Genomic DNA, 57671 nt, shown 5'->3' on the forward strand with positions numbered 1-57671 from the left:
GTAGTGTGATTTTTTTACCGCACAGTTTGGAGTTATCTAATGGCAACTATTCTGATTACTGGCGCAAACCGAGGTATTGGTTTAGCACTAACGAAAAATTATTTACAACTTGGTTGGCAGGTTCATACCACTTTTCGCGATAGCAATAATGCGCATGAGTTACTTGCTCTTATGGAAGAAAACCAATCTCTTCATTGCCATCAACTTGATGTTACTGACTATCAACATCTCAATGTACTAGCAGAGCGTCTTCCTCCTATCGATGTTCTGGTCAATAATGCCGGATATTATGGACCAAAAGGAACAGAATTTGGCAACACAGATGTAGAGGAATGGCGAAAAGTATTTGAAATTAATTCCATAGCACCACTTAAATTAGTGGAAGCACTTTACCCACGACTGCAACAAGCAGAGCATAAAAAGATCATTTGTATTTCATCCAAAGTAGGAAGTATGACCGAGAATACATCAGGTGGAGGCTACATCTATCGCTCATCTAAAGCCGCATTAAATTCAGTGGTTAAAAGCTTAAGCAATGACCTTTCTTCTAAAGGTATTATTACTGTAGCACTCCACCCTGGTTGGGTTCGTACTGAAATGGGTGGACCTAATGCTAGTATTTCAACTGAGCAGTCCACGCAAGGAATGATAACGGTTATCGACTCATTACAGGCCGACAACTCTGGTGAATTTATTAATTATGACGGAACTCGTTTACCTTGGTAATTAACGCTTTTTACGTGTGAACTTACTTTTACGTCGTGTTCTAGAACGTTCTACCTGAGGTAGATTTTTAAGTGCATCGGGAACTGGATTAGTTTTAACACCTTGCATTAAAGCTGATAATTGTTGCTGCAAGCCAGACATAAAAGGTTGGTAAGCTTGATTTCGCTCTACCATTCCTTGTAACTGATGTTCCCAATGTGCTGTCATATCAGGGAAAGTAGATTCATTTGGTAGAGCATGAATCAGGCCCTTCCCTGCTTGACTACTTAAAATCGACTTCCCTTGTCGTGTGAGTAATTTACGTTTGAACAGAGTATCGAGAATACCAGCTCTGGTTGCTTCCGTTCCGAGACCATCGGTTTCTTTGAGTATTTTTTTGAGTTGTTTATCTTCAACAAAACGTCCTATTCCAGTCATAGCTTGTAATAGAGTCGCTTCTGTGAAGTGTTTAGGCGGTTCAGTTTTGCGATCTTTTATTTCACCTTCTCGACAAACCAGCTGACTATTTTTGGCTAAAGGAGGCACCATATCAAAAGCAGTTTCATCGCTATTATCTTTACCCATTAACGCCTTCCAACCTGGATCAATCAATTTTCGTCCTTTGGCAATAAAGTGACCTCCAGCAATTTCAAAACCTAACTTTGCTTCAGCATAAACTGCGGACGGATAAAACTGCATTAAGTATTGCCTTGCTATCTGTTGATAGATTTTCATTTCATTTGCAGACAAAGCATGGCTAGAAACTTTCTTCGGCGTCGGAATGATCGCGTGATGAGCCTCTACCTTTTTATCATTCCAAGCTTTAGAGCGAATGGATAAGTTCGCATCACTAACGGCTTGATTTAACTGTTGAGCGTTATTTTGAATAGCAGCGACAACTGAACCTGCTTGTGCATAATGTTCGTTAGGCAGATACCGATTATCAGACCGTGGGTAAGTAATTAATTTATGCTTTTCATATAATGACTGGCTGATATCCAACACATCTTGTGCACTTAAGCCGTATCGCTTAGACGCATCAATTTGTAACGCTGATAATGAGTAAGGCAACGGGGCGGATTGTTTGGTTTGCTTTTGCTCTGATTCAACGACGATCGCCGGCTGATTTTTGATTCGATTAGCGACATTTTCTACTAACTTACGATTTAATACTCGCCCTTCATCATCTTGCCATGGTTGACAAGCCTCACTTGGCTTCCAACGGGCACGAATATCAATGCAAGATAAACCATCTTGGTAAGGAATTAACGCATGTAAGGTGAAATAATCTTTAGCAACAAAATTTTCGATCTCTTCATCTCGGCGTACCACCAAACCAAGTACTGGAGTCTGTACTCGCCCAACAGATAACACGCCTTGATAACCTGCTTTCTGCCCTAATAAAGTGTAAGCTCGCGACATATTCATCCCATACAACCAGTCAGCCCTAGATCGAGCTAAAGCAGAAACGGACAAGGGAATAAACTCTTTGTTGGTGCGCATTTGGCTTAACGCTCTTTTTACTGCAGGAAGGTTTAAATCACTGATCAGTAAACGTTGTACTGTCGCTTTTCGCTTAGCCGTGACTTTTAAATAATCGATAACTTCATCCACCAGCAACTGTCCCTCTCTATCAGGATCACCGGCATGGATAATTTGGTCACACTCTTTAAGTAACTTACGAATAACGGTTAACTGCTTACTAGCGGCTTTTCGTGGTCTTAACTGCCACTGCTGTGGGACAATAGGTAAATCGTCTAGGTTCCATTTTTTATATTTTTGGTCGTAAACATCCGGTTCAACTTGTTCAAGTAGATGGCCAATGCACCATGTAACAATATCGCCATTGCCACAACGAATATAACCGAGCTCTTTTTTTTGTGGATTAGGCAGGGCGGTTGCAATTGCTCGTCCCAAACTCGGTTTCTCCGCAATAAAAAGTCGCGCCATATGTTGTTATCCGTTTATATAAAAAATAAGGGCTAGATTATCCAATCTAGCCCTTACATTGCAAGAAATACTGTAAATTTATACAGTTTCTAGTAATCGTTTTTAAATTGCTTCAATACAAAACTACTGATTTTAACCGTAGCTAGCCCTGTGTTTATAAATACTCAACATATTGGCTTAAATCACGTTTAGGAGCACTCATTGGCGTACATCCTGGTGTACCTAAATATAAGAAACCAACGATTTCATCATCACCGCTTAGACCAAACGCTTTATGAACTTCTGGATGAAACATCCACGGCCCTGAACGCCAAAACCCTTGAAACCCTTGTGCCACAGCGGCTAACTGCATCGCTTGTACTGCACAACCTGCGGATAAGTGTTGCTCAAATGCAGGCACTTTTTCATGTGCTTTAACATTAGCGATGACAGTAATAACCATCGGTGCACGAAAAGGCGCATTGGTTAGCTTTTCCACTACCACCGGATCACTCTTTTCAATCTGAGCCGCATTAACCAGTATATCGGCTAATTTTTTTAATCCATTCCCTTCAGCAATAACAAAACGCCATGGTGTTAATCCACCATGATCAGGAGCTCGTAATCCTGCCTTTATTATATTCTCTAATGCCGCACCTTCAGGTGCGGGTGAAGATAATTTAGCAATAGAACGACGATTTAATAACAACTCCAATGCATCCATGTGGGCCTCTTCAAGCTTATTTATTAGCGATATATAGATAGAAATTAACCATACAACAGGCGCGAATGATTATCAATAACAACAATTATGACCGTTTTAATACAATAATCAGGTTTACAGTTTCATAGCAACCTCTAGCCCTTGTCGTATCGCTCTAACAGCATCAAGTTCACCCGCTTTATCCGCGCCACCAATAACATACAGTTTACCTTGTAATTGTGGCCAATTTTCCTCAAACGGTCGGACCGATTCTTGGCCGGCACAAATAATAATTTTATCTGCATCAAGTCGTTGCTCTAGCGGTCCTTGTTGAGCTGTCTTTGCTTGCTGTTCGATCATGAGTCCATCGTCATTAATATTTAGATAACGAACACCACCAAGTAGAGCCACACCTCTTTTTTCTAATGTTCTTTTGTGGATCCAGCCCGTTGTTTTCCCCGGCCCCTTTCCAACTCGGCTATTTCGGCGCTGCATTAACCATACTTTACGCTCACTTATTAATTCTGGATGAGGGTACAACCCTCCTGGGTGACTCAATTCCGTATCCACACCCCAACTATGCAGCCAATCATTTAGATCATGTCCTTCTGGCTCAGTCAGCATGGTAGTGATATCGATACCAATACCACCCGCGCCAACAACCGCCACTTTATTGCCTACCGGTGTTTTTTCTCGAATTAAGGTTTGGTAGTCCACCACTTTATTTTGATTCTCTATTCCGGCAATGTCAGGCATTCTGGGTTCGACACCAGATGCCATAATTACTGCATCATAAGTCGATAAATCTTCAAATTTTGCCGCCGTATCTAATTTAAGGTTCACACCGGTTTCATCAATACGGTTGGCAAAATAACGAATGGTTTCGCGGAATTCTTCCTTACCTGGAATCTGCATCGCTAATCTAAATTGACCTCCAATTCGGTCTGATTTTTCAAAGAGATCAACATGATGTCCACGTTCAGCCGCAATAGTGGCCGCTGATAAGCCCGCTGGACCCGCACCAATAACCGCTACTTTCTTCACCTCAGTTGCAGGCAGAATAACCAATTCAGTTTCATAACACGCTCTTGGGTTGACTAAACAACTGGCCCGTTTGGCTTTAAATATGTTATCTAAACAAGCTTGATTGCAACCAATGCATGTATTGATAGATTTAGACTTATCTTTCTGAGCTTTTAACACAAACTCTGGGTCGGCTAAAAACGGACGTGCCATCGATACCATATCAGCATGACCAGCAGACAAAACACGTTCAGCATCTTCTGGTGTGTTAATTCTATTACACGTTACTACGGGTACTTTAAGGTGTGGTTTTAGTTGTTCCGTTACCCAAGTAAAACCCGCTCGAGGCACTTGAGTAGAAATCGTTGGAATACGAGCCTCATGCCAACCTATACCACTATTAATAATAGTAACACCTGCGTTTTCTAATGCTTTAGCCAACAAAATAACATCTTCGAATGTGCTGCCTTCTTCAACTAAATCAAGTAATGACAGACGGAAGATAATAATAAATTTTTCCCCTACTGCCTTACGAATCGCTTTAACAATTTCTAACGGAAACCGCATACGTTTTTTATAAGTGCCTCCCCAATCGTCATAACGCATATTGGTTCGCTTACAAATAAACTGGTTAATCAAGTAGCCTTCCGATCCCATAACCTCAACACCATCATAACCAGCTAATTGCGCGAGTTGGGCACTATTTGCAAAAGCATCAATAGTTTTTTTTATTTGTCTCGGATGCATTTCACTTGGTGCAAATTTTGAAATAGGCGCCTTCATTGCTGAAGCACTTTGCGAAAATGGATGCATTGCATACCGTCCCGCATGCAATATTTGCAATGCGATTTTACCACCATGATCATGCACTGCTTTAGTCACAACTTGGTGCGCTCTGGCATGCTTAGGCTTGCTAAATTCCGCGCTAAATGGGTGTAACCGCCCACGCAGGTTTGGTGAAAACCCACCAGTTACAATCAACCCGACTTGTCCTTTTGCTCTTTCTGCATAAAATGCAGCCAAACGCCCTAACCCTTCTTTATGTTCTTCTAGACCTGTATGCATTGATCCCATAAGGACGCGATTTTTCAGTTGAGTAAAACCTAAATCAAGAGGCTGTAGTAAGTTTGGATACATAATTGCTCCACTTGTATTTTGTGGCAGTTCCAACATTTGGTGGTCATTTTTTATTACTCATCTTGAGTATAACGACTGGTTGGACCGCTTTTTATTATGGTGAAATCAGAGTATTCACTCTTAAAACAAAAATCAAACAAGTGTTTACATTTGTGCAACATTGATCAATGTAAGATGTATTTCTTTTTAATATGACGTAGGATTAGCCAACTAATTTACATCTTTGTAAGCTTGTGTTTAATGCACTTGTGAGGAAGACATGAAAAAACTGTTTAAAATTATCGGCACTCTATTTAAATGGAGCTGGAAGTTAATCAACTTTATCCGCCTCGCTATCTTTAATTTGTTTTTCTTTGTAGTTATTGGCCTGCTTTATCTAGGCTATAACCAATCAACCGAGATTACCGCACCACCAATAGTCAATGAAGCTTCTGCGTTAATTGTTAATCTTTCTGGTCCAATAGTTGAGCAGAGAAAGTACATAAACCCGATGGATTCAGTAACAGGATCGGTTTTGGGACAAGATCTGCCTAAAGAAAATGTACTGTTTGATATTGTTGACACTATTCGCTATGCCGCGGAAGACGATCAAATATCCGGATTGATCCTTAGTTTAAAAGATATGCCAGAGGTGAATCTCACCAAACTTCGCTATATTGCAAAAGCGATTAATACCTTCAAAGAGACCGGTAAGCCAGTTTATGCCGTCAGCAGCTTTTACAATCAAAGCCAATATTATCTAGCCAGTTACGCAGACAAAATATATATGGCACCCGATGGCGCGGTAATGCTACGTGGTTATGGCACTTTTCCTCTGTATTACAAAACATTACTCGAAAACCTAGACGTAAATACGCATGTATTTAGAGTGGGTACCTATAAATCTGCCATTGAGCCTTTCATTAGAGATGATATGTCCGATGAAGCCAAAGCATCAGCATCAGCATGGTTAACTCAACTGTGGCAAGGGTACGTTGATGATGTGGCAAGTAACCGACAAATTAACGTTAACGCAATCAATCCTTCTATGGATGAATTTCTTACCAACTTAAAAACCGTCAATGGTGATTTGGCTAAACTTGCTCAAAAGCTTGGCCTTGTTGATAGTTTGGCTACTCGACAACAAGTGCGTCAAGAAATGGCCGATATTTTTGGCCAAGAAGGGAAAGACAGTTATAAAGCTATCGACTATTACAATTACCGACATACGGTGATCCCAACTTACCAAAGTACCAACAACGACATTGCGGTTATTGTTGCTAGTGGTGCCATTATGGATGGAGTACAACCAAGAGGCACGGTAGGTGGAGACACTATTTCTAGCTTACTTCGACAAGCACGAAACGATAACAGCGTAAAAGCGGTTGTACTTCGCGTGGACAGCCCTGGTGGCAGTGCTTTTGCTTCGGAGGTTATTCGTAATGAAGTAGAAGCGATCCAAGCGGCAGGTAAACCAGTTGTCGTGTCGATGTCCAGCTTAGCTGCATCTGGCGGTTATTGGATCTCTATGGGCGCGGATAGAATCATCGCTCAGCCGACCACTTTAACCGGTTCAATCGGTATTTTTAGCGTGATTACTACTTTTGAGAAAGGATTAAATAACCTTGGTATCTACAGCGATGGTGTAGGTACTACGCCTTTCTCTGGTATTGGAATTACCCGTGGTATCCCTAAACAAGCCAGTGAAGCCTTCCAACTAGGTATTGAAAATGGATATCAACGCTTTATTGGTTTAGTGGCTGAAAGTCGTGATATGCCAATACAACAAGTTGATCAAGTCGCGCAAGGCCGAGTTTGGACTGGTTTGGATGCATTAAATGCAGGATTGGTTGACCAGCTAGGTGATTTTGATGACGCTATCACAAGCGCCGCTGAGCTGGCGGAAATCGAAGAATATAACGTATATTGGGTAGAAGAGCCTCTGTCTCCAGCTGAACAATTTTTACAGCAATTATCAGAAGGTCTTAATGCATCGTTTGGACTGAATATTTCTAGCTTCATTCCAAAAGCATTTCAACCAGTTACCAATCAGTTACTCGCCGATAGTACGTTACTCAGTACTTTTAATGATCCTAAAGGTTATTATTCGCTCTGTTTAACCTGTCAAGTCGAGTAATAACGCTAACGCGGCCAATACAAATAGGCATAAAAATCGACTAATTTAACTAGGTGCTTCGTGCACCTATTTTTATTTAACTAACGAAAGCCTATAATCCTCGTCCACTCATATCGACAAATCAGAACAACAAAATGAAAAAACATATCTATATCGCATACACTGGCGGCACAATAGGCATGCAGAAGTCAAATAATGGCTATATTCCTATCGCTGGTTTTATGGAAAAACAGCTGGCTGCTATGCCAGAGTTTCACCGTGAAGAGATGCCAAGTTATACGATTCATGAATACGATCCATTAATTGATTCTTCTGATATGTCGCCAAAGGACTGGCAATACATCGCTGACGATATAAAACGCAACTACGACAAGTATGATGGATTCGTTATTCTACATGGTACGGATACGATGGCGTTCACCGCATCGGCGCTGTCTTTCATGTTTGAAAACCTCGCTAAACCAGTCATTGTCACTGGTTCACAAATTCCGCTCGCTGAAATGCGATCTGATGGACAGGCAAACTTATTAAACGCGCTACATATCGCAGCAAATTACCCTATCAATGAAGTCACGTTATTCTTTAATAACCAACTAATGCGTGGTAACCGAAGTACCAAGTCACACGCTGACGGTTTTAATGCGTTCACGTCACCTAACTTTCCTGCCTTACTTGAAGCAGGAATAAATATCCAAGTAAATCGCAGTGTTGTTGTCGATAAAAAGCCCACTGGCAGTTTTAAAGTACATGAAATAACACCGCAGCCAATTGGAGTGATCACAATGTATCCCGGAATTTCTCATGAAGTCATCAGAAATACCTTACGACAACCAGTAAATGCGATGATCTTACTCACTTTTGGTGTTGGTAACGCCCCGCAAAATCCACCGTTACTTTCTCATTTAAAAGAAGCATCAGATCGTGGTGTTATTGTGGTGAATTTAACCCAATGCCTTGCCGGTAAAGTGAATATGGGCGGCTACGCAACAGGCTGTGCATTAGCAGAGTCGGGCGTGATTAGTGGTTACGATATGACCGCAGAAGCGGCTTTGGCAAAATTGCACTATTTATTAAGTCAGAAGTTAAGCTATGAACAAATCAAACAACAAATGCAAAAAGTGCTTCGAGACGAAATGACCATTTAGCTAAACACAAGCGCTATTGACGTTAACAGCAAAATGCATTCAACTTATTTTGCTGTTAACCGTTAGCAACGTTGTACTCGTCAAATGAGGCTCAATCGGTATATTTAGATAAATTAATCGTTTACCTTGGTGCGAATAATCTCCTCTGCATCAGTCGAGAACGCCTCTTTAAACTCAGTTTTAGATTTAAATTTAATTTCACCACCAGCCGCCACCGACATATGCTGAGGATCGGTATTATATTTTGCCTGATAAAGCATGACTGCCTGCATACAGGAATCCCTTTGTTGTTTGGTTAGGGTCTGTCCTTCTGGCCATTTACCTGTTTCAACTGCATACTGTAATCTTTGATATGCTTCAGGTGTAATAGCATTTAGCAATTCTTCTTTGTTCACGGCATTTATTTCCTTTTCTTGACATTGCATTACACATCAAGTTAGCTAGGCTTTCTTGATAGTCAATCAACACTGTCTGAATAGTTGGATTTGATCACAAGCATTAAATATGAATATAAAAAAAATCATTGTATTATTATTCTTGACTCTACTTCTGTTAGGTTGTTTTGACAACCGAATGAACACCAACCAACTGTGTGCCAGCAATCCAGCACTACGTTGTGACCAACTTAATTTAGATGACGGACAATGTCGAGTCATCAGAACCAATCTTATTTGGCACCGAAAAGATACCCTTGAATCTCCTTCTGACACCAATATCATCAAAGAATTTAATCTTGTAAGCGACTATCACCAATGCCTAGAGCTTGCCGCTCAAATCGAACCAACTAAAGCAGGAAATAAAAAGGAAAAACGTTTTAAAGCGTTGTTACATTCAATCGATGAAGAAAAACGCATATTAGAACAATTGGCAACACACGATTCTCCAGAAGCACTGTACTTTTTGTGGACCCAAGGTCAAAACAGTGCCATGCGAAAATTTTTGAGCCTAGAAGGAAGTAAAGCTCTTGAAACCGCAGAAATGCAATATGCGTTGGCCACTTATTACATTAATCGAGATCTAGAAAAAACCTTGTCACTATTAAATAAGGCGCTGAAATTAAGCGACAAGGATAATCTTAACATTAATATTTTAGAAGCATTAGCCAGCGTCAATCACAAACTAAAACGTAAACAACATGCCTATATCTGGGTATTGGTCAGTAAAGAATTCGGAGTAGCAATAGCCTCTGAAACCAACCTAAACGTTTTATACAATTTCTCAGAACAACAAAAAAAGCAGTTTGAACAAATTGCACAGCAAATAATTGAAGCAATAGAAGACAATAATTACAATACTACTTTGATATCAAAGATAAAAAAATAAACTACTATATAACGAACTCGAACAGCTCACTGATAAGTTAATTTGAACTTCTGAACTAGAGAAATGATTAGAACGATGAAATTAAAAGACAAAAGCGGCCAGTTAATCACCGCTTTTTTCTGATTTACTGAAAGTTAATGACACAGAGTTTACGCAATACCTATCACCAGTTGTTGGCGGCCCGTCTGGGAACACATGACCTAAATGACTATCGCAGTGAGCACAACGAATCTCAACCCTTTTCATCCCATAGCTAAGATCTTCGATATAACGAACAGCCGAATCGTTAATCGCCGAATCAAAACTTGGCCAACCGCATCCAGAGTCGTATTTATTATCTGAGTGAAACAGTGGTGAATGGCAACAAGTACAGTAATACTCTCCAGATTGATGATTATGTAATAATTTGCCAGAAAATGGCGCTTCGGTACCTTGCTGGCGACAAACCCGAAACTCTTCATCAGTCAATGAGTTACGCCATTCTTGCTCATTGGCTTTTACTTCTTTATCCATATTTATTAACCCAACTCCTACCTTAACATTCATATTATTGATCGATTTCTTAACAATAAGTTGTTAATTTATTGCGTTGTAGCACATAATTGTATACTCAAATACTTGTTCGTTGAACTGTAGCCAGTGTTTAACATTTTGGCAACAGTTCTTAAGTAACAAAAACTGGTAAATTAAGCAAAATATCGCCACTTGTGAAACTAAGTAAGAAAAAGCGGTTCTTTTTTTTGACTTTAAACAAGATAAGAACGATTATCTGTTGCAGATAATTACGGTATTCTGTAATTTTACTACCAGTTTATAATTCATCAAAAAAAGTTGTGGAGCAACTAATAATGACTATCAAAGTAGGTATTAATGGTTTTGGCCGTATCGGTCGTTTTGTATTTCGTGCATCTGTAGAACGTTCTGACATCGAAGTTGTTGGTATCAATGACTTAATCGACGTAGATTACATGGCTTATATGTTGAAATACGATTCAACTCACGGTCGTTTCAACGGTACAGTTGAAGTTAAAGATGGCAACCTTATTGTAAATGGTAAAACAGTACGTGTAACTGCTGAGCGTAACCCAGAAGATCTAAAATGGGATGCAATCGATGTTGACGTTGTTGCTGAAGCAACTGGTCTTTTCCTAACTGACGAAACTGCACGTAAACACATCACAGCAGGCGCTAAGAAAGTTGTTCTTACTGGCCCTTCTAAAGATGCAACTCCAATGTTCGTTATGGGTGTAAATGACAGCACTTATGCTGGTCAAGACATCGTTTCTAACGCTTCTTGTACTACTAACTGTCTAGCACCTGTAGCTAAAGTTCTTAACGACAAGTTCGGTATCGAATCTGGTCTTATGACAACTGTTCACGCTACTACAGCGACTCAAAAAACAGTTGATGGTCCTTCAGCTAAAGACTGGCGTGGTGGCCGTGGTGCTTCTCAAAACATCATCCCATCATCAACTGGTGCAGCTAAAGCAGTAGGCGTTGTTCTTCCTGAACTAAACGGCCTTCTAACTGGTATGGCTTTCCGCGTTCCAACTGCAAACGTTTCTGTTGTTGACCTTACTGTTAACCTTAAAACAGCGGCATCTTACGAAGCTATCTGTGCTGCAATGAAAGAAGCATCTGAAGGTGAGCTTAAAGGTGTTCTAGGTTACACTGAAGACGCAGTTGTTTCTCAAGACTTCATCGGCGAAACTCAAACTTCAGTATTTGATGCTGCAGCGGGTGTTGCCCTAACTGATAAATTCGTTAAAGTTGTATCTTGGTACGATAACGAAATCGGTTATTCAAACAAAGTTCTTGATCTAATTGCTCACATCTCTAAGTAAGCATTAGTTTAAGGCTTTCTTTGAAAGCGTAGACGTAAAAAGGCGGCCAATGTGTCGCCTTTTTTGTTTCTAATTTTTAGGAGTTTTCGTTATGGAAAAGTATCTTCCTGTTGTCGGCCCTTTGTCCGACCATATTACTGTTGTAGAAAAAAATGACATAAAAATTCTTAGAGTTTCTCATCCAAAAGCCACCGCGGATATTTCTCTGCACGGAGGCCATGTTGTTTCATTTACCCCTACTGGCCACAAAAATATTCTATGGTTGAGTGAACAAACAGGTTTTGATAGTCAATCTGCTATCCGCGGTGGAATACCAGTATGCTGGCCTTGGTTTGGCCGTATTGCCGCTCCAGCGCATGGTTTTGCCAGAATTAGTCAATGGAGCTTAGCAGAGCATAGAGAAAGCGAAAATGGCGTCATTATCTGTCTTGATCTCGAACAAAACCAGCAAACTCTAGCTATCTGGCCATACGCTTTTCATGCTCGCCTGTATATTGAGATAACCGAACAGCTAAAAGTCACTTTAGAAGTGAGTAACACGGATAACAAAGCATGGCAGTTTTCAGGCGCATTACACTCCTACTTCAACATTGCTGATGTACGCGAGTCTGTCACAACTGGAATGGGGCCAGTTTATTCTGATAGCTTACAAGACGGTAAAATATGTCAAGGTGGTACTGAGCTTCAACTAACCGATACCGTTGATCGGGTTTATACACAGCCAGAAAGTGCCATTCACATTAGCGACCCTCAAAATGATCGAACTATTATGATCAAAAATAGCGGTGATAATGCTGCGGTTATTTGGAACCCTTGGATAGACGGTGCAAAAGCCATGGGAGATATGGCTGAGGACGGATATAAAACTATGCTGTGTGTAGAATCCACTTATCATGCAACCAGCTTTGACACGGGTAAGACCCTTCAACCAAATGAAACATATCAGATCTCGACTGAAATCAGTGTCCTGTAAATATAAACACTAAGCAAGTGCAAAGAGCGAGTCTGTATGTCAGCAGAACTCTTTGCACATTTAGACGCATATTTTCATCCTATCAAATGCAGTCGATAGATCCGTTATGCACTCGAAATAGATCCTACATAGCGTTACAATTAGGCATTATTTTTATCATTTAAGTGACTCATGCTTTATCAATGCCCTCTCTGCTTAGAACCTCTCAATCAACAGTCGCACTCATTTCGTTGTGTTAACAATCATCAATTTGATATAGCGAAAGAAGGTTATGTCAATTTAATTCCAGCCAATAAAAAGCGCTCCAAAAACCCCGGTGACAATACTGAGATGATGCAGGCAAGAAGGCGTTTTTTAGATGGAGAGCATTACGCACCCTTGAGAGACAGAGTAACAACATTGTGCCATGAGCAACTTATTACTCCGTCTCCATGGCACGCTCTCGATATAGGTTGCGGAGAAGGTTATTATACTAATCAGCTCGCTACACAACTCAAATTAGCCAATCAGCAATCTGCCATCTATGGGCTGGATATTTCAAAAGTCGCCGTTCGTTACGCGGCAAAAAAATACCGCCACGGCCACTTTTCAGTCGCATCTAGCCAATACTTACCATTTGTAGATAACTCTCTCGATCTCATTTTACGAATTTATGCGCCATGTAATCCGGATGAAATCAATCGATGCATAAAAAATCATGGTTTATTGGTCACCGTCACACCGGCAAAACGACATTTGTACCAACTGAGAGAACTTATCTACGATCAAGTTCGACTGCACGATGAAGAAATTGAAACTGTAGAAAATTTCTCACTAGAATATGAAGAAAGGCTTAATTACCCAATGAAGCTAGATAGCGATTCCGCGTTGGATTTATTACAGATGACACCATTTGCTTGGAAAGCAACAGAAGAAACTCGTAACAAACTGATTAATAATACATTATTTACCTGTGAAGCTGATTTTATGATTAGAGTTTATCGTAAAAATAACTAAAAAATGAATGCTATCACCAACTTCACTTTATTACCTTTAATACTTGGTCTGTTTATTGCTTAATTTATTATGGACAATATAGCGGCAAATAGTTCTAAACTATTTGCCGCTAATGTCGATACATAAATACTAAACCAACATATTGAGGCTAATTATGACGCCAGTAGGAAACGCCAACGCTTCAACTGTGCCAGTAAGCCAAACAAAAAGAATGGCTGCTGAGCTACAATCACTAGATACCAAACAACCACTCACTCAGGTTAAAGCGGAGCAAAACACGGTCACGTTATCCCATGAAGGTAAAGCGCTACTTTCAGCACTCCAGCAAATAGATAAAGAATCAACACCGGCAGATGAACCTAAGCCGAGTAGTGTAGAATCATTTGCACACGGAGCTTTGGGCCTAAACCAGCCAGGCGAAAGTGAAGAAAAACAAGATAGCAGTTATTCTGCCGGGCAATTTGTAAAAGGTGCCTTATCGGTTGGTGCTGTTCTTCTAGCCGTATTATGATGCTTGAGTCAGACTAAACCTTTCGGTTAAGATGTTGTATTCGAACCTTAAGATACCATCCAAAGTAAAAATTATATGAGAAAAGTAACAATCATTGATGTGGCTACTAAAGCCGGTATATCTAAAAGTACCGTATCTCAGTATCTTAATGGTCGATTTAGTCACATGTCAAAAGAGACCAAAGCGAGAATTAAGTCTGCAATTGAGGAACTCAACTACATTCCAAATCCTATTGCTCGCAGCTTAAAAACCGACAAAACCAAAAGTATTGGGGTAATTGTCCGAGACATTACCGGTTTTAATACCAGCAAAGTGATAAGAGGTATAGATGACTATTGTAAAAAGTATGGTTACAACGTCTTAATATACAACACGGACTTTAATCCAGAAATAGAAGCCCAATCTCTAGCTACATTAAAACAGTTGTGTGTTGATGGTATTATCATTACTTCTACTGGTAAAAACATGCATCTTATCGAGCAATACGTACAAAATAAATTTCCACTAGTACAATTTCAGCTTGAATATGACCAATTTGAAACCAACATCGTTCTCTCTGACTATAAAGATGCCGCGTTTAAAGCTACCGAGTATTTAATACAACTTGGACATAACAGAATCTGCTTTTTAACGCAAAAGTTCGAACAATACCAGTCAAGAAACGAAAGGTATCAAGGCTATGTATCGGCGTTAAAACAATACGGAATTCCAATTGATGAAAAACTGATTCACTTCTGGAGTAGAGAACAAGGCTTTGCTTACTCCCCTAGTACCATTATGCAGTCTTCAGCAGCGCCTACCGCATTTTTCACTCAACACCTCGCCATAACAACAGATCTGTTAAAAGACTTAGACAGAAATAATATCTCTATACCTAACGAAGTGAGTGTGGTCGGGTTTGACGAAATTCCGATGGTAGAACATTTTAAAGTGCCGATAACTGTTATAAAGCAATCACCTTATAAAATTGGCGAAGAGTCAGCTCGGTTGCTAATTAATTCTTTAGAAAATAAGGTAATAGAAACCAGCAAAATTATTGTTCCCTGCACTTTAATTAAAAGGCAATCTTGCCAAGCATTAAAGCACTAACCTATAAAAATCACGGCTCATTACGGCTGATTTCTATGGCGTCTCGATTTGGATGATTTAGGATATGGTCTTCCCAATTTATCACATCGATTTCATATACAACCTTGCCTCGAACGCTTTCACCTGCAGCGTGCATAGCGGATTTCGATCCCGTGATCAAAGGATGCCACTCTGGTAACGATTTGCTTTCTGAAAGAAGTCGGTACGAACATGTTTCTGGAAGCCAATGGAATTCGGAAATTTTCTCTCGGCTCAGTTTCAAGCATTCTTCACCAGATTCGAAACGATTAGGATAATCTTTACAACCGCACGTTTTGCTATTCAACCAACTACACGCCACGTTGGTATAATAAACAGCCTCGGTATCTTCATCCATTAGTTTATGCAGACAACACTTACCACAACCATCACAAAGAGATTCCCACTCAGTTTCTGTCATTTCTGCTAAGGTTTTTTCTTTCCAAAATGGCATGGTCATTGACGCCTACTTAATCTAAATATGGGGTGAGATTTATACCTATCTAACCACTAAAGTGCAAGCGCCAGGTGGGTAAAGTATAAAAATAGTTACTGAACGATTGTACGACTTTTGTTAGTATCCTGCCCTGTTTATTGATTCGAGAATAATTAATCTATGCAATGTCGATTAGGTTGTGGGGCATGTTGTATCGCACCGAGTATTTCATCATCAATTCCTGGTATGGAATCAGGAAAACCCGCTAATGTGCGTTGTATTCAACTGGATGATGATAATTTGTGCAAGTTATTTGGGTCGGAACAACGACCAAAAGTATGCCATGATTTTAAAGCATGCTCATCAATTTGTGGGGACAATCGACAACAAGCTTTGTCAAATATCGAAGAACTCGAACGTCTTACCTAACTATAACTATCTATCTTATGTTGCAAATACTCTGCAGTGAATTAATTAACTGTGGTTCAAATAAACAAAAAGGCTACATTCTGTAACCTTACTTGCTGTTTCCTAAATCACAATTTTTGTCGACCAAGCAATGAATGGGATAGCGTTGTGCCATCAACCAATTCTAGCTCTCCACCAACAGGTACGCCGTGTGCAATACGGCTTACGTTAACCTCATGAACATGACAGATATCTGCAATATAATGCGCTGTTGCTTCACCTTCTACTGTAGGGTTAGTTGCTAAAATCACTTCATTAATATTGTCTTGCTGCAAACGATAATCTAGCGTATCCAAGCCAATATCACTAGGACCTATCCCATCTAAAGGCGATAAATGGCCCATTAATACAAAGTAACGGCCTGAATATTGACCAGTCGCTTCCACCGCGGCTATATCTGCAGGACTTTCGACTACGCAAAGCTGACCATTTTCTTGTCGTTTAGGATTAGTACAAATATGACACGTTTCGTGTTCGGTAAACGTGCGACATTCGTTGCAATGACCAATTTCTGTCATCGCTCTAGAAAGCGCGTCTGCAAGCTGCAGACCACCTTTTCTATCTCGCTGTAACAAATGAAAGGCCATACGCTGTGCTGACTTGGGCCCAACCCCGGGTAAGCATCGTAAGGCCTCCATTAATTGTTCCAGCATGTGACTGGTACGCATAATTCGCTACTTCAGTTTAAAATGGCATTTTCATACCCGGTGGTAATTGCATCCCACCGGTCACTGAACCCATTTTTTCTTTTTGCGTTTCTTCAACTCGACGAGCTGCATCATTGAACGCAGCAGCGATCAAATCTTCTAACATCTCTTTATCGTCTTCCATTAAACTTTCATCAATGTCTACACGACGAACGCTATGAGAACCAGTAATCGTCACTTTAACAAGGCCAGCACCAGATTCACCGGTAATCTCCATGTTAGCAATTTCTTCTTGAAGCTTTTGCATGCGATCTTGCATTTGCTGGGCTTGCTTCATTAAATTGCCCATTCCGCCTTTACCACCAAACATTTTCAATCTCTCTGGTTAAGTTAATTAATCGTAATTTATTACACTAAATATGGGGTCGAAAAACCTATCTTCAACCCTTTAAATAGGCCTGACACTTTCTAAATCAATTTCTGCTGAAAAGCGCGTTTGTATAAACTGAACATTCTTATCTTGCTGCAATACTTGATGTGCAACGGTTAATTTTTCTTGATAAATCGCTTCTCGAATTTCAAGTGGTGTTTGCCCTTTGTCACTTTGTTCTACGGTCAAACTACACTCTTCTCCGAGTAATGAATTTAAGGCTTGCAACAACTCACTTTGAGCACGATTTTTATTGAGATGTGCATGACTTGATCTTACATGTAAAACAATCGTGGAACCTTGTTTTTCATAAAAAGAGTTGAGTGCTAATTGTTCAACCAATTTCGACACATCAAGTTTTTGGATTAAAGCGGACCATTCGTCTCTAGCAACCGACTCTCGCACCAATTGCTCCATCATTTCAGGCGTTTTTGTGTGTTCAAGTGCTTGTTTTATTTTTGTGGGAGTCAGTTCATTTTTTTCTTCGATGACACTATGTGGTGTAGCTGGCTTCCATTGATACGGTTCGTTATTGCTCTCAACCACATTTTGATCGAGAGCATCTTGTTTAACAAAGCCTTGGTCAGCAACACCTGACTGAACAACACTATGATGTTCAGCAGGACCTTGCGCAGCAACCACTTCAGCACTGTTGTTTATTTCTGCTTTATTTGATGAAACAGGCGACGCTGCACTCTTTACATGCTGTTGAGTAACGCGCTCAATTGCACTTGTAGTTGACGTCGCTTTAGGCTTTTTTCCATTAGTCCCCGCAGCAGGTTTAGTGCTAGAGGAACTTGCTCTTTTTGATCGAAGTTGATGTCTAAGCCCAACAAGCGGGGATTTACTCGTCTGTGACGATGAGTGATTAGGCGCACTTTCTTGCTGTGCGGCTCTTTCTTGTTTTGTGGCTTTATCTTGAACTGAACTAGCTTGCTGCGTGACATGAGCCTGCTGTCTCGTTTGCCCAGCAACATTCTGATCGACAGCTTGTTGCATTCCGGCTGGCACATAATCATTAACATCATACTCATCTGGTGCAGAGGGGTAATCGTCTTCCAATGGCATTGGAGGTTGCTCATTAAGTTGAGCTTTCTGCATATTGCTAGCTTGTACTGAATTGATCGGTGACGATGACCCTGAAGATCTCGCTGCTGCAGGTGATCCTGTAGCACGATTTGCTCGTTCGACTAACGGTGCATTTGTTGTAGCCTGTTGATTAGTTGCAGTTGCCGAGCTTTGGTCCGCTAGCAAATCAGCAGATTCGGACTGACTAGTTGGTAATTGAATCGCAGTTGCGACATTGGTTTTTGTTGGATGAAAAGCCATCATCCGCAAAACGGTCATTTCTAATCCAGTGCGAGCCGTTGGCGCATATGCAAGATCTTGTCGACCCTTTAAAGCAATTTGATAATACAACTGCACATCTTGAGGCGTTAAATTTTTACCAATATATTTGATTTTTTCGGCATCAGGCTTTGACTGATCTAATGTGCTAGGTAAGGCTTGATACATCGCTATACGATGCAGTTGACTGGCTAGTTCTTGTAGCAAACCATCCCACTCAATGCCATTTTCCGCCAAACGTTGAACCAAAGCCATTGCGTTTTCAACTTGTTTGCTGGCCATAGCTTCAAGCAATTGAATGGCTTGGTCGGTATCCATTGTGCCTAACATCACTGAAACAGTTTCTGTTGAAACGGTTCCATTACCTAGCGCTATAGCTTGATCGGCTAAACTTAACGCATCTCGCATACTGCCATCAGCGGCATGAGAAATTAGACCTAATGCCCGATGCTCGGTTGTTACCTGTTCTTTTTTTAGAATCGTATTCAACTGCTCATGAATAGTATCGGCATTAATAGGCTTTAGGTGAAACTGCAGACAACGCGACAGTATCGTAACAGGCAGTTTTTGTGGATCGGTGGTCGCGAGTAAGAATTTTACATATTCTGGCGGCTCTTCTAGCGTTTTTAAAAGTGCATTAAAACTATGCCGTGAAAGCATATGAACTTCATCGATTAAATAAACTTTAAATCGGCCTCGCGCTGGTTTGTATTGGACGTTATCCAGTAATTCTCGCGTATCTTCAACTTTGGTGCGCGATGCAGCATCAATTTCTAATAAATCGACAAACCGACCTTCATCTATTTCTTTACATGTATCGCACTGTCCACAAGGTTTTGCAGTGATCCCTACCTCGCAGTTAAGCCCTTTAGCAAACAAACGTCCAATCGAAGTTTTTCCTACACCACGAGTACCACTAAACAAATAGGCGTGGTGAAGTTTGTTCTGAGCTAATGCATTTTCTAATGCAGTTAAAACATGAGACTGCCCTACCACTTGATCAAACTGTGAAGGGCGCCATTTACGTGCTAAAGCTAAGTAACTCATTCAATATTTCCAACGTAAATTGACGTGGTATAGGTCAAAACTAAAAGGCTGCGGACTGGCAGAGTATCAATGAACAGCTTAGTGCCCTTCGAATTCACAAATACTGTATACATCAATACCGAGTTCTTCAAGACGTTTATCACCGCCAATTTCTGGTAGGTTGATAACAAAGGCAGCATGATCAACAATGCCTCCAAGTTTACGGATTAACTTGGTTGTTGCTTCAATCGTACCACCGGTTGCTAACAGATCATCAACGACTAAAACCTTGTCGCCTTCGACAATAGCATCAGTATGAATTTCTAATATATCGGTACCATATTCTAGGTCATAAGACTGCGCAATAGTGGCTCGAGGCAGTTTACCCGGTTTTCTTACTGGTACAAAACCAACACCAAGTTCTAGTGCTAGCGGCGCACCAAAAAGAAAACCACGCGCTTCAGTACCAACAATTTTGTTAAAACCCATGTCTTTATATTTTTCTACAAGCAGTTGTATTGTTGCTTGATAAGCATTGGCATCTTCCATAAGACTGGTTACATCACGGAACAAAATACCCGGCTTTGGATAGTCAACAATGGTTTTGATACTTGCTTTAATTAATGAAATCGTTTCAGTAGTCATAATAATTCAAATTTTGTTGTGGTTGACTTGTGTCGTATCGCTGTAATTTATAATTAACTCATACAGACAATTAATAGTGTGTAAAAACGCAATACTGGTCACCAACAATACAGAAAAACAAATGCCCACTCCGAAGAATGGGCACACTTCCTCATTATGTTAGTGATTTTCTTGCCTATGAGCAACAAAGGAAAAGCAAGCAAACGTTGAAACGCATCATAGTGTGCAATAAATCGACTTATTCACTCATTTGAGGGAACGTATTCGTCTATAAATCCAATACTCTTAATGTTGTTTAATATCTAAATTAAAATGGCTCACACCAATATTTGCAATATTTAGTTTGGCACATGACGTCATCTGCAAGCTGGTTAGCATAATGTCACTTAAGTTAGCGCTACCCAGTAAATGGTTCGCTTCAATATGCATTGTATCGTGGTCTTGTGTCCAAATGGCTTCTAAACCAGCAGGTATGATACTTACCGAGCCATCTGACGTGTCAATAATCCCAAACAATGCCGCGATGCTTGCATTACCGTCTAAACATTCAAGACCATGTTGCAAATGATTAACAAAACCGACAAAACTCTGTTTATTTAACGTCTTTCTTAATAACGCATCATTAAACAGGGCTCTAACAAGCAGTGAACACGCAACGCCTGTACTTGAATCCTCTGCTGTGGTTGAATCGACTAAGTAAAAAGCGAATTGGCCGTTCATTAACCAAGCATAATCGAAGATTAACGGCATTTTATCCGAAACTTGCAGTAAGCTATAACTACAACTCCAGCCACCTTGGCTTGTATCTCGGCAAGGTAATAAAGCGGTTAAAAGTTGCCTTGCTGCTTCCGGGTTATCTTTCAAATAATCCAGATGCCAATACAACTCTTTATCCTCGGGCACATTTCCATGCTCACCGATTCGAAACCATTGGCTAGAAAAATCCCTCCGCGTGCTGGTTTGACCGCACGCATCGTCAAGAATGTTTGATATTGCCGACAAAAGGTGATTAGGAACCGAAATTGGTTTTGTTAAAAAATCTTTGATTCCAAACCTAAGTGCGCGGGCAACATCAGACATTTCATCCGTTGCAGACACAACTATCATTGGCAATTGTGGATATTGCGAACACACCTCCTCGGCAAATTCAATACCATTAAGGATGGGCATTGAAATATCACTGATTATCAAATCAGGAGTGCTCTGCCGCAATTTTTTCAATCCATCCAAGCCATGCTCTGCTTCAATAACTGCATACCCTTGTTTTTCTAATAGTACAGATGTAAAGCGACGAAAGATTGGATCATCATCAACTAACATTATTGTCTGACTATTTAAGCCCCTTTGCTGCTTTTTAAGAGTACAATCAGCATGACCATTCATCATATGAACCTCGCTCAATTAATTAGGGTATCGTTTTATTGTTGTTTATTCCCCCCAATAAAAGGTAGTTGCTATTACTGGTTTATACAACATCTGCCATTTTGTAGGACTAATTATTAAAAAACCTCCCACATATTGACGTAAAGCAAATATGTAATACAAATATCAGTATAGATTAAACTGGTATGAACATAGGGGCATGTCCGACTAATGAAATTTGATGATCTTAATCTATTCCGACTTGTTGTCGAAAACGGCAGCTACACTGCAACGTATAGAAAAACTTTAATTCCTGTCGCGACAATTACTCGACGTATTCAGGCACTAGAAGACGCTCTTAATCTTAGGCTGTTAAATCGCCACGCTAGAAAGCTATCTCTAACAGAAGCTGGTGAACGTTTTTATCAAGAATGTTCACCATTATTAAAACAGCTAACAAGCACTACCGAACAGATAACGGATGACTGTCGAGGTGCAGCAGGAAAATTGCGCATTTCAGCGCCATCCAATCTGACTAAACGCGTTATTTTACCCATGTTGAGTGATTTCATGGCTAAGTTTCCTGAAATCAATATCGATCTAGCGATGAGTAATACATCCGAACAGATCGACCCAACTGAATGGGATGTAATATTTCGCGTTGGGCCACAACGAGACTCGAGTTTAATTGCTCGAAAAATAGATTCAGTGAAAGATATTCTCGTTGCTAGTCCAAACTATTTACAAGCGAATCAGGCACCATTAAATCATCCTGACGATTTAGCAAAACATTCACTGTTGAAAGGACAACCTTTAGTTAAATGGCAGCTATCAAATAAAAATGGCGAAACAGCAATCAACACTGATAAAGCGCGATTTCAGGCTAATGCACTCAATGTGGTTAGACGTGCGGCTGATCGAGGCTTAGGAATTACGTTGATGCCAGATATCATGCTACAAGAATATTTTGAAAGAGGTACGTTGGTTCGCGTTCTGAATGAGTGGAGTGCCAATCCACGAGATATTTATATGCTGTACAATCACAAAGATCATCAACCAGAAAAAGTTCGTTTACTTATTGATTTTGTCAGTCATTATCACGATAAACATGACAATTTTTGACCTGGAATCTGGTAAAAAATCGCCCGCATTAATATATCGCCCACATTAACATTATGTGGGCGATCCTTTTACCATTAAGCAAGGTCTATATACCGAACTAACTGCCTAACAACTCAAGCGAGTTAAACGCCTTCATTGTATAACTCTAAGCTTGCTAGATCTTGCTGGATATCTTTTTGTAACTTGTTGTCATCGTTTCTTAGCGTGTCTAAAAAATCCAAATAGCGTTGGTCAATATCTCCAGTCACATATTCGCCATTAAAAACCGATGTTTCGAACTGTTTAATATCAACATTACCCATACCAACCGCAGCAACTAGATCATCTAACGTTTGGAAGATCAGTGCATCGGCACCAATCAGCTTAGCTATTTCATCTGCATCACGTCCATGAGCGATAAGCTCATTAGCACTTGGCATATCAATACCATAAACATTCGGGAAACGAATTTCAGGAGCAGCAGAGACCATGTAAACATTCTTCGCGCCGGCTTCTCTTGCCATTTCTATAATCTGTTCTGATGTGGTTCCTCGTACAATAGAATCATCCACTAACAATACATTCTTGCCTTTAAACTCAGAACGAATAGCGTTAAGTTTGCGACGAACAGACTTTCTACGTTGAGTTTGACCCGGCATAATAAAAGTACGGCCAACATATCTATTCTTAACAAAGCCTTGGCGATAAGGTTTGTCCATTATTTGAGCGATTTGTAATGCGATATCACATGATGTCTCTGGAATAGGGATAACCACATCAAATTCAAGATCAGACCACTCTCTTTGAATTTTTTCACCAAGCTTCTTACCCATTTCAACACGTGCACTGTAGACAGAAATTTTGTCAATGAACGAATCTGGACGTGCAAAATACACATATTCAAAGATACATGGATTAACTTGAGGATTATCGGCACATTGTTGAGTGAACAGTTGCCCTTCAAATGTAATATAAATGCCTTCACCAGGTGCAACATCTCTTACAAAATCGAATCCAATTGCATCAAGCGCAACGGATTCAGACGCAACCATATACTCTGTTTTGCCATCGAGCTCTTTTTTACCTAGGCATAATGGACGAATACCATGCGGGTCGCGAAAAGCGATCATACCATGACCAATGATCATAGCCGCTACAGCATAAGCGCCCTTAATGGTTCTGTGGACATTCGTTACTGCACGAAATACGTCTTCAGAAGTAACATTACCTCTCACTGTATCGATTTCATGTGCAAGCACATTCAACAACACTTCAGAATCTGACGTGGTATTGATATGGCGGCGGTCTTTTTCAAATAACTTCTCACGAACTTCCGCCGCGTTAGTTAGATTGCCGTTATGCGCTAACGTAATACCAAATGGAGAGTTTACATAAAATGGTTGAGCTTCTGACGCACTAGAACTTCCTGCCGTTGGATAGCGGACATGGCCGATACCGACATTACCCTGAAGGCGTTGCATGTGCTTAGCTTCAAACACATCTCTAACTAAACCGTTTGCTTTACGCAAACGAAAACGATTGCTTTCTATGGTAACAATACCAGCTGCATCTTGGCCACGATGCTGTAATACAGTCAATGCATCATAAATTGACTGATTTACAGGAGTTGTACCCACGATCCCAACAATACCACACATGTGTTAACCCTCAATTTTCTCTATAAATGACACTAAATCGTGCCAGTTAAAAAACTCGATGTTTCTTTTAAATGGCTGAAAAATGGCTCAATAATACGGCTAAACTCAGGTATTAAAGTCGACGATTTCCACCACGCTGAATTTGGAAGTGCACTAAATGCATCCATAAAAAACAGAACTGCTGCAACAATCAAGACACCTCTTAGTGCACCAAACACCACACCAAGAATTCTATCAGTTCCAGACAAACCTGTTTTTTGTACTAACTGAGCAATAACAAAGTTGACGATGGCTCCAACCACTAGCGTTGCAACAAAAAGTGCAGCAATGGCGGCGCCTTGTCGAAACAGGTCATCTTCTATTTTAGTAAAGTAAACCGCAAGTTTTGCATAATATTGACTTGCAATAAAAAAAGCACCAAACCAAATAACCAATGACAACGCTTCTTTAACGAAGCCCCTAATTAAGCTAATCACAGCCGAAAGCCCGATCACACCTAAAATAAAATAATCAATCCAATTCATTTATATTACATCTTTTTGGTAGGCGCGCATTTTAACAGAAAAAAACACGACGCAAACGTTTTCTTATGGGTTTAGAGGGTTAAATTTCATCAATTGGCCTTTTGAGCCGGTAACTTTTTGAAGTTCATTGATTTGTTTTTCTAACTTACTCTTCGATATATCAGGACCAATGATGACACGAGTGAACTCTTTTTCTTGCTTAATATGCGCTTGATAACCTCGCTTTTGCAAATCTTGCACTAGTGTTTTGGCATTATCAGCATTTTTAAGCGCCATGAGCTGAATAATCCAAGCACTCTCTTCATAGTTGTTGCTATTTTCAATATCATTAACTACCACTGCAACATCTTGATCATTTTCAGTGCTGGTCTGTTGTTCTACAGTCACCGGGCTATCTGGCAAGACCGTTTGAACCGTTACCGGTTGCAACACCTCGAAAGATTCTACTTCTGTTTCAATATTTGGTTTGATAGGAATAGGGGCTAACTCTTCTCTATAATGTTGTTTTTCACCATCTAGAACATCAGGTAAAACGATAACACCGATAGCAACCAGTATAATCGTTCCGACCAAACGGCTCTGAAATTTACTTGCCATTGGTGCTCCTTTGTAACTGTAAATAGATTAATACTTCTGCCACGGTTCGAAACGAGCCGACCACTAATATGACATCATCTTTATCGGCTTGCATTAAAGCGCCTTTATAACCTAACGTGGGCGACGAATATTGTTTGTCAACCGCTGGAATGTGCTCGACAAGTTCATTAGCATTCGCTGCACGTGGGCCGTCTAAAGAACATGGATACCATTGATTAACTATTGGAATAAAGGCTTCTATTGTATGCTGGATGTCTTTGTCATGAAGCATACCTAAAACACAATGGATATTTTTATTCGCATAGTTAAGTGCTAGTTGATCGACCAAATACTGAGCAGAATGGGGATTATGTGCAACATCTAAAATGACTAATGGAGAAGTTTTGGACATTCTAACAGTTTGCATCCGCCCAGATAGCTTTGCCTTTTGTAAACCATTAACGATATTCACATCGCTAATATCTAGATTGGCAACGCTTAACGCCATAATGGCAGTAGCCGCATTAGGTAACGGCAGGTTAGGCTTAGGTAAATCGGTAAGGTCAAACGCACCATTAAACCAGTCCCAACTCTGTGCATATTCTTTAAAATGAAATTGTATACCAACTTGATGCAGTTGCGCCCCTATCTCATCAGCGTAGGCTGCTACTGTACTAGGCGCATCAGGTTGGCCGCAAATTGCAGGTTTTCCTGAACGGTATATACCGGCTTTCTCTTGGGCAATAACATTAATATCATCACCTAGCCAATCCACATGATCGACAGCAAGACTGGTAATAACACTGATATCATGGTCGACCACATTCGTTGCGTCCAAACGGCCACCTAAACCTACTTCCAATACAACCACATCAACCTTGTGTTGCTTGAACAATTGCAATGCTGCTAATGTACCAAACTCAAAAAAACTTAAGCTGGTATTGGCTCTCTGTTGCTCTACAAAAGCGAATGCTTGGCTATGCTCACTATCATTAAGTATTTTACCGTTGATTCGAACTCGTTCATTGTAACGAATTAAATGAGGAGAGCTATAAACACCAACAGAATAGCCAGCATCTAACAGTATCGCTTCTAAAATAGCGCACGTCGACCCTTTGCCATTTGTTCCGGCTACAGTGATAACTTTTTTTGCAGGTTTAATGAGATCGGCTTTATTTGCGACGATCTGAATGCGCTCTAATCCAAGGTCGATAGCGCTGGTGTGGATATTTTCTAAATAATCAAGCCACATCGGTAAAGACGACGTGGCTTGCGGTATATTACTTTGACTCATTAACTTCAATCACGATATAACATCTAGGTTGATGAGTACTTTACTCTTTTTCTTCAGGTACTGGTACCTTATATTCAGATTCTTCCGTTTCCGTTGGCTCTTCTGGCGCTTCATCAACCGAAACCACTAACGGCGAACCATGATTGGTCATTTTGGCAATTAGGCTGGCAACACGTTGTCTCATCTCTCTACGATCGACGATCATATCTAGCGCACCATGCTCCAACAAGAATTCACTACGCTGAAATCCTTCTGGTAAATCCTCGCGAACGGTTTGTTCAATAACTCGACGACCGGCAAAGCCGATTAAGGCTCTTGGTTCACCGATATTAACATCACCTAACATTGCTAGACTAGCAGAAACACCGCCCATGGTAGGGTCGGTCATTACCGATATAAAAGGCAACCCTTTACAAGATAATCTTTCTAACGCAGCACTGGTTTTGGCCATTTGCATTAGAGACATTAAGGCCTCTTGCATTCTAGCGCCACCACTAGCAGAAAAACAAACAAGACCACAATTCGCTTCCATCGCTGCTTCTACTGCTTTGACGAAACGTGCACCAACAACAGAGCCCATTGAACCACCCATGAAGGAGAATTCAAACGCACAAGCGACAACTGGGACACCGAATACTTCGCCTTGCATCACGACTAATGCATCTTTCTCGCCACTGTTTTTTTGTGCAGCAGAAAGACGATCTTTATAACGCTTAGAGTCTTTAAATTTTAATTTATCTTGTGGTTCTAAGTCGTTCGCTAACTCTACGCGATTGCTTTCGTCTAAGAAGGTCTCTAAGCGACGACGTGCTTTCATACGCATATGGTGGTCACATTTAGGACATACTTCCAAATTGCGTTCTAATTCCGCATGATAAAGTACTTGTTCGCAAGATGTACACTTGGTCCATACACCTTCAGGAATAGAAGCTTTACGAGAAGTTACGATATTACTTTTTGTTAATATTTTTTCAAGCCAACTCATGGAAGACCTTTTATTTTATTTCCCTCGCCAGATGGCGAAGCAGTTAGAATTCAATACGATTGCGCACAGATTAAAACATAGATTTATAGTTCTGTAGACAAAAAACTGGTTGTACCTATTTATATTTAACCCATAAACCGTTTTATCTTTAGCCTATAAATCTTTCTCTATAACCCAACAGTCGTATTTTCCAATCGTCATAATTTATAGGTTAGCAAAAATACGCGACAATATACAAAAATTAGAACTCGTTAAAAATAAATCGTTCCAATTTTTTCAACCGTTACTTGAGTACACTTATTTTAAGTACACTTGTTTTTAGATAAATCCATCAGGTAAAAAAAGTGGCCCGATTGACACTCTTGGTAAACCATACTCTTTGGGGTAATCGACATCTACCAAATACAATCCATCCGCTTTTGCTGTTGCACCTGCAAGTGCGCGGTTTTTTTCTTTTAGTAACCACTCGATCCATTCTGGTTGCTGCTCGCCACGGCCAACCGCAATTAAGCTACCAGTAATATTTCTTACCATATGATGAACAAAGGCGTTCGCTTTCACATCAATAATGACATAGTCGCCCTGCCTAGATACATTGACATGCATAATGTTACGCCAAGGACTTCGCGATTGACAATGCGCGGCACGAAAAGAACTAAAGTCATTTTCACCCAGTAAATACTGCCCTGCTTGGTGCATTTTTTCTGCATTCAATTCTCCGTGATAATGACTAACGCCAGAGGAAAAAATGCCGGGACGCAAAGCATGATTATAAATAATATATCGATAACGACGAGCCGTAGCGCTAAAGCGAGCATGAAAGTCATCAGAGACTTCTTTTGCCCAGCGGACAGAAATATCTTTGGGCATATTAGCATTTACACCCATAGTCCAAGCGGCCATTTTTCTCACTACATTGGTATCAAAATGTACTACCTGCCCAGTCCCATGTACTCCTGCATCTGTTCGTCCCGCGCACTGCACTTCGATAGGATGAGCGGCAACAATTGATAATGATTTTTCTAGCTCTTGCTGCACACTGTTAACGTGTTTTTGCCGTTGCCAACCAGAATAATTAGTGCCGTTATATTCAACACATAAAGCAATACGCATGCTTATTACTTACCTTATTTTAATTTGTCTAAAAGCCCTTTGGCTTGCAGTTTTATCTCTTCATCGCCGTAAATAAGCGCTTCTTCAAGCAATCTTGTTGCCCCTTCGGTGTCATTCATCTCGATATAAATTTTTGCTAAATCAAGCTTGCCAGCGGCTTCCGCGTTACTATCAACATCAAACTGCTGAACATTGCCAATCACATCAGGAAATTCGTTTAGTCCCACATCGAGTTTGAGTTCTTCTGCGTCTGGGTCGATTTCGTTATCATCAGCTGTATCCGCTTGGCTCATGAGTTCATCTACACTCATAAATTGCTTTTTCGCATCAATTGGAGTGGTAATCGCTTCCGATTGCTCACTCCAATCTTCTTCATCGACAATGGGTTCCTCTATTTGTGTCTCCCATATGTCTAACTCGTCTTCTGGAACCTCTGCCGCAATTTCAGCTTGTTGTTCTGGGGATAATTCAAAGCCATTCCAATCTTCTCCAACGTCCAACATTGCCTCTATATCTAAACCGGCACTGTCAATCGTCTGGTCGTCTAAAGGTTGTTCCGCTATTATTGTCCCAGAGTCATCCTCATTTAATAGTTCAGCGAGAGCCGCCGATTCATCCAAATCAGATTGACCGAAACTGTCTGCTAATGCACTGTTTTCATCATATTCACCTAACTCATCATCATTCAGATCGATGGGCTCTAGCGTATCAAAATCCGATTCTGGATCTAGGTCTGGTTGAACTGATCCTTCGTTCGTCGCAGCCTCTAGGCTATCAGCGAGTGCACTATTTTCATCATATTCACCTAATTCGTCATCATCTAGCTCTATTGGTTCTAGATCATCGAATAGCGATTCAGCGACTGGTTGTAGTTTCGACTCTAAATCTAATGCTGATTCTAGTTCAGCGGTAGTTTCTGGTTCCGATTCTGGCTCCAGATCCCAGTCAGCGTCTTGAGGTGTGCCAAACTCATTTGCACCAGAGGCCAGCTCTTCTGGCAATGTTTGCTCTGATTGCTCTGATTGCTGAGCAGATAAGTCTGTTGAACTATCTACTTGTTGGTTAACTGGCTCTATTTGGCTAGTGTCGCTTGCCTCTAATTCAGAGAGATAACGATCAACATTTTCTATCTGTTGTATTTTTTCTGCGTGTTCGGAACCATCAATATGCGGAGAAAAATCAAAACCATCATCTTGGGCTGATACTTCATCTGTTAACTGTTCATTCTCGTCATTTTCAGTTTCGCTGCTGCTTTTTGCTTCGTCGAGAGTAACCGCTTCATCAGCATTATCGAGTTCAGTAATGCTGTCCGTTTGGTCTGTACTATCAGGCTCGTCGGTGCGATCTGTTTCGATAGCACTGTCTGTCCCATCACGCGCTACACTGCTATTCGCTTCTAAACTGCTATCCGCGTCTAAACTACTAACTGCTTCTAAACCACTATCCACTTCTAAGCTAGTATCGACATCTGAATTAGAGTCAAATTCTGGGTTCAACTCAACGTCTGAGTCTTGCTCCTGGCTTACGTCTTCAACGCTAGCATCATCACTAGAACCTTGACCATTATCTTGTAACAATTCATCTAACAGTGCCGTACTATTTTCATCAATTTCAATGTCATCAGATAGTTCATCATCGGCTAAAAACTCGTCCAGTAAATCGGTACTATCTTCTCCAATAGAATCAGCGATTGCTGAATCGGATGATGATTCAAACAGTTCATCTAATAATTCCGTACTGTTTTCAGCTAAAACAGGTGTGTCATCGGTATCAACTTGCTCTGGTTGTTGAGATTGTAAAAAGTCATCTAATAACTCTGTACTGTCTTGTGCAAGCTCTGGTTCATTATTGTCATCATCCGATTGGTCGATGACCAAATCATCTAACAATTCGGTGCTATTCTGTGCTATTAAATCATCAACTGACTCGGAATCGATCTCCTCTGAATCGGACACGCTTGCAGACTGAAATTCAGCCAACAGGTCGTCAATATCGTCCACATCAGACTCTTTACCTTGCTGATCATCGTCATCATCCGACAAATCAAAGTCATCCAAACTTGGATCATTTTCTATTGCTGCAACACTTTCTTCTTTTACACTATTGAATAAGTCGTCAAGTACAGACTGTTCTAATTCATCACTCTCCAAATCTGCCGATTCATTGACGTCACCGGCTAACAATTCATCAAGGTCATCTTGAGACATCCCACTCTCATCAGACAAATCAAACTCGCTATCTAATTCATCCTCGGGTTCTTCTGCTTCATCATCTAAAGCACGTTCCATGTCTGCAAGGCTAAGTGCTTTTTCATCACCAGCAACGCTGATTCCATTAGCACTTTGTTCTATGTTCTCAAGCTCTGAATCCTCAAGCTCTAGCTCCTCAAGCTCAGTATCAAAATCGCCATCTTCGCTAATGTCAGCAAATGGATCAGTTTCGCCATCATCAAGATTGAAATCTAAATCACTATCATCAAGGTTGGCGAATATATCGTCTTCCGCTGAAGGTTCAGATTCGCCTTCCACATCAAAGATATTATCATCGGATAACTCGCCAAACAGGTCGTCATCTATCGCGACGTCTTCATCAATGTCTTCATCTAAATTGATCTCTGGTACATCATCGTCATCGTCCACTAAAGAGATAACTTGTGGGCTTTGTAGTTCGGTTGTTTCTTGTACTTCAGCCGGTGATCCTTTGCGTGTTAAAATTAACACAATGATTAATACGAATAATAACCCTGGAATTAACGCCAGTAACACCACAAACCAAGTATTGGCTAACAGCATATCTAATTGACTCGGCTCTATCTCCGCCGCTTGCAATGCTTTTAACCTTTCTTCCTCCAGTAATTTTTCAACTTCATCGCGAATACGTGCTTCATCACCTAATTCGTCTTTGAGGCTACCGACTTCAGTCTGAACATCGGTGAGCATTAGCCTAAGATTATGATTTTTTTCTTCTAATGCAGCCAGTTCACTTTCCGATGCAGTCAAATCCTGCTTTAACTTATCGACGTTAGCGTCTGGGCCCATAACTGCATTTTGTTGGCTATTATCACCTTGACCGAGGCTAGGTTGCGAAAGAGTGGTGTCACTTATTTCCGTCGTTGGCTCAGATACGTCAGCAGTCTGTTGCGCTACTTCTATCGGTTCAGGAACGGGTACGACTTTGTTTGACGTTTCTGGTACTTGCACTAGCGCATTTTCATGAGCTTGCATAATTCTAATTGCTTCATCGGTACTTTCTGCTTGAATTTGTTCAGCAGACGGTACTTTTAATTCACTTCCCGGAATGAGTTCGTGAATATTTTGTTGGTCAAATGCTTGTGGATTTAATTTGTAAATCGCCAATACTGTTTGCTGTACTGACAATTGATTTGACGGTCTAAGTTGTGAAGCGATAGACCAAAGCGTTTCATTTTCTACTGTAGGACCATAAAGGTCAGCGTTATTGGCAGGCGAAAGAGATTGAGCCAGGCTGGTGTTTGACACGGCTTGTTCAGACAGCGGAATAGAGGGCTGTACTTCACCATTTGGTCCAATAATGCGAATAGATTCTGCAACAACAAAATGAGATGAAACAGTAAGAAGTAACGCTAAAGGCGTAACAAGGCGCTTTAGAATTGGATGCATATAAGGCTCGTCTTTTGTGCGTTAAAGTTTATTTTTAGTATAAAGCAAGCGTCAACAAGCTACCGCTCTATACCTTTAAAAAAAGTACTTCTAAATATATCGGATATAAGCAAGAAAACTATAGGACTCAAGCTAAAAAAAACGCAAATATCATTATAATTGTCACTTTTGTCTTGGAATTCACAGGAAAAACTGGTTTTCGCGACAGTTTCGTTCACAACAGCGAATATTTCCAACAACTAATATGCGTAACCATTAGCCCTCGTAAATACTAACGTCTGTAAAAATCCATGCTATTAAAAACCGATACTCGTAAAAATCAATATCTGTAAAAAATCAATGTCCGTAAAAAACAAGGCTCTGGACAAATAATATAGTGACTGAAACAGAGCCTTAGTCGTCATTAAGGCTCTGTTTCATGGCTAAAAGCTTTTAGCTGTTAAACGAAATTTAAAAGTAATCTCGAATAAGCAACTCGGCTATTTGTACCGCATTTGTTGCGGCACCTTTGCGAACATTATCCGCGACTACCCAAAGGTTTATACCACTGTGGTGACTAATATCATTTCGAATACGGCCAACCATCACTTGATCTTTTCCGCCTGCATCACCAACTTGAGTCGGAAAGTCTTGTCCTTTAAAGACGTCAATGCCATCAACATTTTCTAGCAGTTGCACAACCTGTTCTGCATCAATAGGTGCTCTAGTTTCTATATGTATCGCTTCAGCATGTCCATAAAACACTGGCACTCGCACGCAAGTAGGATTGACCATGATTGAAGCATCATTGAAGATTTTTTGCGTTTCCCATACCATCTTCATCTCTTCTTTGGTGTAACCATTTTCCATAAATGAATCGATTTGAGGAATACAGTTAAAAGCTATCTGATGGTTAAATGCTTCAGGTTCAGCAGGCGTGCCATTAAGTAGTTTTGCTGTTTGCCCAGCCAATTCATCAATACCCGACTTGCCGGCACCAGATACAGACTGATAAGTCGATACGTTAATACGTTCAATTCCTACTTCATCGTGAATCGGTTTAAGTGCAACTAACATTTGGATGGTTGAGCAATTTGGGTTGGCGATAATATTTCGGTTACGAAAATCAGCGATGGCTTCTGGGTTCACTTCAGGGATGACAAGTGGAATATCGTAGTCATATCTAAATTGAGAGGTATTATCTATCACCACAACGCCTTCATCAGCGGCAATAGGGGCCCACTTTTCTGAAAGTTCTGCGCCAGCAGAGAAAAGCGCAATATGGACTTGACTCCAATCAAAACTCTCTACGTTTTCTACTAGAATAGATTTGCCATTAACTCGGTAGCTTTTGCCTTCGCTGCGCTCACTGGCTAATAGGTAAATATCGCCTACTGGAAACTTTCGTTCTTGTAATACTTCAAGAATGGTTTCACCCACCGCACCAGTAGCGCCTAATATTGCAACGTTAAATTCTTGGCTCATTTTTGTACCTCTATTTGAAAACCTAATTTGCCTAGCGGCTCTAAATTACATGTTTGATCACCAACTAGGCGAATCGCACTATACTCTCTTCTATCCCAGTAATTTTTACGCATTTCATCAAACGCATTGTCTTTTTCGATCTCGCGGCGAAATATCGCATCATCAAAACGAACGTCATAAACCAGTTGAGTCAATTTATGTAGCACTGTTTCGTCCCATTGACGTTGCAATGAGAGTTGAGGAATAGGCGCAATTGGCAACAATTCCGCTGCTTGTACTCTGTGTTCGCGTTGTAAAAATTCATTATAAAAATTATAGATCATGGTGGTTCCACGAGCTTTGCCTTCTAAGCCATAGCCAGCGATATGCGGGGTGGCGAAATCGAGTAAAGGCAACAGTTCTAAATCAACCACTGGCTCATACTCAAAAACATCCAAACTCGCGCTAAACCCGTCTCGCTGTTGCAAACGAGTTTTCAGCGCCTGATTGTCAACTATTGGACCACGAGCGGCATTGATCAATATTTGATCAGGTTTAAAATTTGCCAATCGTTGCGCATTAATTAAATGATGAGTTGGGTAGTCGCCACTGGTAGTAATCGGCGTATGTAAAGTAATAACATCCGCTTGAGATAACAACGATTCAAGCTCTGTAAACTCTCTGCTATCACCTTCTGCCTGCTTAATTGGGTCATTAAGTAGGACCTTAATGCCGATACCCTGCAATGCCTCGGCTAAATAACTACCAACTTGACCTGCACCGATAATCCCTACGGTTTTATCAAATAGTGAAAATCCTTTTTGCTCTGCCAATACCATTAGTACGCTAACAACATATTCTGCCACGCCAACTTTGTTACAGCCGGGCGCAGCAGTAAAGAAAATGCCTTTTTGTTTTAATAAAGACTGGTCAACATGATCCATACCGGCGGTAGCAGTTCCGACAAATTTCAGTTTATTTGCCTGAGAAAGCAGTTGAGCATTAACCTTAGTTACCGAGCGAATCATAAGTGCATCAATATCAACCAAATCTTCGGCTTGAATAGATCGGCCAGATTTGAGTGTCACTTCACCAATTTGGCTAAAAAGAGCCTCTGCATACGGCATTGCTTCATCAATAAGAATTTTCATGGGTAAGGATATTACTATTTATGGTTGTTAAGAGAATGGATTGTGGCGTAAACCTATTTCTCAAGCAAGAATAAAGCGCATAAAAATGCCCAGTCGCCTAGATAAATAGACAACTGGGCAAATTCCAGAACAAAAGGAACATGTTCCGCTCTCAAAGGAACATGCTTGCGTCTGTCTGATCAGTAAAACTGATCGATTCTGGAAACTTTTCTGCGTTACGTTTTAAATCAGGCCTTAAAACGTATTACGCTTGATACTTTTTAATGACTAAAGTGGCGTTGGTCCCACCAAAACCAAAGCTATTAGACATTACCGTTGTAATCGCTTGATCGCGTTTTTCAGTAACGATATCTAAACCTTCAGCCGCACTATCAAGTTGATCAATATTGATGCTTGGTGCAATAAAATCATTTTCTAGCATTAATGTGGAGTAAATTGCTTCGTGAACGCCAGCGGCACCGAGTGCATGACCCGTCATCGCTTTTGTAGCAGAGATTGCAGGGCTATTTCCACCGAAGACTTCTTGAATCGCTTCAAGTTCTTTACCATCACCAATTGGTGTTGACGTTCCGTGAGTATTAACATAATCAACACTTTCTACATTTTGCATTGCGTCTCTCATACAACGCGCTGCACCTTCGCCAGAAGGGGCTGTCATGTCATATCCGTCAGAAGTAGCACCATAACCTACTATTTCTCCGTAGATTTTTGCCCCACGAGCAAGCGCGTGTTCTAACTCTTCAACTACAACGATACCGCCACCGCCAGAAATAACGAATCCGTCACGGTTTGCATCATAAGTACGTGAAGCAAGTTCTGGTGTTTCGTTGTACTTAGTCGATAATGCACCCATTGCGTCAAACATCATCGTTTGGCTCCAATCAAGCTCTTCACCGCCACCAGCAAAAACAACATCTTGCTTACCTAACTGAATAAGTTCAACAGCATGACCGATACAGTGAGCAGATGTTGCACAAGCTGAGCTCATAGAATAGTTCACACCAAGGATTTTAAAGGGTGTGGCTAAACACGCCGATACGGTAGAAGACATGGTACGAGTGACCATATAAGGTCCAACTCGACGTACCCCTTTTTCTCTAAGGGTATCGACGGCAACCGTTTGATTTAATGCAGAAGCACCGCCAGAACCAACGACTATCCCAGTACGAATATTGGATACTTGGTCGTCAGCTAATTTCGCATCATCAATGGCTTGTTCCATAGAAAGGTAAGCGTAAGCGGCTGCATCACCCATAAAGCGCATTTTTTTACGGTCGATATGCTCTGCAGGTTTAATTTTGAGATCACCCCATACTTGAGAACGTAACCCCATTTCTTTGAACTGTTCAGATTCGTTGATACCTGATTTGCCTGCTTTAAGAGACTCTAAAACCTCTTCAACGTTATTACCGATACTTGATACGATACCCATACCAGTGATGACAGCGCGTTTCATTTTGTATTCCTATAAATATTTAAAATCTTTAATATAACGGTACGATAATACCCAAGTTGACCAACAAAAGTGGTCAGCTTTCCCATAAAAACGTACAATTCAGCTCTATTTTAGACAAACATTGAGCCAAACAGTTTAAAACCATGACATCTATCACAAATGCTCACCTCGAGTGGAATGAGGCTGGAACGCCTGTTTCGGAACAATTCGACGATGTATATTTTTCCAACGCAAGTGGATTAGAAGAGTCACGTTATGTATTCATCCAACAAAATCATCTCCCAGAAAGATGGCAAACATATGACCAACGCCGTTTTGTTATTGCTGAAACTGGATTTGGCACAGGTTTAAACTTTCTAGCAGTATGGCAGCAGTTTGAAAATTATCGAGCTGAATTTCCAAATGCACCAGTAAAAGAGCTCCATTTCATCAGCTTTGAAAAGTTTCCTTTAAATATAGACGATTTAGTTAAAGCACATCAAGCATGGCCAGAACTGGCGAGCTACGCTAAACAGTTACAAGATTGCTATCCTATTTCTGTCCCTGAATGCCATCGACTCATTTTTGCAAACGGCGCGATCACGCTCGATCTTTGGTTTGGTGATATAAAAGATTGTATGCCTTTAGTGGCGACCAATTCGCAAGGGATCGTGGATGCATGGTTCTTAGATGGTTTTGCACCGAGCAAAAACCCTGAAATGTGGAATCAAACTCTGTTTGAAAACATGGTAAAACTTGCCAAAAAAGACTGTTCTTGCGCCACCTTTACTGCTGCGGGCTTTGTCCGTAGAGGCCTTATTGAAGCGGGCTTTAACATGGAAAAAGTAAAAGGCTTTGGCCAGAAAAGAGAAATGCTGGCTGGTCAATTAACTCTAAAGCAGCCTTTTACCAATATTAAGCCTTGGTTTGCTAGACCGATGAAAGATAACGTTAATGACGTTGCAATTATTGGCGGTGGTATCGCCAGTGCAGCTTTGGCTGCAACGTTATGCCGCAGAGGTGTCCATGTCACCTTGTATTGCCAGGACGACCAAATAGCACAAAACGCGTCCGGAAATAAACAAGGAGCGCTTTATCCGCTATTAAATCGTGATCACAGTGGCGCATCCAGAATTTTCGCACCTTCGCTGCTGTTTGCTCGACAATTTTTTGACCACTCAGCTCAGCACATCGATTTTGATCATGATTGGTGTGGCGTAACTCATGTTGCTTGGAATGATAAAGCTCGTAAACAACTCGAAAATATATTGCAAGGCAACTATGTAAAAGAGCTAGTCACGGCTGTTGATAGTAAAGAAGTGAATCAACTTGTCGGACTACCGACTGACTTAGATGGAATTCATTTCCCTTTAGGCGGATGGTTAAACCCTCAGCAATTCACTCAAAATTTAGTTGATTTTTTGGTGAAAAATCAAAAGTTAACCTTAGTAACAAATACAGAAATAGAACAATTAGAGCGACAAGATGACTGCTGGACACTATCCGGCACAATTAATCAGAGCCAACATGACGTTCAGTTTAAACATAACGTTCACTTCCAACATCAAGTTGTCGTTGTTGCTAATGGCCACAAAGCAAACCAATTGTCTCAAACCGCCAATATTCCTCAGTCCCCCGTTAAAGGGCAAGTCAGCCATGTACCGACCACAGATTCGTTAAAAAAACTAAACACGGTGCTTTGCTATAATGGTTATATGACCCCGCATAACCCCAATACGCAACACCATTGTATTGGTGCAAGCCATGATAGGAAAAATATCGATTTTGCTTTCGATGCGCAAGCACAGCAAGAAAACGCCGATAAATTAGTCCGAACCTTACCTGACAAAAGCTGGGTCAACGAAGTCGATATAACGACTAATCAAGCCAAGCAAGGCATACGCAGTACCAGCCGAGATCATTTACCATTCGTTGGTAATGTCTGTGATTTCGAAGCCGTTAAACACGACTATGCTACGTTGCGTGACAACAAGGACGTTGGCACAGTAGCTGACTATCCTGATTTGTATTGTTTTTTAGCATTAGGTGGCAGAGGACTATGTTCCGCACCATTAATGGCCGAGGTATTGGCATCTCAAATTTGCAACGATCCATTACCATTACCTGTAGATAGTTTAGAACATATCCATCCGGCAAAAATATGGGTGCGTAAACTTCTAAAAGGCAGACCAGTCAGTAAAGAGTAATAGCCAATATTTAACTAACAGAAAAAATATCCCTAAAAAACAAAACCTCATCGTATAAAATTTATATGATGAGGTTTTTCTATGACACAATTTACTATGTGCGATCGCCAAAATAATTGCGGCTGCACCATGAGCCAGCAATAAAGCGTTAACTTCTAAGCACCAAATCTAACGATTAGTGCCGAGTAGTCTACTTATTAATACCGAGTATTGGCATGTTCGTACAGCTCTTCATATTCGGTCGCTGTGAGATGCCAAGAAAAATCGGTACGCATTCCATTAATAAGCATTTTTTCAAAAGCCGGCTTATCGTTGCTGTAAATCGATGCGGCCCAACGCATTGTGTCCCTAAGAGCCGCTGGATATAAATCATAAAACTTAAACCCTGTCGCTCTATCTAACTCACTGGCAGAATAATTGTGTACTGTATCTTCTAAACCACCAGTTGATCGCACAATAGGTACCGTTCCATATTTCATGCTGTACATCTGATTTAAACCACAAGGCTCATATCGTGATGGCATAACAAAAAAGTCTGCACCCGCTTCAACCATATGAGCTAATTTATTACTGTACCCAATAAATGCAGCGAATTTATGTGGGTATTTTTTAGCATAATCAGCCAGTGCCTCTTCTTGCCAGAGTTCACCAGATCCGACAATGACAAATTGAACATCATCATGCTCAAGCATGTCATGAATGCACTCAATAAACACATCTAAGCCTTTTTGTTCAGCCAAGCGAGAAACCACACCATATAATGGCACATCAGGTCTTATTTCTAAGCCAAACTCTCGTTGTAGCTCCTGCTTACAGACCGTTTTACCGGATAAATCCTGGTGAGAATAAGTTTGTGGCAAATACTGATCGGTTTCAGGGTTCCACTCTTGAGTATCAATGCCATTAATAATACCGCGTAATTTACCTTTAACAGCCTTATGCTGAAGTGCATGATCCAAATTGAAACTGTATTCTGGCGTTAAAATTTCTTCTGCATAAGTAGGGCTAACGGTTGTAACCATATCCGCGGTCAATATCCCTGCTTTTAAGAAATTGAGTTGGTCATGAAACTCTAAACACTGAAAATTAAAATAACTCCAATCTAACCCGGTTAACGGTAAGTTAAATTTGTCAAACACGCCTTGATAACCAATATTATGAATGGTCATAATTGATTTGCTTTGAGCAAAATTACTGTAAGATTTATACAAATCACTTTTTACATACACATTACACAAAGCGACATGCCAATCATTAGCGTGCAGTACATCAACTTTAATATCGAGTGCTAATACTGCCTGCATAATGGCTCTAGAAAGGAAGATAAAACGCTGCGCATTATCCGCGTATTCACTTCCTGCCCAATCGTATAATTTGGGACGGTCATAAAACTTGTCATGTTCGATAAAATAGAAAGTGAGATTATCATTGATCTTATGTTGCCTAATTGATGCCCACTCCTCATGCCCTTCGCCAAATGGAACACCGAGTAATTCATATACTCGCTCAGTATCTTTACATTGATCGCCCATAACTTGCGGATAATATGGCATGATGACCGACACATTATGTCCATTTTCAGCCATTGCATACGGCAGCGAATAAGATACATCGGCTAACCCACCAGTTTTCGCATAAGGTGCTGCTTCACTTGTCGCCCAAACTATATTCATACTTTTATGACCTCAAAAAACTTATGACCTCAAAAACTTATGACCTTTAAAAAAGGTTATGTGTTATGAAAAGTCGTTCAATTAGAGCTAAAAATTTATCAGCTCAATGTCATTAATACACTCACCAAACGCTTCGGTTTTAGCACAAAGCCATTATCGACTCCATGGTCACTCCGTCAAAACTGAAAAGAGTTACCAATACTTGTTAAAAACTTGAATTCCGTTAGGTTTTTATCAAACATACTTACCCAAAGTTCAGGTTACTTAGGTTAAGCGTTTTTTAATTTCAGCCATAACTCAGCAACAATAGTGCGATCGGCAGGAGATAACTCCGAACGTGCATCTTCTAAACTTTGCTCAACTTTAGTCTTAAATAACTCCACATCAGTTACCCCTTCAGCTTCACACTCGGCAGCGGATAAGGAAATATGGCCACGTAGGTAACCACCAGAAAAAAGCTCATCATCAGATGCAGTTTCAACCGATGCATCAATCATATCCAGCCATTTCTCTTCATGTTCTAAAATCATTATATTTCTCTATTTCACGTTGAACTGGTTTAGTTCTAATTCTGGGGTATTATAAAATTCTCGTAGCCTGTTAGATAGTAATTTCACTCGATAAGGAAGACCTCGAGCTAAAATATTGGCAACTTCTTGCTGTACTGTTTGCATAAAAGCGAATCTATCCGGTTCAAAATCACCCTGTAAATTGTCACAACTGACATTAAAAGGGAAGCCAGCACTGGTTGACAATATCCATTCATAAGCTTGTGGTCTAATTTCTACTTGTTCAAATTCAGCTTGAATTTCAGCTGTTCTGCCATCCGGATGATACCAATAACCAAAGTCTTCTAGCAGACGACGTTCTGGCCCAGCAACGCACCAATGTGAAATTTCATGTAGTGCTGATGCGTAATAACCATGTGCAAAAATAATACGATGATAAGGTACGGTTTCATCTTTGGGTAAATATATCGGTTCATCGGTACCTAACTCTAACCGGGTACAGAATTGGTCAAAAAACGTTTGGTTGAATAGAGTGATTAAATCTCGATAGTCATGCGGCATAATTTGGATGCTATAAATGAAGGCGTATAAGCTTAGAAAATGGCCACTCTAAATAAAAAATATTGAGGCCGCTATGCTAGCTAGGTGACATAAACTGGGCGACAAAGAACACGTTTACATCAAACTAACAACAAGAATCACCCTAGAGATGACTCTTGTTCATTCGATTAAATTTCCGGAGTTTCGGTTGTTACGCCGTAATTTTGTCCACGATGACGTAACAGGTGATCCATCACAACAATGGCAAGCATTGCCTCTGCAATAGGAACCGCTCTGATGCCGACACATGGATCATGGCGTCCTTTAGTAATCAATTGAGTTGATTCACCCGCTTTAGTGATCGTTTCACCGGGTACAGTAATACTCGATGTCGGTTTTAGAGCAATGTTAGCCACTAAATCTTGCCCGGTAGAGATCCCGCCTAATATGCCACCAGCATGATTAGAGGTAAAACCATTCGGCGTTAAGGAATCTCGATGCTCACTACCTTTTTGGCTAGCAACCTCAAATCCATCCCCAATCTCGACACCTTTAACCGCATTGATACTCATTAATGCATGAGCAATATCTGCATCTAAACGATCAAAAATTGGTTCGCCAAGTCCAACTGGCATATTGGTTGCAACCACTTGCAATTTAGCACCAATAGAATCGCCTTGTTTTTTCAGGTCGCGAATGAGTTGATCTAATTCATCAACTTTATCAACGTCTGGGCAGAAAAACGGATTGTTTTCGATTTCATTCCAATCGACTTTATCAATCGAAACCTCACCCATTTGAGAAAGATAGGCGCGAATCTCAATACCAAACTCTTGTTGCAAGTATTTCTTGGCAATAGCACCCGCAGCAACTCGCATGGCAGTTTCACGAGCTGAAGAACGGCCTCCACCACGATAATCACGAACACCATATTTTTGATGATAAGTATAATCTGCATGTCCAGGTCGAAACTTATCTTTTATTTCCGAGTAGTCTTTAGAACGTTGGTCGGTATTCTTAATCAGTAAACCAATAGAGGTGCCTGTGGTTTTGCCTTCAAATACACCAGATAGCACTTGAACTTCATCTGGTTCACGACGAGCCGTGGTGTATTTAGAGGTTCCCGGCCTACGCCTATCCAAATCCTTTTGCAAATCAGCTTCCGTGATTTCTAACCCTGGTGGGCATCCATCAACAATACAGCCAAGCGCTAAGCCGTGGCTCTCTCCAAACGTCGTTACTCGAAAGTGCTGACCTATACTATTTCCTGCCATTGCATCCTCAACGTTTCTTAACTTAAAAAGTTAAGATTTTTCATCTATGGTTCATTTGTTCATGTTCGCTTGATAAGCAAACGTTGTAAACCCTTTAAATAGAAAAAGCGCTCGCCACAAGCAGCGTTTTATCGTTTCATTCAATATTAGTCTTGATAAAGTGAAAATTCATCGGAACATTCAATTAATTGTTCACGAGTTAGAGTAAAGACACCATGACCACCGTTGGCAAATTCTACCCATGTGAATGGGATATTTGGATATTGCTCTATCATATGCACCATTGAATTACCCACTTCACACACTAAAACACCACCTTCATTAAGATACTTTGGTGCGTTAGCTAAAATTCGACGTACCAGTTTCAAGCCATCACTACCGGCGGCCAAACCCAAAGTGGGTTCATGGGAAAACTCTTCTGGTAAACTATTCATGTCTTCTTCATCGACATAAGGTGGATTGGTCACTATCAGGTCATATTTATCCAGATTAGGCAGATCGCGGAATAAATCTGAACGAATAGGAAACACTTGCTGTTCCATGCCATGATCCTGAATATTCTGTTCTGCCACCGCCAAGGCATCGACAGAGATATCGATTGCATCAACTTCGGCATCAGCAAACGCGTGCGCACAAGCGATAGCAATACAGCCACTACCAGTACACAGATCTAAAATTCTTTCCGGTGGCGCTGATAACCAAGGCTGAAATTCACTTTCAATCAGTTCTCCAATTGGAGAGCGAGGTACTAAAACACGCTCATCTACAAAAAACTCCAAGCCACAGAACCACGCTTTATTGGTTAAATAAGCGGTCGGTGTTCTTTCATTAATACGCTTAATCACACGGTTCACAATACGGTTTCGCTCAGTGGTTGTTAACCTTGAATTCAAAATATGCGATGGCACATCTATTGGCAGATAAAGAGTCGGTAACACAAGTTGAATGGCTTCATCCCATGAATTATCTGTCCCATGACCGTAAAAAAGACCGGCCGCATTAAAGCGACTAACCGTCCAGCGCAGCATATCCTGAAGGGTATACAACTCCGATACCACCTCTTCTACAAAAATCTTATCCAAAATTACCTCCAAAAAGCGCTACAATACTGCAACTAATCATCAGCCTTAATATTATGAGTAACAAAGACCAATTTAGTGACGATGACTTTTCCCTATTCCAAGATGCGGTAAAGGGTATAAAAAAGTTGCGACAGGATACCATAATCCAGAAACCAAATAGAGAAACTAAGCAAAAAGAAGTTCAACGTTTTTTACGTGAAACAAAAGACAACGAATTTTTCTTTTCTGACGAATTCGTTCCTCACCTTGAAGCTGAAGGTCCAATGCGGTATGCCAGAAGCGATGTTTCAAAATATGAACTCAAGAGACTGCGTCGTGGGGTGTACGTGCCCGATGTGTATTTGGATATGCATGGGATGACTCAACAGGAAGCAAAAACGGAGCTTGCAGCCATGATTGCACACTGTATTAAAGAAAGCGTTCATTGTGCCAGTGTTATGCATGGGATTGGTAAACATATACTGAAACAAAAAGTCCCTATTTGGCTTGCTCAACATCCACAGGTGATGGCGTTTCATCAAGCTCCACTAGAATTTGGTGGTGCAGGTGCTTTACTGATTTTACTCAGTATTCCTGAAAAATAGCGACGTTAGCCTCCCAGAAAATGGGAGGTTACTCCGTTCTAAAGCGATGTAATAATTAAAAAATCAATAAGAGCGCACAGTTAATTAAAGTTACGGATGAATATGCCACAGCAATTCACCCTTTTGGCTAGTAGGATCAAATTCAACACATGCTAACCCAGAAGTAGGAAACATAGGAGGCGTCAATCCATCTACAAATTCCGCCGTCAAATAACCAACCAGAGGAAGATGCGAAACCAATAAAATCGTTTCAAGCTTCTCTACCTGTGCAAGAGCAGAAACATAAGCCGAAGCCTGTTCTGAATTGCCATATGGTGTGATTTCATCGTACGTTTGGACTTTGTCAGCATCAAACTGTTCAGAAATAGTTTGCCACGTCTGTTGTGCTCTTATATATGGGCTAACCAACACTAAGTCGAAATGTGTCACCGCTTGCTTTTCGCAGGCTATTGCTACAGCTGTCGATTGAGAACGACCGCGTTCAGTCAATTCTCTTTCTGCATCACTCGCTGCATAATGAACGGCCTCACCATGCCGCATTATGAAAATTTTCATTGTCATTCCTTTATTGAGGCGTTCATCTGTCTCGTATTGTCTATGATTTATTGTCAATGCTAGTTTTACCAAAGAACGTGATCTATACAAACTTTAGTAAACAAATAACAGAGCTATACTATTTAGCAAAGCAAATTATTATAAATTTATCAATTACCTTAATCAAAAAGTCTGGCATTATAATTTATGGAGTTCAAAGTTACGTGAAAAGTGTCAAAAATATCCTTCTCTTTTTACTTGGAGATACCTTGTGCATCTAAGCCCAAATGACAGTAACCAATACCGCTATATAACATTAAATAATGGGTTACGAGCCCTCCTAATTGAAGATTTTTCCGCTCGAAAATCGGCTGTAGCACTGTCAGTCAATGTTGGACATTACGATGATCCGCAAGACAGAGAAGGATTAGCGCATTATCTGGAACATATGCTATTTTTGGGCACAGAAAAATACCCGAAGATTGGTGATTTTCAAACCTTCATTAGTCGGCACGGCGGTAGCAATAATGCTTGGACAGGCACAGAGCACACCTGTTTCTTTTTCGATATATCGCCCAAATTAACAGAAAAAGCCCTAAATCGGTTTAGCCAATTTTTTATCTCACCACTTTTTAATCCTGAAGCTCTTGATAAAGAACGTCGAGCGGTAGATTCTGAATATCATCTAAAACTGAAAGATGATACGAGGCGTTTATATCAAGTACATAAGGAAGTTATCAATCCTTTGCATCCATTTGCCAAATTTTCTGTCGGCAATAAAGAAACATTAGCCGACCGACAAGATACCACCATTCGTGACGAAATTATTGCCTTCTATCAACAGAAGTACTCCGCAGATTTAATGACTCTGGCAATTGTTGCTCCACAACCACTTGATGTAATTGAAAATTGGATCTCTGAAAAATTCTCGCCAATTAAAGACAAACAATTAGCAGGAAAAACCATAACCGAAAACTTGATACGTCAGCAAGATAAAGGCCTTTTTGTCAAAATTAAGCCAATAAAAGATTCCAGAAAGCTAACTCTATCATTCAATTTTCCCAACATGTCTAAGTATTACAGCACTAAACCGTTATCCTACTTTGCGCATTTGCTCGGTTATGAAGGCGAAGGCAGTTTGATGCTTTTTCTTAAACAAAAGAAATGGATCACATCATTAGCGGCAGGAGGTGGCGTAAGCGGAAGTAACTTTCGAGAGTTTACCATTAGCGTCAATTTAACCGGAAGAGGACTCAGACAGACAGACCAAATAATTAAAACTATATTTGAATTTATCGAATTAATTAAAATGGATGGCGTCGCCAAGTGGCGATTCGAAGAAAAGCAAGCCGTGCTTGAATCGGCTTTTCGCTATCAAGAAAAAACGCGTCCTTTGGATATGGTCAGCCACTTGGTGATGAATCTACACCATTACCCAGAAGAAGATGTAATCTATGGCGACTACAAAATGTCCCATTATGATCAAACATTATTAACTGCTCAACTCAATTACTTAACTGCCGACAACGCTCGAATTACGCTGGTCGCTGATGATAAAAGTGCGCCAGAACAAACATTTGATAAGCAAGCTAAATGGTATTTCACTCCTTATTCAGTCAAAAAGTTTAGTGATGAGCAAATAAAATTGTGGACTAAGCCAAGCTTAAATCCACAGTTAACGTTGCCAGAAGTAAACCCATTTATCTGTTATGACCTTGACCCGAAACCATTAGAAAGTGATTCAATACACCCCACTCTCATTGAAACACAACCGGGATTTAGACTTTGGCACCTACAAGAAACCGAGTTTAGAGTACCCAAAGGGGTTATTTATATCGCAATAGATAGCCCTCATGCCGTCTCTACCGCAAGAAAAATCGTCAAAATGCGCTTGTGTGTGGAGATGTTTTTAGATTCTCTAGCCAAGCGTACTTATCCGGCGGAAATTGCAGGCATGGGCTATAATATTTATGCTCATCAAGGTGGAATTACGCTTTCTATTTCGGGATTTAGCCAAAAGCAACCTGAATTACTCGCAATGATTCTCACCCAATTTGCCAAACGAGAATTCAGCTCAGACAGATTTAAACTGATTAAAAAACAGATGTTACGTAGCTGGAAAAATGCAGCCAAAGATCGGCCTATATCTCAGTTATTCAATGCAATGACCGGATTATTACAGCCAAACAACCCGCCCTATGCAGCATTGATTGAAGCTTTGGAAACGATTCAAGTTGATGAGCTATCTAATTTTGTCGACGCCATATTGGCTGAGTTGCATATAGAGATGTTTGTTTATGGTGACTGGGCACAATCACAAGCGATTGCAATAGCAGACACGATAAAACACGCAATGCGAGTACAAAACCAACAATATGAGGAATCTCTCAGACCTTTAATTATGCTTGGTGAAGATGGTGGCACATTCCAGCGCAGTGTCGATTGTAATCAAGATGATTCTGCAATTGTAGTTTACTATCAATCTCAGGATACTAGCCCCGACAACATTGCGATGTACACTTTAGCCAACCACTTGATGTCCGCAGCGTTTTTCAATGAGATAAGAACTAAACAACAGCTTGGTTACATGGTAGGCACAGGTAATATGCCGTTAAATCGTCACCCAGGATTAGTCTTATATATTCAATCACCAAAATACGCGCCAAAAGAGCTTTTAGCAGCGATTGATGATTTTCTGAATGCATTTTATATGGTTTTACTTGAACTGAACGAATCTCAATGGCAAAGCAGCAAAAAGGGGCTGAGGAACCAAATTGCGACACCAGATAATAACTTACGCAGCCGTGCACAACGTTTTTGGGTGGCAATAGGCAATAAAGATCATACCTTTGACCAAAAAGAACAGGTAATACAAAAATTAGATACCTTATCTAGAGTCGACATGATCCGCTTTGTTGTCAATATTCTAAAACCAAGAACCGCGACCCGCTTAATCATGCACTCGAAAGGTAACAATCACCTTAATGCTAATCCACTTAGTGTAGGAACAGAAATTGACTGTATCGAAGCGTTCCAACAACGAACTAAAGATACCGAATTAGGCTAACATGAAAAAACGGGCTAAGGTTAGTTACCTTAGCCCGTTTCCAAGTAAGGCAAATTATCAATAAAAACTTTGCCCTTGTTCTGCTCGCTTCACTAACCCATCACATGGCGCAAACCGATCACCGTACTGGAGTGAAAACTGCTGCATTTTTTCAACAATCTCAGTAATACCCACCTGATCCATATACCTAAACGGTCCTCCAAGAAACGGCGGGAAACCAATACCAAAGATAGCCCCAATATCACCATCCCGCGCGCTTCGAATAATGCCATCGTCCAAACATCGTACCGCTTCATTAAGCATAGGGAAAACACAACGTAACGCTACATCTTGCTGAGGGATTGTTGACTCAGGCACCACGTTCAATAAGGTGTAGACAGATTTATCCACTTGCTTCTTCTTACCTTTATAACTATAGAAACCCTTACCACTTTTTCGCCCTTTACGCTTGTCATTAAGCAGAACATCAAATACATCAGGACCTTGAAAGCGATCACCTAGTTCATTCACTAGAATCGGCATAATCTTGGCACCGATATCAATGCCCACTTCATCAAGCAAAGCTATTGGCCCGACAGGGAATCCAAACTCCAACAATGCATAATCTATTGACTCTATCGGTTCGCCATTCATTAACAAGTGAGCGGATTCGTTCATATAAGGCGCTAAAATGCGATTAACATAAAAACCTGCTTGGTCTTTTACCACAATCGGTGTTTTACCTTGTTTTCTTGCAAAGTTAACCACAGTGGCAATCGTTTTATCTGAAGTATTATCGTGCGGGATAATTTCAACCAATGGCATCTTTTCTGCTGGACTGAAATAATGCAGACCAATGATCTGCTCTGGTCGCTGCGATTTTTCTGCTATTTTATGAATGGGCAGTGATGATGTGTTAGTTGCAAAAATAGTACTTATTTGTGCATTATCTTCGACGTCGGCAACCATTTGTTGTTTTAAGTCTAAATCTTCAAATACCGCCTCAATCACCATATCGGCTTGATTAAACGCAGTAAAATCAGTACCGCCAGACAGTTGCAGCATTTTTTTTTGTACTTGAGCGTTAGATAAAATTCGACGTTTTTTCAGCTTGGAAAACAACTTAAAATTATAATTAAGTGCATTGAGTACGCCGTCATTTGCAACATCTTTAATACGTACCGGAACCTGCGCTTTAGCCACACTGACATGACTAATACCTGCCCCCATCAATCCGCCCCCTAAAACACCAATAGATGAAATCGCCGCAGGAGAAGCATCGGTACCATTGTCTTTTTTCATTTCAGTGGTTGCGAAAAATATGGAACGTAATGCCTTTGATTCACTGGTCATAACCAGTTTAGCAAACTCACGAGCTTCATATTCTAGGCCTTTTTTCATACCTTGCTCTAAACCGAATTTAATCACGTTTAAAATAGCATCGGCTGCTGGATAATTATTGCGTGTTTTTTTCTGCGTTTTTTTAGCCGCTTGATCAAATACTAATTTTCTCATCAAGCCATTTCTTGAAATGAGTTTTTCTTTGTTCGGTGTAATAATTTTACGTTTAGTTTTTTGTGCGAATGTTTTGGCGACATCCAACAAAATAGATGTTGGCACACTCGCATCAACCATGCCCAATTTTTGGGCTTTTTTAGCTCTCACTTGCTTGCCAGTTAGAATAATATCAAGTGATGGTAGCAAACCAATCAGACGCGGCAGTCTCTGAGTTCCTCCCGAACCTGGCAATAACCCTAACTGAACTTCGGGTAAACCTAAGCGTGTTTTATCATCATCAGAACATACTCGATAATCACACGCTAACGACAGCTCAAGGCCACCACCAAGACAAATACCATGAATAGCCGCTACCACGGAAAATGGCAAAGCAGCCAATCGATCAAAAACATCCTGTCCGCGCTTAGCTAACGCTTCTGCTTCATCAATAGACTGACAAGCATCTAACATTTTTACATCTGCACCAGCAATAAAACTGTCAGGCTTAGCTGAGTAAATAACTGCGCCCTTAATATCATTGGTATTGGTTTCAAAATCACTCAGCAGTGATTCAATCGCCTCAATTAAATCGGCTTTGAGCACATTCATCGTCTCATCAGCAACATCAAGCGCAAGCCAAGCAATATTGTCTTCATCAATAGTGAGCTGAAAAGAGCTGGATTGGGATTGTATATTCTCGCTCATTATTCGACCTCCAGAATCATTGCAGCACCGAGGCCACCAGCAGCACAAGCCGTTGTGAGACCGAACCCACCGCCTCTTCTTTTTAATTCTCTTAAGGTTTGAACCATCATTCGTGCTCCTGTAGCAGCAAATGGATGCCCATAAGCAATTGAACTGCCTAGTACGTTAAACTTATCCATATCAATCTCACCAATTGCTTTGGAACGACCAAGTTTCTGTTGGGCAAATTTATCACTAGCAAACATTTTTACATTAGCTAACGTTTGCGCAGCAAAGGCTTCATGCATTTCAATCACATCAATATCGGCTAACGATAATCCTGCTCTATCTAGTGCCAATGGTGTTGCGTAAGAGGGCCCCATCAACATATCGTATTCAACCTGTATTGCTGAAAAAGCGTACGAACGAATAAAGCCCATAATGTTTAACCCTAATTCTTTCGCTCGCCCTTCCCTCATTATCATCACTGCCGCTCCACCATCGGTTAAGGGTGTGCTATTTGCTGCCGTTACGGTGCCATACTTGCGATCAAACGCAGGGCGTAATTTAGCGTAACTTTCTAAACTGGAATCATGCCGAATATTATTGTCTTGATCGATCCATGTTTTATAAGGCTCAGGGAATGCTGTCATTACCTCGTCACGAATTTTTCCATCGTTCCATGCAGACGAAGCTAGAGTATGAGATCGATGAGCAAGTGCATCTTGATCGGCTCTAGAAATACCGTAAGTTTTGGCCATTTGCTCGGCTGTCTGCCCCATAGATATCCCGGTAGAATATTCCGCTACAGCAGGAGGAACTGGTGCTAAATCTCGAAGTGACAGTTGCCGTGCTATGGTGAGTTTTTGTGTTAGCGTTTTTGCTTTACTTAGCGCTAGCAAACTAGCGGCTAATTTCTTAGACACGCCAATAGGTAAAACAGAGGATGAATCGGCACCACCCGCAATACCGATATCAATGCTTCCCGCCATAATACTTTCTGCCACATTAACCGATGCTTGGAAACTGGTCGCACAAGCACGTGTCACACTATAAGCATCTGTAGCAACATTCATTTTACTACCTAACACTATTTCACGGGCAATATTTGGCGCGGCAGGCATTTGTACTACTTGCCCATAAACAACTTGTTGTATTAACTGAGGATCAATTTCGGTTCTGGCTAACAGTTCATTAACGACCATTTTTCCCAAATCTACAGCAGGGACTTGGCCCAACTCTGTACTTTGTCGGGCAAAAGGGGTTCTAAGCCCTGCCACAATGGCTATCCTTTCCCCAGAATGCGTTCTGATATCTTGGCGACTCATTTTATCTCCTCTAGCGTAAAGGTCTGACCTGCTCTGCATTGTAACGAAAATGTTAAATTATTCAAACGCACGTTTAAATAAACGTGAGGCATATTTACAAATGCAAACCTTTTAAGCCAACTACCCACCATGAAACAGACTGTTTATTGCTACTTGAACCAGTAAATAGTTTTAAATATAAACAAAATGGGCTAGCATCAGATCGACATCACGCCTAATTTTAACATTACGGCTTAAGCCGTCGTGCAAGCATCAGTCCTCGATACTGAAACGTCATTAAAATAAATAGGAAATGGCCACTAAAGCGGGAGTGAATCGTAATTAGAATTGCGAGGAATAAATGTCCAATAGAAATAACAAATAAAAAAAACCACACGTATTAAGTGTGGTCAGAATATAAATATAACAACAATTAACTCACGCCAATTGAAAATAATCAGTTTCCTGATTAGGAGAAAGTAAAGTCAGCCTCCAAAAGGAAGAGTTATCTTGCTCAACACACTAGCCCAGAAGGCTAGCTAGATAACTGCAATTACTATAGCTAGATATAGTTAAGAGTTTTTGAAGTAGATCAATTTATTGGCGATTAAGAACACGGTCAGTTAAACAGATGTTCACTAAACAACAGTTGGCTCAAGCATTTAAGTGCATTACTTTCCTTAAAAAGGATGGCAATACAATATTCAGTTCGTGTACGACAACGAGCAAACGGAGGCTCTTGTGTCGATAATTAATATTTTTGGAAAGAAAAAGCCCACTACCTCGGTCAACTCTGGTATGGACAAACAAAGAAAATACGAAGCACTTGTACGTGCTTATCACAAAGACTTGTATCGATATGCTTATTGGTTATGTAAAGATAAAACCATAGCCGAAGATCTGGTACAGGAAACCTGCCTTCGTGCATGGAAATCTTTAGATAGCTTACAAGATGAAAAAGCAGCAAAATCTTGGCTGATTACCATTCTCAGACGAGAAAATGCTAGACGATTCGAAAGAAAACAACTCGAACTGGTAGATATCGATGATTACGGCCACGACGCCAAGGTTAGTGATGATAAGCATCATCAGCAAGAGTGGATGCAGGCACAAATAATGAAGCTAGATACAGAGTATAGAGAGCCTCTTTTTCTGCAAGTAGTTGGTGGATTTAGTGGCGAAGAGATAGGTAACATTCTTGATCTTAACAAGAACACTGTCATGACTCGACTCTTTAGAGCTAGAAATCAGCTTAAAGAGATGATTGAGAGCACAGATAACAAAGTCATAAACCTAAGAGGAGCTGAATAATGGATGAATTAGAATTTCGTCGACAAATACTTTCAGAGCCCAAATTTCGCAATCAAGAAATAAGCGATAGTATTCAGTATGCAAAAGCAAATCAGAAATTTGCAGACGACGTATTAGATCTAGATGCAAAGATTGAGCAGGCAATGAAAATTGATGTACCTGATGATCTAGCGGACCGAATTTTATTCAATCAAAGTACTGTTAACCAAAAGAAAAGCTTCACCAAACAGATGTTAGCAATGGCAGCATCGGTTGCGTTTGCTGCTGGGTTGATTGTCGGGCAGATTAACTGGACACCTTTATTGGTTGGCTCGGCTCATGCAAGTTTAGCCGATACGGCAGTTGAACATGTGATCCATGAGTACCCATTTGTTAATAACCTTGATGAGCAAGTAAGTTCGGAGCAGATAAACGCAAAGTTACGCCCATTTGCCTATCAATTCACCGAAGAATTTCCTTATCATGTTTATTACCTCAATCATTGCGGTTTTGGGAAATCTAATGCTCTACATGTCATTTTTCAAGGTGATAAAGGTAAAGTAACCTTATTTATCACTAATAAAACCAGTGAGCAAGCTGTTGATTTTGAAAAAGATGGCATGTCAGGAAAGGTGATACCTATCAGTGAAGCTAGCGTTATATTAGTTGGTGAAGAAGGTGAAAACATTCCAAAAATCGCTGCTAATCTTACCTCTATTATTCAAACTAGACTTTAGTCTAATATAAGCCCTCGATTAATGAGGGCTTCCAACCACAAAATGCAACATTTCACTAACAAATAATTAACTTTTAAACAACCGTTTAGAGTAAGAACTCTAAAACATAGCCAATTCCTGCAATTTCACGTATGTTAGCTACCATTTTTTGTATTTTCTCGCCTAATTAGCTAATGGTCGGATTTCTAACCACTATAATATTGCTTTATGATCCAGTATTAAGTTGAGCAATTGCTCTGAATAATAATTAATACAGGGTTAGCACTCTGATAAAACGCCCACTGACAAGAGGCGATTTTTACCAAAGGAAATACTAATGAATAAAACGCGTCTGTTTAAAAAGTCGATTATTGCAGCCACTATAGCGCTTGCCTCTCAACAAGCAGTAGCCGCCGGCTTCCAACTTAATGCACAATCTGCCACCGGCCTTGGTCGCGCCTTTGCTGGTGATGCCGTTATCGCTGATAACGCGTCATCAATGGCACGTAACCCTGCAACCATGGCCATGTTTGATGAAACCGCCATGTCACTGGGCTTTGTAACTATCACATCAATGATCGAAGTAAAGGATGCTAAATACAACGGTGTTTTAGACGCAAATCAAGACGATGCTGGCGATACCTCTGTTGCTCCTAACTTACACTTAATTGTTCCGGTCAACGACAAATTTGCTTGGGGTGTTAACGCTTACTCAAATTTTGGTACAAAAACCCAATTTGATGATGACTATATTGCTGGAGAATTCGGTGGCACTACCGATGTGAAAAGCTTTAATCTAGGTGTTGCTGGTTCTTACCGTATTAATGAACAATGGAGTGTAGGTGCAGGCTTGGATGCAGTTTATGGTTCAGGTAAATTCAACCGAACAACAAATCCAGCAATAACAGGAACGGCTATTACTGCAGTAGATATCGATGCAAATGGCTGGGCACTCGGCTTCAACCTAGGTGCTGTATACGAATTAGATGAAAGAAACCGTTTCGGTTTAGCCTATCACTATAGCCCAGAAATCAAAGCTAAGGGCGATGTAACTTATGCGAGTTACCCTCAAGGAGATGGTTCTGATACGGTACTAATGCCACTGCCTGACCTACTGGAATTCTCAGGTTACCACGAAATAAAAGATACCAAATTCGCAGTACACTATAGTATTCAATGGATTGGTTGGAGCTCATTCGACAAGTTAGAAGCAGAAGATGCAGGCACTATTAACACCTACGAATGGCAAAATGGTATGCACTATTCCATTGGTGGAACTTACTTCTTAAACCAAGACTGGACACTACGAGCGGGTTATATGCATGATACCAGCGCTCAAGATGAAGTCACTTCTATCTCTGTTCCCGATTCTGATCGTAACTGGTTTTCTGCTGGCTTTACCTACCACTTAACCGAAAAATCTAATGTTGATTTCGGCTTTACTTACTTGTTAGGTGAAGATGTTGATGTAGAAGAGTCAACAGCTCTAGGAACTAGCATAACCGCCACGACTCATGCCGATGCTATTTTAGTTGGCTTACAATACAGCCGTACCTTCTAATCAACGCTTGATTTAAGTTCAGTACCATTACATTAAGAGCCGGAATTTCCGGCTCTTTTTTTATCTACTTCAGCGTACAGTTGTACTAACTTTCGCCTCTTTCATAACACAGATGTTCGCTGAAAAAAACAATGGTCCGACCAATCATCATTATTAAAACCCTATTTTTGATAGATAGCAGCATAATTACCTGAATTACAGCAATCATTCACATTTCAATATTAAAGCAATTACTCTATTCGTAAAATACCGCTCGAGAAAAACACCCTCTAATCAACTCAGCGAACAATAATAATGAAAATTAATAAAACTCTTGTTTCACTTGCAGTGTTCAGTGCAATCAATACCTTTGGTCAAACTGCGATAGCGGCTGGATTTCAACTTGGCGAATATTCTGCTACTGGTCTAGGTCGAGCCTTTGCCGGTGAAGCAGCCATGGCTGATAATGCCGCTTCACAATGGCGCAATCCTGCCTTGCTAACCTATTTAGAAGGTACACAAATATCTGCTGGCGCCAGTTATGTTAATCCAAACGTAGATGTTAACGGAGAAGTAATCTATGCAGGCAATAGCTATGACGCGAATAGTAGTGACTATGCTGACGATGCCATTATCCCTAATATCTATATTTCACATAAACTGAATGATAAGACAGCCATAGGGTTTGCCTTAGGTACCAATTACGGTATGACTACAGATCTAGGTGACGATTTCGCTGCCAGTCACTATGGTGATACAGCCGAAGTCACAACAATGGAAGCCAATCTCAATCTTGCTTACCAAATAACACCCATGATAAGTGTCGGGGGTGGTATTCGTTATATTATGGCTGAAGGACACTTTGGCGCAACAGCACCTTCACAGGCCCCTTCTGGTTATGAGGGGGAGACACTAAAATACATGCAAGGCGATACAACTGACTGGGGCTGGCAAATTGGCACAGTATGGCAAATTAATCAGCGTCATCGTGTTGGGTTTGCTTACAAATCAGAAGTCGATTTAAAACTAAAAGGCACTGCCGAAGGTATTGGATTTGGCTTAAGTTCTGGATCTTCAGTTTCTGGCTACCTACCTTTAACCTTACCTGCAACGGCTGAATTAGCCAGTATGTTGCAAGTTTCAGATCAAACAACCATTACTGCGAGTATAAACTGGACCGATTGGAGCAGCTTTAAAAAACTCGAAGCCACATTAGACGGGGCTTATGGAACTCAATTAGTCAAAGATGAAAACTGGCAGGACAGTTATCGGTTTGCTGTTGGTGCAGAATATCAAGTAGATAAAAAATGGTTACTAAGAACCGGTATAGCTTACGACACTTCAGCAGTTGATGATGAAAATCGCACCGCAACCATTCCAGAAACCGACCGGACTTGGTTAAGTATTGGCGCAGGCTATGCTTGGTCACCTAAGCTCACTTTTGACGCTGGGTTTGCTTATATATTAGCTAAAAATGCCAGTATTTCAGAACCTAGAGGTAGCAGTGATTATAGTGCATCTGCATTAGGTGGTGCGTACACCAGTGGAGTTTCAGGCAACGTTTGGGTACTGGGCGCACAAGCAAGTTATCAATTTTAAGAATCTCACGACGGTGGGCTAGTTGCTATATTTGTCTAATATTAAGGTTTGTTTAATATTGAGCAAATTTGATCTAGCTAAACACTAAAAAGCCCCGTTAGGGGCTTTTTTATTTAAAACTCTTCGTCTAAATAATCGTCGAGGAAATCTTCATCTTCCTCACTCAATTCTTCTGGCTCTATCTGTGCCTTATAATCACGACGTTGCAAATATACATCTTTGGTAAAGGTGTAAGGATCGGGCGACGCCTGTAAAATTTGTTCTTGGGAAACCAATGCGGCTCGACTTTCAAGCCCTTCAAAAGCCCACTTGCCAAGACTTGTCCAAATATTTAAATAGGACAAAGGTAAATAGAGGCTATCAACTGTGTCGGTTAATTCTCGTGTCGTCAGAGGCCCATAAGCCGGAACCATAAAATAAGGCCCGTTACCAACACCGTAATGCCCTAAAGCATCACTAAAGGCACGATCGTCTTCTACAATACCGGCGGCACCTGCGATATCGATTAAACCCAATAGCCCAAACGTGGAGTTAATCCAAAATCGGTTAAAATGATTTAAAGCTTGTTTTCCGTTGCCCATGATAAGGTCGTTTATCATGCTTGCGGGCTCATCAAGATTAGACAAAAAATTGGCAATGCCTGTTCGCACAGGGCTCGGCGTATAGTCGACGTAAGCAAGAGCTACAGGACGAAATAAATACGGGTCAATCACATCGTAATTCAATGACCACATGGCTCGGTTAAATCCTTCAAACGGATCACCATCTTGAGATTCATCAGTTGCATTAGTTTGTTGT

Annotated in this window: 48 protein-coding genes (1 of these 48 only partly in view); 18 read left to right on the forward strand and 30 right to left on the reverse strand. The window is 40.6% G+C overall.

Annotated features, from left to right (window positions below):
• The first annotated feature begins 39 nt into the window (after window positions 1-39).
• Window positions 40-726 (forward strand): SDR family oxidoreductase, encoded by a 687-nt coding sequence (locus tag ACLKML_RS07665; RefSeq protein ID WP_413284812.1) that lies wholly within the window; start codon window positions 40-42, stop codon window positions 724-726.
• On the opposite strand, the gene ACLKML_RS07670 is transcribed toward ACLKML_RS07665, so the two are convergent.
• From ACLKML_RS07670 to ACLKML_RS07680, 3 genes are all read right to left on the reverse strand, one after another.
• Window positions 727-2655, reverse strand: coding sequence for a DNA topoisomerase III (locus tag ACLKML_RS07670; RefSeq protein ID WP_413284813.1), 1929 nt, complete (start codon window positions 2653-2655; stop codon window positions 727-729).
• Between the two features lie 154 nt (window positions 2656-2809).
• Complete coding sequence (locus tag ACLKML_RS07675; protein ID WP_413284814.1) at window positions 2810-3358, reverse strand: NAD(P)H nitroreductase; 549 nt, start codon at window positions 3356-3358, stop codon at window positions 2810-2812.
• A gap of 114 nt (window positions 3359-3472) precedes the next feature.
• Window positions 3473-5497 carry an FAD-dependent oxidoreductase gene (locus tag ACLKML_RS07680; RefSeq protein ID WP_413284815.1) on the reverse strand — a complete coding sequence of 675 codons (2025 nt, stop codon included), beginning with the start codon at window positions 5495-5497 and terminating at the stop codon, window positions 3473-3475.
• Window positions 5498-5756: 259 nt separating this feature from the next.
• Between ACLKML_RS07680 and sppA the strand changes: the two genes are divergently transcribed.
• Complete coding sequence (gene sppA / locus ACLKML_RS07685) at window positions 5757-7613, forward strand: signal peptide peptidase SppA (RefSeq protein ID WP_413284816.1); 1857 nt, start codon at window positions 5757-5759, stop codon at window positions 7611-7613.
• 134 nt (window positions 7614-7747) lie between these two features.
• Entirely contained in the window at window positions 7748-8758 is a 1011-nt protein-coding gene (gene ansA, locus ACLKML_RS07690; RefSeq protein WP_413284817.1) for an asparaginase, read from the forward strand.
• Window positions 8759-8871: 113 nt separating this feature from the next.
• On the opposite strand, the gene ACLKML_RS07695 is transcribed toward ansA, so the two are convergent.
• On the reverse strand, window positions 8872-9153 hold the full coding sequence (locus ACLKML_RS07695; RefSeq protein ID WP_413284818.1) for a YeaC family protein: 282 nt from the start codon (window positions 9151-9153) through the stop codon (window positions 8872-8874).
• A gap of 109 nt (window positions 9154-9262) precedes the next feature.
• Between ACLKML_RS07695 and ACLKML_RS07700 the strand changes: the two genes are divergently transcribed.
• Window positions 9263-10081 (forward strand): DUF2989 domain-containing protein, encoded by an 819-nt coding sequence (locus ACLKML_RS07700; RefSeq protein ID WP_413284819.1) that lies wholly within the window; start codon window positions 9263-9265, stop codon window positions 10079-10081.
• A 102-nt stretch (window positions 10082-10183) separates the two neighbouring features.
• Here the strand turns inward: ACLKML_RS07700 and msrB are convergent, their stop codons facing one another.
• Complete coding sequence (gene msrB / locus ACLKML_RS07705) at window positions 10184-10594, reverse strand: peptide-methionine (R)-S-oxide reductase MsrB (protein ID WP_413284820.1); 411 nt, start codon at window positions 10592-10594, stop codon at window positions 10184-10186.
• A gap of 335 nt (window positions 10595-10929) precedes the next feature.
• Here msrB and gap point away from each other — a divergent pair, with 335 nt between their 5' ends.
• The 5 genes from gap (at window position 10930) to ACLKML_RS07730 (ending at window position 15494) form a co-directional block, all read left to right on the forward strand.
• Window positions 10930-11925, forward strand: a complete 996-nt coding sequence (gene gap, locus ACLKML_RS07710) for a type I glyceraldehyde-3-phosphate dehydrogenase (protein WP_317715414.1) — start codon at window positions 10930-10932, stop codon at window positions 11923-11925.
• Between the two features lie 91 nt (window positions 11926-12016).
• Window positions 12017-12898: a D-hexose-6-phosphate mutarotase gene (locus tag ACLKML_RS07715; RefSeq protein WP_413284821.1), complete on the forward strand. Its 882-nt coding sequence runs from the start codon at window positions 12017-12019 to the stop codon at window positions 12896-12898.
• A gap of 171 nt (window positions 12899-13069) precedes the next feature.
• Window positions 13070-13894 (forward strand): 23S rRNA (guanine(745)-N(1))-methyltransferase, encoded by an 825-nt coding sequence (rlmA, locus tag ACLKML_RS07720; RefSeq protein ID WP_413284822.1) that lies wholly within the window; start codon window positions 13070-13072, stop codon window positions 13892-13894.
• Window positions 13895-14048: 154 nt separating this feature from the next.
• The gene (locus ACLKML_RS07725) at window positions 14049-14405 is read left to right on the forward strand and encodes a hypothetical protein (protein WP_413284823.1); all 357 of its coding nucleotides are present in this window, start codon (window positions 14049-14051) and stop codon (window positions 14403-14405) included.
• A gap of 75 nt (window positions 14406-14480) precedes the next feature.
• Window positions 14481-15494 carry a LacI family DNA-binding transcriptional regulator gene (locus ACLKML_RS07730; RefSeq protein WP_413284824.1) on the forward strand — a complete coding sequence of 338 codons (1014 nt, stop codon included), beginning with the start codon at window positions 14481-14483 and terminating at the stop codon, window positions 15492-15494.
• A gap of 10 nt (window positions 15495-15504) precedes the next feature.
• Here ACLKML_RS07730 and ACLKML_RS07735 read toward each other — a convergent pair whose 3' ends face one another.
• On the reverse strand, window positions 15505-15972 hold the full coding sequence (locus ACLKML_RS07735; protein ID WP_413284825.1) for a YcgN family cysteine cluster protein: 468 nt from the start codon (window positions 15970-15972) through the stop codon (window positions 15505-15507).
• Between the two features lie 156 nt (window positions 15973-16128).
• On the opposite strand from ACLKML_RS07735, the gene ACLKML_RS07740 reads away from it, so the two are divergent.
• Window positions 16129-16377: a YkgJ family cysteine cluster protein gene (locus ACLKML_RS07740; RefSeq protein ID WP_413284826.1), complete on the forward strand. Its 249-nt coding sequence runs from the start codon at window positions 16129-16131 to the stop codon at window positions 16375-16377.
• 107 nt (window positions 16378-16484) lie between these two features.
• Here ACLKML_RS07740 and recR read toward each other — a convergent pair whose 3' ends face one another.
• The 5 genes from recR to ACLKML_RS07765 form a co-directional block, all read right to left on the reverse strand.
• Window positions 16485-17084 (reverse strand): recombination mediator RecR, encoded by a 600-nt coding sequence (gene recR / locus ACLKML_RS07745; protein WP_413284827.1) that lies wholly within the window; start codon window positions 17082-17084, stop codon window positions 16485-16487.
• A gap of 16 nt (window positions 17085-17100) precedes the next feature.
• The gene (locus ACLKML_RS07750) at window positions 17101-17433 is read right to left on the reverse strand and encodes a YbaB/EbfC family nucleoid-associated protein (protein WP_272133858.1); all 333 of its coding nucleotides are present in this window, start codon (window positions 17431-17433) and stop codon (window positions 17101-17103) included.
• Window positions 17434-17511: 78 nt separating this feature from the next.
• Window positions 17512-19887: a DNA polymerase III subunit gamma/tau gene (gene dnaX / locus ACLKML_RS07755; protein WP_413284828.1), complete on the reverse strand. Its 2376-nt coding sequence runs from the start codon at window positions 19885-19887 to the stop codon at window positions 17512-17514.
• Window positions 19888-19965: 78 nt separating this feature from the next.
• Window positions 19966-20511 carry an adenine phosphoribosyltransferase gene (gene apt / locus ACLKML_RS07760; protein WP_413284829.1) on the reverse strand — a complete coding sequence of 182 codons (546 nt, stop codon included), beginning with the start codon at window positions 20509-20511 and terminating at the stop codon, window positions 19966-19968.
• 285 nt (window positions 20512-20796) lie between these two features.
• Window positions 20797-21897, reverse strand: coding sequence for a response regulator (locus tag ACLKML_RS07765; RefSeq protein WP_413284830.1), 1101 nt, complete (start codon window positions 21895-21897; stop codon window positions 20797-20799).
• 207 nt (window positions 21898-22104) lie between these two features.
• On the opposite strand from ACLKML_RS07765, the gene ACLKML_RS07770 reads away from it, so the two are divergent.
• A complete protein-coding gene (locus ACLKML_RS07770) occupies window positions 22105-22995 on the forward strand; it encodes a LysR family transcriptional regulator (protein ID WP_413284831.1) in 891 nt (296 codons plus the stop codon).
• 122 nt (window positions 22996-23117) lie between these two features.
• Here ACLKML_RS07770 and purF read toward each other — a convergent pair whose 3' ends face one another.
• From purF to fabB, 10 genes are all read right to left on the reverse strand, one after another.
• A complete protein-coding gene (gene purF, locus ACLKML_RS07775; protein ID WP_413284832.1) occupies window positions 23118-24632 on the reverse strand; it encodes an amidophosphoribosyltransferase in 1515 nt (504 codons plus the stop codon).
• A gap of 32 nt (window positions 24633-24664) precedes the next feature.
• Entirely contained in the window at window positions 24665-25156 is a 492-nt protein-coding gene (locus ACLKML_RS07780; protein WP_413284833.1) for a CvpA family protein, read from the reverse strand.
• Between the two features lie 63 nt (window positions 25157-25219).
• Entirely contained in the window at window positions 25220-25753 is a 534-nt protein-coding gene (locus tag ACLKML_RS07785) for an SPOR domain-containing protein (protein WP_413284834.1), read from the reverse strand.
• Window positions 25743-27026, reverse strand: a complete 1284-nt coding sequence (gene folC / locus ACLKML_RS07790) for a bifunctional tetrahydrofolate synthase/dihydrofolate synthase (protein WP_413284835.1) — start codon at window positions 27024-27026, stop codon at window positions 25743-25745. Before folC ends, ACLKML_RS07785 begins: the two co-directional genes overlap by 11 nt.
• A 40-nt stretch (window positions 27027-27066) precedes the next feature.
• The gene (gene accD / locus ACLKML_RS07795; RefSeq protein ID WP_413284836.1) at window positions 27067-28011 is read right to left on the reverse strand and encodes an acetyl-CoA carboxylase, carboxyltransferase subunit beta; all 945 of its coding nucleotides are present in this window, start codon (window positions 28009-28011) and stop codon (window positions 27067-27069) included.
• A gap of 318 nt (window positions 28012-28329) precedes the next feature.
• Window positions 28330-29124: a tRNA pseudouridine(38-40) synthase TruA gene (truA, locus tag ACLKML_RS07800; protein ID WP_413284837.1), complete on the reverse strand. Its 795-nt coding sequence runs from the start codon at window positions 29122-29124 to the stop codon at window positions 28330-28332.
• 14 nt (window positions 29125-29138) lie between these two features.
• Complete coding sequence (locus ACLKML_RS07805; protein ID WP_413284838.1) at window positions 29139-32762, reverse strand: FimV/HubP family polar landmark protein; 3624 nt, start codon at window positions 32760-32762, stop codon at window positions 29139-29141.
• A 450-nt stretch (window positions 32763-33212) separates the two neighbouring features.
• Window positions 33213-34226, reverse strand: coding sequence for an aspartate-semialdehyde dehydrogenase (locus tag ACLKML_RS07810; protein WP_413284839.1), 1014 nt, complete (start codon window positions 34224-34226; stop codon window positions 33213-33215).
• On the reverse strand, window positions 34223-35356 hold the full coding sequence (locus ACLKML_RS07815) for a 4-phosphoerythronate dehydrogenase (protein ID WP_413284840.1): 1134 nt from the start codon (window positions 35354-35356) through the stop codon (window positions 34223-34225). The genes ACLKML_RS07810 and ACLKML_RS07815 overlap by 4 nt, the downstream gene beginning before the upstream one ends.
• 244 nt (window positions 35357-35600) lie before the next feature.
• Complete coding sequence (gene fabB, locus ACLKML_RS07820) at window positions 35601-36812, reverse strand: beta-ketoacyl-ACP synthase I (RefSeq protein ID WP_413284841.1); 1212 nt, start codon at window positions 36810-36812, stop codon at window positions 35601-35603.
• Between the two features lie 143 nt (window positions 36813-36955).
• On the opposite strand from fabB, the gene mnmC reads away from it, so the two are divergent.
• Window positions 36956-38998, forward strand: a complete 2043-nt coding sequence (mnmC, locus tag ACLKML_RS07825) for a bifunctional tRNA (5-methylaminomethyl-2-thiouridine)(34)-methyltransferase MnmD/FAD-dependent 5-carboxymethylaminomethyl-2-thiouridine(34) oxidoreductase MnmC (protein WP_413284842.1) — start codon at window positions 36956-36958, stop codon at window positions 38996-38998.
• 197 nt (window positions 38999-39195) lie between these two features.
• Here the strand turns inward: mnmC and glgA are convergent, their stop codons facing one another.
• From glgA to prmB, 5 genes are all read right to left on the reverse strand, one after another.
• Complete coding sequence (gene glgA, locus ACLKML_RS07830; protein ID WP_413284843.1) at window positions 39196-40671, reverse strand: glycogen synthase GlgA; 1476 nt, start codon at window positions 40669-40671, stop codon at window positions 39196-39198.
• Between the two features lie 269 nt (window positions 40672-40940).
• The gene (locus ACLKML_RS07835) at window positions 40941-41201 is read right to left on the reverse strand and encodes a YfcL family protein (protein WP_413284844.1); all 261 of its coding nucleotides are present in this window, start codon (window positions 41199-41201) and stop codon (window positions 40941-40943) included.
• A gap of 9 nt (window positions 41202-41210) precedes the next feature.
• Window positions 41211-41741, reverse strand: coding sequence for an elongation factor P hydroxylase (locus ACLKML_RS07840; protein WP_413284845.1), 531 nt, complete (start codon window positions 41739-41741; stop codon window positions 41211-41213).
• Between the two features lie 167 nt (window positions 41742-41908).
• Window positions 41909-42994 carry a chorismate synthase gene (aroC, locus tag ACLKML_RS07845; protein ID WP_413284846.1) on the reverse strand — a complete coding sequence of 362 codons (1086 nt, stop codon included), beginning with the start codon at window positions 42992-42994 and terminating at the stop codon, window positions 41909-41911.
• 146 nt (window positions 42995-43140) lie between these two features.
• Window positions 43141-44076, reverse strand: a complete 936-nt coding sequence (gene prmB / locus ACLKML_RS07850; RefSeq protein ID WP_413284847.1) for a 50S ribosomal protein L3 N(5)-glutamine methyltransferase — start codon at window positions 44074-44076, stop codon at window positions 43141-43143.
• 53 nt (window positions 44077-44129) lie between these two features.
• Here prmB and smrB point away from each other — a divergent pair, with 53 nt between their 5' ends.
• Complete coding sequence (gene smrB / locus ACLKML_RS07855; RefSeq protein ID WP_413284848.1) at window positions 44130-44660, forward strand: endonuclease SmrB; 531 nt, start codon at window positions 44130-44132, stop codon at window positions 44658-44660.
• A 90-nt stretch (window positions 44661-44750) separates the two neighbouring features.
• On the opposite strand, the gene sixA is transcribed toward smrB, so the two are convergent.
• A complete protein-coding gene (sixA, locus tag ACLKML_RS07860) occupies window positions 44751-45215 on the reverse strand; it encodes a phosphohistidine phosphatase SixA (protein WP_413284849.1) in 465 nt (154 codons plus the stop codon).
• 250 nt (window positions 45216-45465) lie between these two features.
• On the opposite strand from sixA, the gene ACLKML_RS07865 reads away from it, so the two are divergent.
• On the forward strand, window positions 45466-48261 hold the full coding sequence (locus ACLKML_RS07865) for an insulinase family protein (protein WP_413284850.1): 2796 nt from the start codon (window positions 45466-45468) through the stop codon (window positions 48259-48261).
• Window positions 48262-48318: 57 nt separating this feature from the next.
• On the opposite strand, the gene fadJ is transcribed toward ACLKML_RS07865, so the two are convergent.
• Together fadJ and fadI are read right to left on the reverse strand one after the other, a co-directional pair.
• Complete coding sequence (fadJ, locus tag ACLKML_RS07870; RefSeq protein ID WP_413284851.1) at window positions 48319-50442, reverse strand: fatty acid oxidation complex subunit alpha FadJ; 2124 nt, start codon at window positions 50440-50442, stop codon at window positions 48319-48321.
• Window positions 50442-51749, reverse strand: coding sequence for an acetyl-CoA C-acyltransferase FadI (gene fadI, locus ACLKML_RS07875; RefSeq protein WP_413284852.1), 1308 nt, complete (start codon window positions 51747-51749; stop codon window positions 50442-50444). The genes fadJ and fadI overlap by 1 nt, the downstream gene beginning before the upstream one ends.
• 735 nt (window positions 51750-52484) lie before the next feature.
• Here fadI and ACLKML_RS07880 point away from each other — a divergent pair.
• The 4 genes from ACLKML_RS07880 to ACLKML_RS07895 all read left to right on the forward strand — a co-directional run bounded on the left by ACLKML_RS07880 (window position 52485) and on the right by ACLKML_RS07895 (window position 56873).
• Window positions 52485-53039: a sigma-70 family RNA polymerase sigma factor gene (locus tag ACLKML_RS07880; protein ID WP_317715543.1), complete on the forward strand. Its 555-nt coding sequence runs from the start codon at window positions 52485-52487 to the stop codon at window positions 53037-53039.
• Complete coding sequence (locus ACLKML_RS07885; protein WP_413284853.1) at window positions 53039-53755, forward strand: DUF3379 family protein; 717 nt, start codon at window positions 53039-53041, stop codon at window positions 53753-53755. The genes ACLKML_RS07880 and ACLKML_RS07885 overlap by 1 nt, the downstream gene beginning before the upstream one ends.
• A 310-nt stretch (window positions 53756-54065) precedes the next feature.
• Entirely contained in the window at window positions 54066-55295 is a 1230-nt protein-coding gene (locus ACLKML_RS07890) for an outer membrane protein transport protein (protein WP_413285854.1), read from the forward strand.
• A gap of 294 nt (window positions 55296-55589) precedes the next feature.
• Window positions 55590-56873: an outer membrane protein transport protein gene (locus ACLKML_RS07895; protein WP_413284854.1), complete on the forward strand. Its 1284-nt coding sequence runs from the start codon at window positions 55590-55592 to the stop codon at window positions 56871-56873.
• Between the two features lie 113 nt (window positions 56874-56986).
• On the opposite strand, the gene ACLKML_RS07900 is transcribed toward ACLKML_RS07895, so the two are convergent.
• A protein-coding gene (locus ACLKML_RS07900) for a VacJ family lipoprotein (protein WP_413284855.1) crosses the window boundary here: on the reverse strand, window positions 56987-57671 show its 3' portion. 101 nt of this gene lie beyond the right edge of the window; only the last 685 of its 786 coding nucleotides appear in the window; the start codon falls outside the window, past its right edge; the stop codon is at window positions 56987-56989.

Origin of the sequence: Vibrio sp. MA40-2 (genome assembly GCF_047302445.1) — a bacterium.
Taxonomy (GTDB): Bacteria; Pseudomonadota; Gammaproteobacteria; order Enterobacterales; family Vibrionaceae; genus Vibrio.

Coding starts and splice junctions, on each gene's coding strand:
- ACLKML_RS07885 (WP_413284853.1), top strand. CDS start 53,039: ATGGATGAATTAGAATTTCGTCGACAAATACTTTCAGAGCCCAAATTT.
- ACLKML_RS07815 (WP_413284840.1), bottom strand. CDS start 35,356: ATGAAAATTCTTATTGATGAAGCAATGCCGTATGCAGAGGCTCTTTTT.
- ansA (WP_413284817.1), top strand. CDS start 7,748: ATGAAAAAACATATCTATATCGCATACACTGGCGGCACAATAGGCATG.
- recR (WP_413284827.1), bottom strand. CDS start 17,084: ATGCGTACCAGTCACATGCTGGAACAATTAATGGAGGCCTTACGATGC.
- mnmC (WP_413284842.1), top strand. CDS start 36,956: ATGACATCTATCACAAATGCTCACCTCGAGTGGAATGAGGCTGGAACG.
- purF (WP_413284832.1), bottom strand. CDS start 24,632: ATGTGTGGTATTGTTGGGATCGTGGGTACAACTCCTGTAAATCAGTCA.
- fadJ (WP_413284851.1), bottom strand. CDS start 50,442: ATGAGCGAGAATATACAATCCCAATCCAGCTCTTTTCAGCTCACTATT.
- ACLKML_RS07765 (WP_413284830.1), bottom strand. CDS start 21,897: ATGATGAATGGTCATGCTGATTGTACTCTTAAAAAGCAGCAAAGGGGC.
- sixA (WP_413284849.1), bottom strand. CDS start 45,215: ATGAAAATTTTCATAATGCGGCATGGTGAGGCCGTTCATTATGCAGCG.
- accD (WP_413284836.1), bottom strand. CDS start 28,011: ATGAGTTGGCTTGAAAAAATATTAACAAAAAGTAATATCGTAACTTCT.
- msrB (WP_413284820.1), bottom strand. CDS start 10,594: ATGGATAAAGAAGTAAAAGCCAATGAGCAAGAATGGCGTAACTCATTG.
- ACLKML_RS07740 (WP_413284826.1), top strand. CDS start 16,129: ATGCAATGTCGATTAGGTTGTGGGGCATGTTGTATCGCACCGAGTATT.
- ACLKML_RS07835 (WP_413284844.1), bottom strand. CDS start 41,201: ATGATTTTAGAACATGAAGAGAAATGGCTGGATATGATTGATGCATCG.
- fadI (WP_413284852.1), bottom strand. CDS start 51,749: ATGAGTCGCCAAGATATCAGAACGCATTCTGGGGAAAGGATAGCCATT.
- ACLKML_RS07750 (WP_272133858.1), bottom strand. CDS start 17,433: ATGTTTGGTGGTAAAGGCGGAATGGGCAATTTAATGAAGCAAGCCCAG.
- ACLKML_RS07840 (WP_413284845.1), bottom strand. CDS start 41,741: ATGCCGCATGACTATCGAGATTTAATCACTCTATTCAACCAAACGTTT.
- ACLKML_RS07680 (WP_413284815.1), bottom strand. CDS start 5,497: ATGTATCCAAACTTACTACAGCCTCTTGATTTAGGTTTTACTCAACTG.
- ACLKML_RS07670 (WP_413284813.1), bottom strand. CDS start 2,655: ATGGCGCGACTTTTTATTGCGGAGAAACCGAGTTTGGGACGAGCAATT.
- rlmA (WP_413284822.1), top strand. CDS start 13,070: ATGCTTTATCAATGCCCTCTCTGCTTAGAACCTCTCAATCAACAGTCG.
- ACLKML_RS07895 (WP_413284854.1), top strand. CDS start 55,590: ATGAAAATTAATAAAACTCTTGTTTCACTTGCAGTGTTCAGTGCAATC.
- sppA (WP_413284816.1), top strand. CDS start 5,757: ATGAAAAAACTGTTTAAAATTATCGGCACTCTATTTAAATGGAGCTGG.
- glgA (WP_413284843.1), bottom strand. CDS start 40,671: ATGAATATAGTTTGGGCGACAAGTGAAGCAGCACCTTATGCGAAAACT.
- ACLKML_RS07785 (WP_413284834.1), bottom strand. CDS start 25,753: ATGGCAAGTAAATTTCAGAGCCGTTTGGTCGGAACGATTATACTGGTT.
- dnaX (WP_413284828.1), bottom strand. CDS start 19,887: ATGAGTTACTTAGCTTTAGCACGTAAATGGCGCCCTTCACAGTTTGAT.
- ACLKML_RS07730 (WP_413284824.1), top strand. CDS start 14,481: ATGAGAAAAGTAACAATCATTGATGTGGCTACTAAAGCCGGTATATCT.
- fabB (WP_413284841.1), bottom strand. CDS start 36,812: ATGAAACGCGCTGTCATCACTGGTATGGGTATCGTATCAAGTATCGGT.
- ACLKML_RS07780 (WP_413284833.1), bottom strand. CDS start 25,156: ATGAATTGGATTGATTATTTTATTTTAGGTGTGATCGGGCTTTCGGCT.
- apt (WP_413284829.1), bottom strand. CDS start 20,511: ATGACTACTGAAACGATTTCATTAATTAAAGCAAGTATCAAAACCATT.
- gap (WP_317715414.1), top strand. CDS start 10,930: ATGACTATCAAAGTAGGTATTAATGGTTTTGGCCGTATCGGTCGTTTT.
- ACLKML_RS07805 (WP_413284838.1), bottom strand. CDS start 32,762: ATGCATCCAATTCTAAAGCGCCTTGTTACGCCTTTAGCGTTACTTCTT.
- ACLKML_RS07715 (WP_413284821.1), top strand. CDS start 12,017: ATGGAAAAGTATCTTCCTGTTGTCGGCCCTTTGTCCGACCATATTACT.
- ACLKML_RS07665 (WP_413284812.1), top strand. CDS start 40: ATGGCAACTATTCTGATTACTGGCGCAAACCGAGGTATTGGTTTAGCA.
- ACLKML_RS07810 (WP_413284839.1), bottom strand. CDS start 34,226: ATGAGCCAAGAATTTAACGTTGCAATATTAGGCGCTACTGGTGCGGTG.
- smrB (WP_413284848.1), top strand. CDS start 44,130: ATGAGTAACAAAGACCAATTTAGTGACGATGACTTTTCCCTATTCCAA.
- ACLKML_RS07770 (WP_413284831.1), top strand. CDS start 22,105: ATGAAATTTGATGATCTTAATCTATTCCGACTTGTTGTCGAAAACGGC.
- ACLKML_RS07675 (WP_413284814.1), bottom strand. CDS start 3,358: ATGGATGCATTGGAGTTGTTATTAAATCGTCGTTCTATTGCTAAATTA.
- ACLKML_RS07735 (WP_413284825.1), bottom strand. CDS start 15,972: ATGACCATGCCATTTTGGAAAGAAAAAACCTTAGCAGAAATGACAGAA.
- folC (WP_413284835.1), bottom strand. CDS start 27,026: ATGAGTCAAAGTAATATACCGCAAGCCACGTCGTCTTTACCGATGTGG.
- ACLKML_RS07725 (WP_413284823.1), top strand. CDS start 14,049: ATGACGCCAGTAGGAAACGCCAACGCTTCAACTGTGCCAGTAAGCCAA.
- truA (WP_413284837.1), bottom strand. CDS start 29,124: ATGCGTATTGCTTTATGTGTTGAATATAACGGCACTAATTATTCTGGT.
- aroC (WP_413284846.1), bottom strand. CDS start 42,994: ATGGCAGGAAATAGTATAGGTCAGCACTTTCGAGTAACGACGTTTGGA.
- ACLKML_RS07700 (WP_413284819.1), top strand. CDS start 9,263: ATGAATATAAAAAAAATCATTGTATTATTATTCTTGACTCTACTTCTG.